Raw genomic sequence first — 41,753 nt, 5'->3', positions numbered from 1 at the left:
TGCCGCCAGCGTTCAATCTGAGCCATGATCAAACTCTTCAGTTTAATATTGCTTAGTGCCTATAGGGCACCAATCTTGGCTCATCAATCTTCTGACAAATATTTCTCAAATAAACTTCGAGTCATTTTTACCATCAATCAATGAAAATAATTTCGATTAATCAATCAGTAAAAATCCACACAAGTTGTTCTTCATAATCTCTTAATGATCTTCTTGCTCTTCGTCAGAGACAAGTTCAACACAATACATCTCAACAACTTAACCTGTTCAGCTAAGTTCGTTTGCTGTATCGCGTCGGGATGCTGCGTATTCTATACATTTTTATTTATCACGCAACCCCCATTTTATCTTAAAAACATCGAGTGTTTATTTTTCAAGCAAAATGGGAGGATTTATTGATTTTCTGACTAGTTATCACTCATGAGTAGCAAAAAAACTCTGCAAATCGCAGAGTTTTTTAATTTTTCAAATGATCTTTATTGATTGATATCAATAAAACCTTGAGTACTATAATGCTTTGTATCCAATTTTTTGATTTGTTTTTTACTTATATATGGATCAAGCGCTTCTACATATTGTAAAAAAGCTTCTGCATAATCCAATCCTACATCTGTACGGCGTTCACCACGGATGGATTTAAGCGTTGTATAGTAATCACCACCATTTGCTAAAAAATCAATCGTCACCACTTTGTATAATTTTTCAAGCTGGATGGGTTGGTATTCTCCAGATTGATTTCTGATTTGAATCGTATGAATCCGCTGTCCTTTATTTTGGGTAAAATCTACTTTCCATCTCATGCCACCAGTATATGGATAACTCCCTGTATTATTTTGTGCAATGACACCATCTATGGCATCTTCCAAAGTTGCTTTGACTTCATTCCCCGTCATATCTAATCGAACGAGTGTATTTTTAAAAGGCAATACATTGTAAATTTTACCTACAGTGACATCACCAATACCGACATCTTCACGAACACCACCACCATTCTGAAATGACAGGTCAGCATTAAAGTATTTTACACCCTGCTGTAAAAATGCTTCGGCAATCATTTGTTGGATATCTCCACCGTGCGTATCTACATGAGCATTTTTATTACATGCATCACCTAATGTTGAACGATTCACATCACGCTGTGTACCCGGCACTCGACGAGAACAAAGATTATCAACCGCGTGAGCCACGATTTTTTCAGCAAAACTTTTCTTTTCTAATTGATATGGTCTAAGAATATCTATCGTTTTCTGATCAGGCTGTACCACTTTAAATGGCACTTGATCTTTGATGAACTGATTTAGAATCATTTGTTTTTCAGTTTCAGTGACAGATTTTGCATCTTTAGCCGTTCTATTGAACTGATCTCCAATCAACACATGGGGTGTACCAGAACAACTTTCTATTTTGCCTTTGTTATTAAATTTAACATTGAGTTCACCAACGATATAACTATATTGCCAAGTTTGGGCAACGCAGACCAAATCGCCATCTTTATTTGTTAACTTTGTCGGATAAGTACCTTCAGGCGTCATGCCATATTTACTTAAGGTTGATGGTCCTAATAAAGTGTGCGAATCACCACCAATAATCACATCAACATCCGTCAGTGATTTTGCCAGTTGTTGATCTAAATCATAGCCAACGTGAGTTTGTAAAATAATTTTTTGAATACCTTGTGCTTTATAAGCATCAATTTCTTTTTGGGCTGATACGATCTCGTCTTGAAATAAAGTATCCGCATTCGGTTGCGATGAGTTCTTGGTTTTTTTTGCAACCGTCAACCCAATAACGGCGAATTTAGCTCCATCTTTTTCAAAGACATGTGATTTTTGAATACGATTGGTTTGATATAAAGGTGATGATTGCCCAAATTGTACATTTGCAGTGAGAATTTTAGTTTTCTCTTTACATAGTGTTTGATCCAAAAAACCAATAAATTTTTGCAAACCCACATCTGTTGCATCAAATTCATGGTTACCTGGCGTAAAAGTATCAAAACATACACTATTCATGGCATCAGCATCCGCTTTACCATCAGTCAGGTTGTAATATAAGTCTCCAGTAATTGCATCACCCGCATGCATTTTTAACACATTGTTTTTTTCAGCTGTCAGTTGATTCATCAATGACGTGACACGTGCAAACCCACCACGACTCACACTAAATTCTTCCTGACCAAAACCAACATCGGCTTTAAATTTAATTGTTTCTTGATCCAAATGTGAGTGATGATCATTGATATGAATTAGATTTAATTCTAATGCTTTTTGTTCAGATTGGGGCGTTGATCTCGAGGAGTCATCATCACCTCCACAACTTGCCAAACTTAAACTGCTTAAGGCAATGAAAGTGAAACAACCAATCCGCTTCTGAAGATTTGTTTTCATTATAATGCTGCTACTTAAAATTATTTTAAATAGAGTCTCTGTATTTTTAATGTCAATTAAATGAATAAATCATGAATGTTAGGTTAAAATTATGATTAGACACTATATTCATTATCACCATCTTAGCCTGATTCAAGATCACTAAATGACTGAATAAACTTATAATTCACAATATTCGAGCTCACACTTTCAGCACATTTTTCCGCCATAGCAGTAATCGTTAAACTCGGATTCACATTAACATTGATTGGGATAGCACTCCCATCTACAACATAGAGTTTTGCATATCCAAAACTTCATGCTTCGCATCGATCACACCTTTTTAGGTTCTACGCCATCTCAGCAACACCCAGTAAATGTGACGCTACTGATAAATCCCCAACACTTTCCAAAAATACATTTTATACTTCGCCATGGTTCACCTCAGCAAATACTTATGCCGATTGATGTGCAATCGGTATAAAAGAAGGCGCCCCTCCCCAACCCATAGCGCTTGCGCAAGCACTCTGCCACGAATGAAAATTTCTGTATTTGTGTCATCAAACTGAACTTCACACAAACTTTCTTTATCGCCTGACACTGCTGTTAGTAATTAAAGTTCAATCGTAGTGACAATATGTACCGACAATTTTATTCACAAAAAAACCAGTCAATAGACTGGTTTTTTAGGGTCACGAGTTAACACTCATGCCTTATTGAATCATTTTTTTAAGAAGCCTTGAACCAAATTCAATACATTTTGGATATCACTATTCGCTTCTTGCTGATCAGTCTGACCCGCTTGTGGTGTCAATGAATCAATAATCTCTGGTAATACCGATGAAATCGCACCATATACATCTTGAGTTGGTACTTGCGCTTGAGCTGCTACATTTTCGACATCTTGCTGATCAAACAGGTTTTGAACAGATTGAGTTGGAATATTGGCATTTGCCCCAGGACCTGTAGACACCCAGTCATCTACTTGACTGGTTAAGCCTTGTCCTTTCAATTGATCTAGTGCGCCTTGTAGACCACCATTTTTTTGGATCCAACCCAAAACCAAAGGAACAACCGCAATTAAAAGTGATTGTGCATTAAAACCACTTGATTGTTGAGCAGGTGCTTGCTGCTGACCACCCGTTAAGCCACCCAATACCGAGCCTAAAATCCCACCTAAACCACCTTGTTGTTGTGACTGATTTTGACCACCCATTTGCCCCAACACTGAACCAAGAATGCCGCCCAATCCACCTTGCTGTGATTGATTATTTCCACCCAGTGCTTGTTTCGCTAAAATTTCTACAATATTGCTTAAATTTGTCATGTTATATACCTAATTAGAGTTATCACCTCATCGAGCATACAATTATTATTGTTCTCTGATGAAACATAATTGTTGTAGTTTCTATGATACTAAATTTTACTACTCTTTTTCGCAACGATTACCAACGAAATTTATTCCAATGTTCAGGGTTCGCCCAAAATTTAGAATTAAACCAATCAGGAACATGCTTGTAGGTCAAAATATTAAATTGCCATAATGCAAAGTCTTGATCATGTGTGGTTTTATCAATGAACTGTGTAAATCCGAGACTTCGCAACATTTGCTCATCTTGTAATTGGCCGACCACCACAATTCTTTTCGCCATCAAATCTCGAAGCTTGACCAATACTTGGACTTTCTGCTGTTCGGTGATATCAATAAAATCAGCCGTATTGAGCAATACAAATCCTAAATCATATCTTTGCGTAAAGGGAAGCTTTAAGTACTCAGTTACGTTAAAATATGACCATTGAATTGAATGTTGATAGTCTTGGCTCAAATTTTGCCCAAGACATAATGCAGTTTGAATTGGCTGTTCATTAGATAAATCGTCTAGCATCGACGTGATGACATTTTTCTCAGCCATGACTGCACCTTATTTTAGAGAGAATGAATACATGGAACTCCAAGGCATTTGTCATAAAATGCATGCAGGTCTACGCAACCTAAGTGTAACTGAACAACAAACGCACAAGGCAAATGTTGAATATAAATTCACTTTGGATCGTTCAGAAATTGATCTTCCGTTCCAATTGGGTCAAGACATTGAGATTGAAGCGACTGGAAATATTTATTGTGTTTCATGTGGTTCAAAAACACCTAAATCATATTCGCAAGGTCATTGCTTTAAATGTATGAAAACGAATGCAGCGTGTGACATGTGCATTATGAAACCTGAAACTTGTCATTACCATTTGGGTACATGCCGCGAAGAAAGCTTTGCACAAGAAGTTTGCTTTCAACCCCACATCGTTTATCTCGCCAATTCAAGTGCTTTAAAAGTCGGAATTACGCGTTTAGGTCAAATGCCGACACGATGGCTAGATCAAGGTGCGACACAAGCTTTACCAATTATGAAAGTCGGTTCACGTCGTTTATCCGGTCAACTTGAAGTGATGTTTGGTACTCAAGTGGCTGATAAAACCGATTGGCGCAAGCTACTTAAAGGTGAAGCTGAACCTTTAAACTTAATTGAAGTTCGTGATGAACTATTAAATGAGTTTGAACCTCAAATCGAAATGATTCGAGATGAGTTCAGTATGAGCTTAGATTTCAATGAAAATGTTGAAATACTTGAAAATGAATTGCCTCGAGAGTTTATTTATCCAGTAGACATTTACCCTGATAAAATTAAATCCCATAATTTGGATAAGACCCCGATTATTCGTGGCAAGCTTCAAGGGATTAAAGGTCAATATCTGATTATGGATACTGGCGTGATTAATATCCGTAAATATACGGGTTATGAAATCAAACTGAGAGCTTAGATTGATTTTAAAGTTTAGCCTTAATCGCTTGAATATTAGAAAACCGCTTGAATGAGCGGTTTTTTATTTTTAGATCATTTGACTTGAAATTAACTCAAGAGTTTAACGATTGCCTCGACAGGATCTTCATTATTGTCTGCCAACAGATGTTTATGCATGGTGAATAATTGCATTGACTGGATTTTGGAAGTTTCAATATCCATTAACTTTTCAATTTCATGGGCCAATTTTTCAGGCGTTGCATCGTGCTGAATCAGTTCCTGAATGACTTTTTTACCCGCCACAATATTTGGCAATGAATAATATGGAATCTTAATCATGAACTTCACCACATGATAAGTCAGCCAATTCAATTTATAAAAAGTCACCATTGGACGGTGTAGTAACATCGCTTCTAAAGTTGCTGTACCTGATGCAAGCGCCACTATGTCACTAGCATCCATCACCATACGCCCAATTTTAGATTCAGTTCCAGTGTTTTCCAACAGCTGAATCTGAGATCGTAATTGCTCAGGATATTGTTTTAAAATTTCATTAATCTGCTGCTTTCGCGCATCATTAATCGCAGGGATTAAAAATACATAATCTGGGTATTTTTGATAAAGCAATTGCGCCGCATCTAAAACTAAAGGCGCTAAACGCTCAATTTCACCACGTCGGCTACCGGGCAATAGTGCAATATGCTTTTGGGTCATATCCAATCCTAAAGCTTGTTTCGCATCAGAAATTGGATTTACTAAAGGCAATTGACTTGCGAGTGGATGACCAACAAAGGCTGAATTGACATCAAACTGTTGGTAGAAGGCTTTTTCAAAGGGAAATAAACATAAAACCAGATCAATACTGGCTTTAATCCCATGCACACGCCCTTGACGCCAAGCCCAAACAGAAGGACTTACATATTGTACTGTCTTAATAGGTAAATTTTTCTGTTTAATGGTTTTTGAGAGGCGTAGATTAAAATCTGGTGCATCAATGCCGACAAAGATATCGACTGGATTCTTCATCCATGTGTCGACTAAGCCATCACGCACAGCAAAGAGTTTTTTAATATCTTTTAATACTTCGACAATCCCCATCACCGATAAAATATCCATCGGGTAATAGTTTTTAAAACCTTCAGCGATCATTTGTGGCCCACCAATGCCTTCAAATTCAGCATCAATGCCTTGCTCTCGAAAACGACGGATCAGCTTTGCACCAAGCGTATCTCCTGATACTTCACCCACCACGATACCAATTTTAAGTTTTCGATTTAACAAGATTATTTCCCTCAGAATGCGCCAGTTGATTTTAGCACAACTGTAGATATCTCAAATCGTTGAAATTAAGTTTGGCAATTTTAACAATCAAATGAGTCATCATCAAAACATGATCTTTGTTCAAAATCTTTAGCATTTTTTAGAATAAGCAAATCAACAATCAAGACAACTACTTATAAAAAAAAGCCATAAGATATCCACGTTTTTTTATAAGTCAGATTGTGGCATGTACGGTTCTATCGAATATATTTTAGCAGGTGTTTTAGTTGGGTTCTGCGTAGGCGTAACAGGTGTTGGTGGTGGTTCACTCATGACGCCAATCCTCATCACCCTCTTTAAAATCGAACCGCATATCGCCATTGGTACTGACCTGTTGTATGCAGCCATTTCAAAATTTTTTGGTTCTGTGGTTCATGCCAGAAAGCTCAATATCGTTTGGCCAATCGTGATTTGGTTAGCCGTAGGCAGTATTCCGGCATCTCTGGCGACCACATGGGTTTTGGACAACTATTTAAGTCAATCTACGCATTACAAAGCGATATTGACGATGGTTCTCGGCTTCATGCTGACCATTACCGGTATTTCGATTGTGTTTAGAACACAAGTGGAACGCTTCTTTAGCCGTTTTGGTAAACCAATATCTCATGAAGACATCGATCAACAACGTGAACGCCTAAAAAGCAAACGTTTACAGATCGCTTTGATGGGGATTGTACTGGGTATCTTTGTAACCTTATCCTCGGTCGGTGCTGGTGCATTCGGTATCATGGCACTCATCATCATGTTCCCCAATTTGCCAATGATCCGCATTATTGGTTCTGACGTTGTTCATGCTGTCCTACTCACCTTAGTGGCTGGTATGGGTCATATGAGTTCGGGTAATGTCGATTTTGAATTATTAATGTGGTTATTGATGGGTTCAATTCCAGCCATCATTGTCGGGACTTTAGTCAGCTCACGCTTACCTGAAAAAATTATTCGTAAGATTTTGGGTATTACACTCTTTGCACTGGGCATAAACTTTATGATTAATCCAGTCAAATCAAAACCTATCGCACCTGCAGAAGTTACCATCAGCGTTCCAGCTTCAGTTGGTCAAACAATCTAAAAAATAAAATAGAGCGATTGATATTCCCCTGTCATTTTTCAAATAAGAGTGACTGGGGTTGTTATTTAAAGCATGAATAGAATATTTAATTTGACAATGCTGATTAAATCTACGATTGTTTGCAATGATTAAGTTAACTCTAATTAATACCAAAAAGACCAAATCATTACTTTTTTTTATTAAATGCATTCGACTTTTTGATAACAAAATATCTACTGAATCGTGATATATTCAGTGAATTGAACATTTTTTTGTAAAAACGAACCAGTGACGGCAATGAATACACTACAGTCAAACTCCATTACACAATCCGATATCGATGATGTGAATGTACAAAGTTTTCAACCTCTTGTTCCTCCTGCTCAACTTAAAGCAGAACTCCCATTAAACGAAAAAGCATATCAAACGGTGCTCAATGGTCGTGAAACTGTCCGTCAAATTTTAGATGGTCAAGACAAACGTCTTTTCGTAGTGATTGGTCCTTGCTCTATTCATGATATTGAAGCGGCTCATGATTATGCAGACCGTCTTAAAGTATTAGCAGAAAAAGTAAAAGATACGCTGTACATTATCATGCGCGTTTATTTTGAAAAACCACGTACAACAGTCGGTTGGAAAGGTTTAATCAACGATCCTGACATGAATGACTCATTCAATATCGAAAAAGGCTTACGTTTAGGTCGTAAATTATTGCTTGAGTTGAATGAAAAAGGTCTTCCTTGTGCAACAGAAGCGCTTGATCCAAACTCACCACAATACTATCAAGACCTAATCTCATGGTCTGCAATTGGCGCACGTACCACAGAAAGCCAAACCCACCGTGAAATGTCATCAGGCCTTTCATCACCTGTTGGTTTTAAAAATGGTACAGATGGTGGTTTAACTGTTGCAACCAATGCCATGCAATCTGTTAAACATGGTCATAGCTTCCTCGGTCTAAATGATCAAGGTCAAGTCTCTGTAATTCGGACTAAAGGCAACCCATATGCACACGTTGTACTGCGTGGTGGTAATGGAAAACCGAACTATGATGCAGGCTCTGTAGCAGATGCAGAAAATGCTTTGGCTAAGGCTAAAGTCAGCACCAAAATCATGATTGATGCCAGCCATGCCAACTCAAACAAAGACCCGTACCTTCAACCGCTTGTTTTGAAAAATATTACAGAACAAATTTTGAATGGTAATAAATCGATTGTCGGTATTATGGTAGAAAGCCACTTAAAAGGTGGTCGTCAAGATATTCCTGAAAATCTTTGCGATTTAGAGTATGGTAAGTCTGTAACTGATGGTTGTATTGATTGGGAAACGACTGAAAAAGTACTGCTTGAAATGGATGCAGCTTTGAAAGACGTATTACCAAATCGTTAATAGTTTTTAAAACGCTATCAGATGATGGCGTTTTTTTTGACTGAAGAATTGATAGAGGTGATATCGAAATGGATGACTCTAAAGTGAGTGAGTTTGAAACAGATCATGACGTTGATCATCTGGATACAGAATCGCTTGAAGCCGAACTCAGCCAAGTACCGAACTTTCAATTTATTCATCAACATTTAATGAGTTCTGGCCAACCTTCGGCGGAACAAATTGCTAAAATCAAAGCTTACGGTGTGGATACACTCATTAATTTAGCCTTTACAGATTCAGAACCGCATTTAGCCAATGAAGATCGTTTATGTGCAGAATTAGGATTAAATTACATTCAAGTCCCAATTCACTGGGAAATGCCGACTGACGAACAATGCATTTTCGTTCTTGATTTAATTGATCATTTAGTCCAACAAAAAATGGTTTGGATTCATTGCACTGAAAACAATCAATGCAGTTGCCTCATGTATCTCTATCGCCAATATTACCTTGATATGGATATGCCCACTGCACAAGAACTCATGCATCAGATCTGGGAACCCAATGAGACTTGGACTGGTTTGATTCATGCCGTTGGATTACAACTTCAAGGGAGAAAATCGACTTTGGATTTGCAACATTCCCTGATGAGTGCTGATCAGTTTTCTTGATTTGTATTACTTATTTCAGATATCTTAATTCTTTTGTCAAAGCCATCACTCTCAAATCAAAAAGTGAATTAGACCACGATCCAATTCACTTTTAATTTTTCAACTTAGCTTATGTCAAAATTTATTATTTTTGATGCGTCACCAGCACTGTAGCCGTAGACAAGATTCCTTCTTGTCGACCTGTAAAACCTAGTTTTTCAGTGGTTGTCGCTTTAATACTAATTTGAGTGACATCAAGATCCATGACATCCGCAATACTTTGACGCATGGCTAAATGATGTGTTGCCAACTTTGGGCGTTCACATGCGACTGTAATATCTGCATTGGCAAGCACATAACCACGGTCTTTAATCAATTGATAAACATGTTTCAACAAATGACGACTATCTGCACCTTTAAACGCTGCATCTGTATCCGGAAAATGTTGACCAATATCACCAAGTGCCAAAGCACCTAATAGCGCATCACATAGCGCATGTAACACAACATCCCCGTCGGAATGTGCTTTTAACCCATGTGTATGCGGAATTTGTATACCCGCTAAAGTGACATACGCCCCTTCTTCGAACGCATGTACATCCATTCCTTGTCCTATACGAATTGGTAACATCACTTTAAGCTCCTATATACATAAATTCGTCTATAAATCTTGTATTCATACTTTCTATTTCGCTATAGTACGTATGCAAACACAGTGAAAGTATAAGCGATCATGTTGTTGAAATACGTATCGAATTCGATTAAATCCATAGTTTCTGCATTCTTTATTTGCACCGCTGCAACGTCTATCAGCCATGCAAAAGCGCTGAAATGTGATGAAACAGACGCACCTCAGTTTTTAAAAAATCTCTGTGTTGATTCTTTTAGTGATTTACGTACAGAATTTAATGAGCACTTTCATACTACATATTTAGTGACAGATGCTCCTATTCGATTGATTGATGCTACTCAAACCCTTTGGAGTCAACGCGTTCAACAATGTAAAAATTCAAACTGCTTAAAGCAACAAATGAATTTAAGAATTGAAGATCTTAACTTTTATACGTCAATGAATCAGTCTTTAACGCAGCATTATCTTAAGTTTGAACAAGGCAAGATTTCAAAACAGCCTGCACATATTAAGATTCATCAACTGACCAAAGACCGGATTAAGATTGAAGGAACGGCATACCGAGATCCCAATAATCGCGCTGAAAGTCAAAGCATTCCTTTATTGGCTTACACGACAAATGAAAATAAAAAAGAAATTTTAGACAACGAAAATGATTGTAAATATGCATTGAATTTTCAAAAATCCATTTTGATTATCGAATCAAAAACACAAAGTAAGAACTGTGATCGTTTTAATGGGATTTATCGTCTCTATGATTAAATCAAACCCTATTTCACGTAGGATAAAATAATAGTTCAATCCATTCAAAGTTTTGGTAGTACTAAAATCCAACGTGTAAGAATTAATTTATATATTTTTATATCAATAACTTAGTAATTTTATCACGTCATATTCATGCATTACCGTAAATTATTCTCCACCCATTAAAGCAATAATTTAAATAACTCAAATAGAATTTCATTTAATATAATTAAATTCATTCATCTCAGTAATTAATAGGCTTTACTAGAAATTCTATTAAACTGTTCTTGCATATCATTAAATGCATAAGTAAAACCTAACAATGAGAGTTGGTGCTCAACTATACGATGTTCATTATTTTGGTACTGTGTATAAGCGAAATATCCAGTTTTAAATTGTGCTATCAGGCTTTGTCCATTTCTAAAAAAACCACCTAATTGCTGTTGGCTAGAGTGCTGATCTATACGAATTTTTCCATGTGAATTCGGTGCATGATGCTCACCAACATTCACCACGTAATCATGATTAATTCGTGCCACTGACAATGGTCCTTTACGCATGACACAGGCTTTAACCTCATCATATTTACGGTATTCACATTTAATTTTCCAACTGGCACGACCGAGCATCTGATTTTCAATATTATTGAAATGACGATCAGATGCGGGAGAAACAGCAACTTTTTTAATTAACGTATTGAGATGATCTTCCTGTGCATTCACACTTTCGATCCCCCCCAAAAGCCCCAAGACTAATAGTTTTTGTTTAAATAATACATTCATTTTTAGGTTCTAATAATCCACAATAATTTATTGAAGCAAATTTGAGCAGAATATAGCACAAGTCAGAACCTTTTATAAATTTAAATATATGATTATTATGATTAAACATAATTTAATTAGGTAAATTTTCACAGTTCTAAATAGTCATTGATAAACTCATCACAGCAAGTATTGCCATAACAATTCCTAAAAACACCGTTAGATTAATTTTCTCTTTAAAAACAACTAAGCCCGCAATCACACCAAACACCACAACCAATATATTCATCCCTGCAAAAACCACTGCTGGAGAATCTTTTAAGAGCATGTGTGCTTTGACGTAAAGCGCAATATTGGCAAAATTTAATACACCCAAACTTAAACCTGCTAATAGGTTTTCTTTGCTCCATTTTGTATTTCTGAGTGCTAAATATCCCATAGACAATATGAATGCAAAAATAAACATCAGGTTCAAAGAGACAGAAAACTGTAACCCTAAGCTCGTCGTATATTTGAGCAAAATATCAATTAGTGCATAACCAAACCAAACGCCTAACAAGGACAGAGTTGCCTTGGATGAGTTTGAGGATGCTGCACCACCTGATTTCATAAACACAATTATGAATACAGCAACTAAACCAATGGCTATACCCATCATTTTAAGTGGACTGAACGATTCATTAAATAAAAAATAGGCTGCAATTAAGGACAATATAATAGACAGTCTTTGAGCCACTTCTGTCTTTAAAATACCTGCTGTTGCTAATGATTTGGCTAAAAGAAAAAAAATTGAAGGTAAACAAACACCCAGTACCACAATCAACCACCATGGCGTTTCAGAAATGGAAATAGTGGTTAAATTAGGTTTAAACCAAAAAAAACACAGAACACTGGCCGCCAAATAATTCCATGCGATCATTTGCAGTGGATCTAAGCCTTTGGACTTGGATACTTTTAGAAAAATTGAGACTAAAACACTACATAGCGCAGCAGAAAATATCAGTTCCATCTTGAGCCTTTTATTTTAATGATCTTAAATATTGGATTCTTGCTTTAAAGCATATTTTTGAATCTTAAATACATTAAAAAAGCCCACATTGCTGCGGGCTTTTCAGTATAAACAATTTAGAAATTATTTATAACGGCTCACCATTTTCTCTAAAGAGATCGGGCGAATTTTGTCAGCATGACCTGCTGTACCAAAAGCATTGTAGCGATCAACACAGATATCTTTCATTGCAACAACAGTTTCAGCAAAGAATTTACGTGGATCAAATTCGCTTGGTTTTTCAGCCATCATACGACGCATAGCACCTGTAGATGCTAAACGTAAATCTGTATCAATGTTGATTTTACGAACACCGTGTTTAATTGCTTCTACCAACTGCTCAACAGGAACACCATAAGTTTCTTTGATGTCGCCGCCATATTGGTTAATCACAGCCAACCATTCTTGTGGAACAGAGCTTGAACCGTGCATTACAAGGTGTGTATTCGGTAGTGCAGCGTGAATTTCTTTAATACGATCAATCGCAAGAATGTCACCTGTAGGTGGACGCGTAAACTTGTAAGCACCGTGTGAAGTACCTACTGCAATTGCAAGCGCATCTACATTGGTATCAGCAACAAACTGAGTTGCTTCTTCAACAGATGTTAAAAGTTGAGAGTGGTCTAGAACACCTTCTGCGCCTACGCCATCTTCTTCGCCAGCTAAACCAGTCTCTAGACTACCTAGACAACCGATTTCACCTTCAACAGAAACACCACACGCATGCGCTAATGCGACAGTACGACGTGTCACATCAACGTTATATTCATAAGACGTTGGTGTTTTACCATCAGCAGCCAAAGAACCATCCATCATTACAGATGAAAAGCCCAATTGGATAGAACGCTGACATACATCAGGGTCAGTACCGTGATCTTGGTGCATTACCACTGGAATATGTGGCCATTCTTCAATTGCCGCCAAAATTAGGTGACGTAGGAATGGAGCACCTGCGTATTTACGAGCACCAGCAGATGCTTGAACAATAACTGGTGAATTCGTTTCGTCTGCGGCTAACATGATTGCGCGCATTTGTTCTAAGTTGTTTACGTTAAAAGCTGGTACGCCGTAATTGTGTTCACCGGCGTGATCCAAGAGCTGGCGCAATGAGATAAGAGCCATAATTTCCTCCCAGGTAATGCCCTGTATTCTACCCTGTCATGTATTTCAATTCAGCAAGAAATCACAGTATTTCATAAAAAATCCCTGCTTATGCAGGGAGTTTTAGGTAAAACCTTGAGCAAATACAATTTATTGATATTATTGAGCAGCTGATGCTTCAGCCGTTTCATCTAAAGTTGCTTGATCAGCAGGTACATTTGCAACTGATTCAGGAATATCGGTATTGTTTTCGTCTTGTAATGGTTTATCAATGGCATCGATTGCAGCTTGTTGTTCTGGGCTTACATTTGCAGATTCTTCAACAACCACTTCTGAAGTTGCAGCTTGATCTGCAGCAGGTGCTTTTTCTTGTTTAGAACATGCAGTAAAAGTTAATGGGAATGCCAAGCAAGCAGCTAAAACTAATTTAGAGTTCATCACAATTCCAAAAGTCTATGATTTAATTCAAACAAATTTTATTGCAAAAATATTTCATTTTAATGACCAATTAAAGAACATCATTTTTATTCGCTGAATTTAATCAACTTTAAAATAAAAAAAGCTGACCAATGTGTCAGCTTTTTTTTATAATTTGTTTCAGTTATACGAATTAAGCACGTTCAATCAGAGCAGCAACTGCAGGCAGAGTTTTACCTTCAACAAACTCTAGGAAGGCACCACCACCTGTAGAGATATAACCGATTTTGTCAGCAACTTCATACTTATCAATTGCCGCTAAAGTATCCCCACCACCTGCGATAGAGAAACCTTCCGATTCAGCAATCGCTAAAGATAAAGTCTTAGTGCCTTCACCAAATTGATCGACTTCAAAGACACCGACTGGACCATTCCAAAGAATGGTTTTAGATGTTTTCAAGATTTCAGCAAACATTTTCGCTGTTTCAGGACCAACATCCAAAATCATGTCATTATCAGCAACGTCTTCAACTTTCTTCACAACGGCTTTTGCTGCTGCCAATGAACCAAGGAAGTCAGCAAAATCAATTTCAGATGCATCTGCAACAACGACATCTGTTGGAAGTGGTACAGAAACTTTTGCTGCAATGGCTTTTGCTGTTTCAATTAAATCATTTTCACACAGTGATTTACCTACATTGAAACCAGCAGCAGCTAAGAATGTATTGGCAATACCACCACCTACGATCAATTGATCACAGATGTCTGAAAGTGAAGTTAAAACATCAAGTTTTGTTGATACTTTTGAACCTGCAACAATCGCAACCATTGGTTTTGCAGGCGTTTGTAATGCACGACCTAATGCATCTAACTCAGCAGCCAATAATGGACCAGCAGCAGCAACTTTAGCTAAACGTGCAACACCTTCCGTTGATGCTTCTGCACGATGCGCTGTACCAAATGCATCCATCACAAATACGTCACAAAGCGCTGCGTATTTTTGCGCTAAATCTGGATTATTTTTCTTTTCGCCCGCATTAAAGCGGCAGTTTTCTAATAGAACAACTTGACCCGCTTCGACTTCAACACCATCTAAGTAATCTGTGATGAGTTGAACGTCTTGACCTAAAGCTTTGGTTAAATATTCAGCAACTGGTGCTAATGATTGTTCAGGTTTTGGTTCGCCTTCAACTGGACGACCTAAATGTGAATAAACCATGACCGCTGCACCTTTTTCAAGCGCCGCTTTAATCGTTGGTAATGCAGCTCGTAAACGGGCATCACTCGTAATCACACCGTTTTTAACAGGAACGTTTAAATCTTCGCGAATAAGGACACGCTTACCTGCCAAATCTAGATCAGTCATACGCTGAAAGTTCATGTATAGCTCACTTTTTATATATCAAAATCGCATAGATTCTAAATGATTATGCTAAAAAAAGTTAGAGACTTTTGCATAAATGGTGTGGAATTGTTTGGTTTTGATTATCATAGGATCAGTCCTATACAGAACTTTTGCTTATGTCATTTCATCCAGATCCAAAAATCAATCGTTTAAACGTGCTTGGTGAGCCACTTGCGAGTTGTTGCTTTGATCCAATCACTGGATATTTCCGCAATGGATTTTGTCATACCGCACCATCCGACTTAGGACAACACACTGTGTGCGCTGAGATGACTTCTGAATTTTTAAGCTTTTCCCAAAGTATTGGGAATGACTTAACGACTCCTCTTCCTGAAGTTGGTTTTCCTGGTGTAAAACCTGGTGATTTTTGGTGTATCTGCGTGACACGTTGGGTAGAAGCTTATCAAGCTGGCATGGCACCCAATGTTAAACTCCAAGCCTGTCATCAAGCTGTTTTGGCTTATGTGCCTTTAGACTTACTGATGGAATATGCTGTCTAACTTAAAACTGAAATGGTTTAACGATATTTGAAATTCATACTTCATAGTTTATTGCTTGCTTTTAAAACTTATTTGTTCAGGACATGTATATGAGCCATACCCCTATTATTTTGGCTTCAAGTAGCCAGACACGGAAAGATTTGATGGATCGCTTGGGTGTGGATTATCAATGTATATCACCAGAAATAGATGAGTCCCCTCAAGGTGAACGACATGCAGATGACCTGGCAAAGCGATTAGCATATGAGAAGGCTCATGTTATAGCGGAGCAACACCCACATGCCATTGTGATTGGTTCGGATCAAGTGGCTTGGCGCGAAGGCGCTCCTGATATTTTTATTGGTAAGCCTTTAACAGTAGACAATGCCGTTAAGCAACTGCAAGCCAACTCAGATCATTTTGTCTATTTTAGTAACGCTTTAAGCGTGCAGCAGCAATCTATAGACTTTGAACATACGATTATTGAGCATTATAAAGTCAAATTCCGCACATTGAGTTTGGCTGAAATTGAGCGTTATGTAGAGCGTGATCAGCCTCTACATTGTGCGGGAAGCTTTAAGTGTGAAAGTTTAGGCATCAGTTTATTTGAACAGATGATTGGCCAAGATCAGACAACGTTGATGGGTATGCCGATGATTCAATTATGTATGATATTAAGAAAATTAGGATTTAATGTACCGTAATGTACTACGTACGATAAATTAGTGAGGGATTTTATTTCTTCGCTTTCTTCCAAACTTTAAAAGATATAAATTTAAAAATACTATTAACTTTAATGATTTAAACTATGAAAATATCACTAGCACCTTTTTGCAAAGTATCACTCTTAATTTCAATTCTTTTATTCTGTAATCCATCCTTGTTTGCAGAAAAAACATATGCCGTAGAAAATAGTACAAATCAATACAGCAAAACTCTTGTCAATGAATGGGTGAAGTTTAAATTGATTAATTTAGCTTTAGAAGAGAAAGGTGCTAAAACACAAGAAGAGTTTATTCAACTATTGTCCGACAAAAATACAAATGCTAAAGATCGTATTCACGCCATGCTAAAAAGTATGATTGATGAATTCAATACTGAAATTAAATTGCTCAACCCACAAACAGTTGAAATCAAAAAATTAGTTGATTTATATACTAAGAATAATGAAATCTCACTTAAAGTTATGCCAAACCATTTTCAACTTGTGCAAACACCTGAAGACAATAGTCTTGAATCAAATCGACATCATCAAGAGTTTATGCGATTTGCCGATGCAACAGCTGCCGCTGTTAAATATGAAAGTGAAATTGAAATACAAGTCCTACAATATTTAAAAGATCATCCTTTGAAATAACCACTTTCAGTTAACTCACCTTAATTTGGACTTGCTTAGAATAGTAAGTCCAAGGGACAATACTCCAAATTTCATATGTAGTTCGATCCCATGTCTCAACCTTTAGACGTCCTTGGCGGAATTACCGCTGAACAATTTCTCTCAGAATATTGGCAAAAAAAACCACTTTTAGTTCGTAATGCTATTCCTGAAATTACAGGAATTTTAGAACCTAATGACGTGATGGAACTGGCACTTGAAGATGAAATGAGTGCCCGCCTAATTAAACAGAAAGACCGTGATCCAAATCAATGGACAGTGAAATCTTCACCATTAATTAAAGCTGACTTTCAAAAGATGCCAAAATTATGGACATTGTTGGTTCAAGCTGTTGACCACTATTCATTTGATTTATCTGAGATGTGGAAAAAGTTTCCGTTCATTCCTCAATGGCGTCGTGAAGATATCATGGTGTCGTATGCACCTAAAGGCGGTTCGGTAGGTAAGCATTTCGATTTCTACGATGTTTTCCTTGTACAAGGTTTCGGGCACCGTCGTTGGCAGTTGGGGCAACAATGCGATGCAACTACAGAATACGTTGCTGGACAACCACTTAAGCTTTTACCTGAAATTGACGTGAATTTCGATGAAGTCCTTGCTCCAGGTGACTTACTCTATGTCCCACCTGGTCTTGCACATTATGGCGTAGCGGAAGATGACTGTTTGACCTATTCATTCGGTTTCCGTATGCCAAATATTGCGGATATGGTTGATAGCTTAGGTGATGCAATTTCGATTGATGAATGCCTTCAAAATCCTTTAGCTGATATTCAACGTGATCAAACTTCAGCGATTGGTGAAATTACGTCACAAGAACTTCAATATCTACGTGAAAAACTTTTGGAAGAACTGCAAAATCCGAATGCACTCAATGAAGCCTTGATGACTTTAATTTCACGCCCCGGCTATCCAAATAATATTCCAGAAAATGATGAAATTGGTGTCGGTGATTTAGAAGAGGCACTAGATCAAGGTTATTTACTCAAACTTGAGCCTGCATCACGACTGCTTTATAGCGAGTTTGATGGTGTCTTACGTTTTTGGGCAAATGGTGAACGCATGGATATTGCTGAAGCATTCTCTGCAAAACTCAAAATGATCGCTGACGGTGAAATCATCGAATTCAATGAAGAGCTGTACGATCAAAATATTTTAGAAAATATCGCTGAGCTAATGAATGCATCGATCATTATGCTCCTACCGCCAGAAGAGTCTGCTGAATAATCAGAAAACAAACTCAAAATGATTGAAATTCGTTCTAAGTTATTGATAGCTTAGAACGAACAATTCGATACTTGCGAATTCTTAGATTTATTCGTAATTTGAAAATATAAATTTTTGGAACAATAAAAAATGGCAAGCCCAGCGCAAGCAATAAGACACAAATTACTCAACACCTTTTTTTCAAGACACTCCATCTGGTTTGCCTGCATTTTTATTGCACTCAGCATCACTTGGTTAAGATTGTTCTATCATCCTCATTATATTTACTATTTTATGTCGGATACGGTCATTAATATTTTATGGCTCATCACATCCGCATTGAGTTTTTTAGGACTGTATGACGTTTTACAAAATAAACACTCCATCCTCAAAAACTATCCAATCATGGGACATTTCCGCTTCCTCTTTGAAGACTTTAGACCTGAAATTCGCCAATACTTTATTGAGTCGGATCAAGATGCGCTGCCATTTTCAAGAATGCAACGTAGTCTGGTCTATCAACGTGCAAAGAATGAAAATGCAGATAAACCCTTTGGTTCAATTATTGATGTTTACCAACAAGATTATCGATTCATCAATCATTCGATGACACCTAAACACCCTGCTGATCCTACGACATTCCGTATTAATATTGGTAATGAACAATGCACTCAGCCCTATAGTGCATCGATCATGAATATTTCAGCGATGAGTTTCGGTAGTTTAAGTGCAAATGCCATCCGTTCTTTGAATTTGGGTGCAAAGCTTGGAGGTTTTTATCACGATACAGGCGAAGGAAGTTTAAGCCCATATCACCTTGAAAATGGCGGTGATATCGTTTGGCAAATTGCCAGCGGGTACTTTGGTTGTCGTACCCCAGAAGGCAAATTTGATCCCCAAAAATTCGCTCAGCAAGCCAGCCTTCCCAATATCAAAATGATCGAATTAAAACTTTCTCAAGGTGCAAAACCTGGTCATGGTGGGATCTTACCGAAACATAAAATTACTGAAGAAATCTCTCAAATTCGTGGCGTGCCACGTGACCGAGATTGTATTTCACCACCAACCCACTCTACTTTTAGTAATCCAATTGAAATGATGCATTTCATTCAACAATTACGTGAACTTTCAAATGGTAAGCCTGTTGGATTTAAATTGTGTATCGGTCAACCTTGGCAATTCATGAGTATAGTTAAAGGTATGTTGGCGACCAATATCATTCCCGACTTTATTGTAATTGATGGGTCTGAAGGCGGTACAGGCGCCGCACCGATTGAATTTAGTGACAACATTGGCACACCATTACGTGAAGCCCTCCTATTTGCACATAACACTTTAGTGGGCGCTGGACTTCGAGATCAAATTAAGCTTGGTGCAAGCGGTAAGATTATTAGTGCATTCGATATTGCAAGTACGTTTGCCATTGGTGCAGATTGGGTGAATTCTGCACGTGGGTTTATGTTTGCTGTGGGTTGCATTCAAGCGCAAAGCTGTCATACCAACCAATGCCCTGTGGGAGTCGCAACGCAAGACCCTGATCGTCAAAAAGCCATTCATGTTCCAACAAAAGCTGAACGTGTTTTTAGCTTCCATAAAAATACGCTGCATGCCTTGTCAGAAATGATTGCCGCTGCTGGTCTTGAACATCCAAGCGATATTAAGGCACATCATTTAGCGCAACGTGTAAATGACCGTGAGATCAAAAACTATGCTCAATTGCATTTTTGGTTAAAAGAAGGCGAACTGCTCACTTGCGAAAATAAAGATGATAAAAATTTTTATTATCGCATGTGGAATCTCGCGAAAGCTGAGCAGTTTTAACACGTGAGTCTACTTTGGCTTGAGATCGAATCCCGTTCGACTCAAGCCATTTTCAAAGTTACGCTGAATTCTATACGGTGCTAAGTCTTTAAATGTGATCTGATTAGGCAATACCAATAATTTTTTTAATTGAGCAGCAACATAGGCGTGAATGTTTTGCTGATGCTTGCTATAAGAATCTTTTAAATAAATGAAATCGTAAATCAGAAAAAGCGGAATTGACACAACCAATAAACTGAGAAGATGCAAAAAAACAAACATGAACTGATCAATAAATCCTCCTTCTCCTAAAAATAATATAGCCCAAAATAGAGCCATGATACCGATGACACATAGGGCTAAAACACTGAAATCACGGTACTTGAGTAAGCTGTCATTGATTTGATACACCAAGTCCAAAAGCACATCTTCATCTAAATAGACATATCGATGTTGGTCTGATAAAGCCCAAATATATCGCCCCTGTTTATCTGCTAAATTTGAATATAAGACAGTCACTGAGGTCTTATTTTTTAAATGAAATTCATCTATATACGTATATAAAGCTAATTTATCTAAGTTAAATTTAACTAAGTTGAAAGGATCGCTATGTTCAGCAGAATATGGAATTTTCTCAATCTGAATTGCGGTGAGTGTGCCTTGAGATTTGAACAATTTATACTTTTCAGCTTCTGTTTGAATCAAACCAAATTGATTTTTATGCTTTAAAACTTGTTGCAATGCTGCTTGAATGTCATGTTTAGACTGATGATGAAGACTCATCAGAATTTTGACATCAAAAAAAATTTTGTTGAGTTCAAAATATGAATTGGTGTGAGCGAAATGTCGTAATTGTACAGGAGTTATTTTAGGAAAATTTAGCTGTTCAAACACTTCTTCAAGCAATGCTGAGTGATCTTTCTTTTCAGTTAACGTAAATATTGCCAAGCCGATCCCGATGCTGGCGATGAAAATTAGCAAAAGCCAGTCTTGAATATTTCCCAAAAAAATATCCCAATAGCTGATTAACTGATGCGCAATAATCATACTCAAGATAAAAATAAAACAACTTAAAAATATATAAACAAAACGCGCAAAAGAATGGCGCAATCCTTGTGAGTTATCATTCATTAATTGAGGTTTGAGATAAAGTTGCTTGGTTTTATGATTTAAAATCGCGTAAACCTGTTTGGATTGATCGTCATGTACAACTTGAATTAAATCACCCACTTGATAAAATCTGTCTTGATCATCAATATCAATTTTAAATGCAGCGTGATTACTCAGTTTAAGAATAAGAGAGGACTGCTTTGTATTATTGGATCGTTGAATTATTTTTGCTTGAGTAGCATTAAGATTGAAACGCTTATACATATAAAGGTCGATTATTTATATCGTTGTTATTCATTATTGAAGGGCTAATAATAGCCCTTACCCGTTTGTGCATGTAAAAAAGCAGGAATCAAACCCGTCAGTGCCGCACGAATATCTGCTCTTTCATTGATTAACTGATGAGAGCCTTCCTCCAACATCAGTAAAGTCTGTAATCTAAATTTCTCACGTATAAACTCAATATTATAACGCCAATCGACCGTTTGATCCTGAGCACCCTGTGCCAACCAAACTGGAATTCGACATGCAGGACGTTGCTCCATTTCCTGCATCCATTTAGACATTGCCAAAATCCAATCCATCCCCATCATTCGAGGCTGTAAAGGATCTTTGAGGCGCACAAAACGTAAAAATTCAGGGTTATGATTATTCCGTTTAAAATGCCTTGGAACTTCGCGCTTAATACGACGAATAATCCCTAAACCTACAGAATTATGCCACCACGCTGATTTCGCAGGACGAACCAAGGGTGACAATAAAAGCACGCGCTCTACAATGGGATTTTTACGCTGCTGTGCGTATTCCAATAAATGATGCATCCAAATGGCAGCGCCTGTACTTTGTCCAATACCGAGCCAAGGCTTAGGAAGTTGATCTGCTCCCTTTAAATACTGATGTACCGCATGTAAAACCTGTTGGTAATGGTCAAAATTTTGGATACTTGCCGCATTTCCATTACTTAGACCATGACCTGGTAGGTCGTATGTAATGACACTAAAACCTTGATCTAATAATTCACGAATGATTGGCTGATAAATACCACTGTGTTCTAAGTAACCATGTAATAGAAAAACGGTGCCTTTAATTTGATCAATAATAGGTTGATACACTTGTACATGTAATTTAAATAATGGCATTTTGACGTAACCTTGCCAAAAATGACCTTCTAATTGATCTAGACCATAGAGTCGTCTGTACGCTTGAATTTCCTTAGAGGGTTCATAAGGACGATTCAAATTTAAAGGCTCAAGTGTTAAGGGGGTGTCGTTCCGATTTGGAATAGGTAAATCTAGTTGCGTCAACACACTTGGATTGAGAAAAGGAATATCAGCCATTATGGAACCTCTCTACAACCACTTGAACCAAATAATACATCACGAATTGATGCAAGCATCTCATAGTTGGCACGGCGACTATGATCGTAGTTTTGCAAGCTCGGTCGCCATTTTGTCATGGGTGTCGGCATTGGTGCTTCAACAGGAATAGTCTGAATGCCATTCAGTGCAAATAAACGACGCGTACGAGGCATATGGTAGCGGTCGGTAATCAAAATCACGGTTGGTGCTCCCCCTTTTTTTTGTAATAATAATGAGCTAAAGCGTGTGTTTTCACAGGTATTCATACTTCTATTTTCTAATAGATTAGCTTCCACGCCTGAATTTTTCAACCAAGCTTGCATATAAGGCGCTTCCACACCGCTCAGTACAATCGGCAATTTACTTTCTTTTTCGACTTCAAGCGTTTTCTCAAGCCGTAAGCGTGTGTATTCATTGACCACGATATCTATTTTATTTTTACCCAACGTTAGTCCACCACCCAAAGTCACAATGGCATGCGGTTCTGAACTCGCTTTTTTCTTATCCCCTTGACTCTGAATTAATGCAATATCTTTATAAGTCTGATCATCTACAGACTGTAAGGAAGTTACCTCTATAGGATGGGTTTCAAGAAATTGAGTGTAGGTTTCTCTTAAAGCCTTATCCTCAGCACTTTCCTTTAAATTTTGAATAGATTCTTCTTGCTCATCATTTTTCACGTCACTTGCAGGTGTTGAAATCTCTGCACTTTCTACAGCAGCGACAACAGGAATCTTAGGCGTGTCTTTAGGCTGTTGCTGATTATTATCTTTCAGCGTGTTCTTAATTTCATCCAACAATATTTGATAGCGGGTTTGAATCAAAACAAGATCTTCTATTTTCTTATTTTGGATCGCCTGCTCCATCAAATCCAAATAAGCTTGGCGCGCAATCCACAACCTTGATCCCGGCTCATAATCAGCATGATCGGTCAGTGCAGCCATCTGCTGACTTTGAGCAGCCACAACATCCACATTTACAGGGACAAAGGTATTTAGCGCTTTAACGACTAGATTCGAATAAAATGGCGTATACCAAAAAACCAAGAGAGAACCTAAAAGCACGAATAAAAGCGCCATCACGCGTACGATTGAAATCATCCAATGCTGTTTAGACATAACACCCTTATATCAATTGTTGGTATGTGGTCGAATTAAACCCATCGAGTCAAAAAGTACAGGCTCAGGTTCAAGTTGAATACTGAACTTTTTTAACACATCTTGCTGTACAGCGCGATAGGTTGTTTGTACATCTTGTAAATTTGCATCAGCATAATTGACCAATACAAGTGCTTGTTTATTAAACATTCCTACATTTCCAAGTTGTTTGCCTTTCCAACCTGCTTGATCAATCAGCCAACCTGCAGCGATTTTTTGCGTGTTATTCGCCTGTGGATAATGCGGCACATTGGGAAATTTCAATGCCAGCTTTTCATATTCAAAGTTTTGAATCACAGGGTTTTTAAAGAAACTACCTGCATTTGGAAATTCTTTTGGATCAGGTAATTTACTACGACGAATTTGAATGACTTGATTCTGTAAATTTTCAGGACTTAAATCGTCTGCCATGGCTGCTTTTAAATCACCATATTGGATTTTTAAATCCGGATTTTTTAATAACTTAAATACAACATGCGTAATGATATAGCGAGTCGGATCGGCTTTAAAAACACTGTGACGATAAGAAAAATCACAATCTTCAGCTAAAATCGATTCAAACTTTTGCTTGTCACGGTTATACACTTCAACAGCGTGAATAAACTCACCGACTTCAACACCATACGCACCAATATTTTGAACTGGGGATGCACCGACCAAACCTGGAATCAGAGCTAAGTTTTGTAAGCCATACATTTTCTGTTGAGTCGTCCACAGCACAAACTCATGCCAGTTTTGCCCCGCGCCAACGCGTAGGGTATACGTCGTATTATCCTCAGCAATACGTTCATTGCCTTGAATATTCATATGAATAACCAAAGCACTGATCTGATTTGGCAATAACATATTGCTACCACCTGACAAGATCATGATATTTAGCTGATTTTTATCGGCAAACTCAATTGCCTCCAGCAGATCTTGAGTATCATGAATTTGAACATAATGCGATGCAACAGCATCCAAACTCAAACTGTTCAGTGATTTTAATTGGACATTGGTTTGAACGTTTATCATGAATTATATGTACTCTACGCAACTGTTGATGCTGATTCAGAACAAGCACCATTATCTTTTAAATATGGTCAAATCTTTAATTAGGGCTTAATCTTTAAATAAAGGTTTAGTCTTTCAAATAAATATGGATTAGCTGAGTTTCGTTTTTAAATAAGTAACCCATGCTTGGCTACTCGACTCACACTGATCTAAGACCTGCTCAAAACCAAGATCTCCACCATAATAAGGATCGGGCACGGCATGTTTTGGGTAATCTAAGTCATGCTCACTCATCAAAGCGATTTGAGCTTTAATTAAATGACTTGGGAAGTTTTGTTCAGCCTGAGACTTTAATGCCTTTATATGGGCAAGATTTTCCATATCCATCGCTAAAATCAAATCGAAATCTAAAAAGTCTTGCTCAGTCAATTGTCTTGCACGTAATGCTGACAGATCATAACCATGTTTTAGAGCATGCTTCTGACTACGCAAGTCAGGCGCTTTGTTGGGATGATAATTACTGGTACCCGCAGAATCGATTTCTACATTAAGTTGCTCGGCTTGACAAAAATGTCTAAGCACAACTTCAGCAGTAGGTGAACGACAAATATTTCCTAAGCATACACATAAAATTTTGTATGGCCTTTTCGTCGTCATAACTCTCTCAAATGTACATATCTTTTATCGTTGTATATGTTAAGTTATTTAAAGGATGAATCCTATAGAACTGTAAAACAATAATGCTGAATTATGCATAAGGAATCGTGAATGGCATCATTTCAATTTCAAACAGTTGCAAATATTATTTCTGGCTTAGGCTCGATCCTAGAATTAGCCCCTATTCTCAAAGATAAAGCATATAAGAAATTGTTAGTGGTTACTGATGCAGGCATGATTCAACAACAGTTGCACTTGCCACTGCTTGAAATTTTCGATGCTACTTCTACACCATATCTTATTTTTTCAGATGTTCAAGCTGATCCGCCTGAACATGTTGTACTCGAAGCAGTGAATTTCGCAAAATCCAACGATGTCGATGCTGTATTAGGATTTGGCGGTGGCAGTTCGCTCGATGTCGCAAAAATTATCGCGATCCTCTCTGATCCCAAACAAAAGCAATCTCTTGAAAACCTTTATGGTGTTGGAAATGCTAAATCCCCTCGTCTGCCTTTGATACTCGTTCCGACGACTGCAGGGACTGGCTCTGAAGTCACCCCGATATCCATCGTGACCACAGGTGAAACCACCAAAACAGGAATCGTTTCACCAATTCTCTATGCCGACGTGGCTATTTTAGACGCGAACTTTACCAAGGATTTACCTGCACATATCACAGCTGCTACAGGTATTGATGCCATGGTGCATGCCATAGAAGCATACACCTCTAAAATGAAGAAAAACTTTTATGCAGATTTACTGGCGAAGCAAGCTTTAAGCCTACTCAATAAAAATTTAAAACTGGTGTTGGACGATGGTCATAACCTTGAAGCTCGTCAAAATATGCTTTTAGGTTCAATGCTTGCGGGTCAGGCATTTGCGAATGCACCGGTTGGAGCTGTGCATGCACTTGCCTATCCGCTGGGTGGACATTTTCATCTATCTCATGGTCACACCAATGCTCTAGTGCTATTGGAGGTTTTAAAGTTTAATGCCTCTGAAGCCAAACGAGACTACGCTGAACTCATCCAATGGATGGACCCTTATAGTAAAGGCAATACCGATGGTTTATGTGATTTATTTATCGATCATATGCAACGACACTTAGACCATAGCGGACTGACATTAAAACTCAGTGAATTAAATGTGAAAGAAAATCAATTAGAAACATTAGCCCATGACGCCATGCAACAAACTCGATTATTGCAAAACAATCCAAAACAAATGACCTTTAATGATGCATTAAACATTTATAAAGCGATTTATTAACACATTCATTTGAAAGATTTTATGAAACCGAACATTCGCACTCGACAACATTATTCTTTTATCTTTCCAATACAAACACGTTGGGCAGATAACGACATGTATGGTCATGTCAACAATGTGACTTATTATAACCCGAATCGCGGATAAGGATTTTTCTTTAAAATCATAAGCTAAATGTAATTTTATGATTAATTTTTAGTGCTATCAGATCAAGGTAAATACTTTTTTATGATCAAAATGATGCATAAATCTTAAGATGAATTGTCTCATTGCCTTAAGCAGGATTCGGGTTATTATAGTTATTTCGATACAGCAGCCAATGCTTTACTGATTCAAAAATCTGGATTTGATGTACGCCAATCACCATCTATAGGTCTAGTCGTTGAATCTCATTGTCAATTCATGCAAGAGCTGTCTTATCCCGAAATCATTGAAGTTGGTGTAGCCATTCGTAAAATCGGCAATTCCTCTCTAACCTATGACTTAGCTATTTTCAAACAAGGTCAAAATGAGGCCTCTGCACAGGGTTATTTCACCCATGTATTTGTAGATCGAAATACCAGAAAAAGCACCCCGATTTCTAAGGAAATGCGAGATGCTTTATCATCATTCTTCATCAATGAATCAACTTAAAATCCATTTTATTTAATCCAAGTGAAATACCAACTCATTTCAGCTGTACGTTATGAATTTCAGCGTCAAACATCGCCATTAGACTTTGTACAGCCTCTTCTTGAGCTAATAGCTCATTGGCTCTTGAATGGGCTCTCACTTTACGTTCAGCTTGTTTGGCATACGGTGTCTGCTCGATAACATCTTGGTACACCACACTAAATCGTGTATTCGACCATTGCGCTTTCAATTCATTTTCAAGCATATGCTGGAACTGATTGAGAATTGTTTCGTACTTCTGTGGAATATGGAAAATACTCGTGCCATTGATTTCGCCGGTCATCATCCCTTGTTGCGCCAACTCTTGCACGGCAGGAGATAATTGACTATTACGGAACCAATATTCCCACTTGTCTATATTCCATTCACCATCAAGATTTTGATGATTTAAAGTTAAAATATCCTGCGGCATTAAAGTTGAATCAGATCCAAGATCAGACACTGTATTTTGAGTAAATGACGGTTCTTGTTTACCTAATGCATTGGCAACAACGTTTTCAACTTCAGGATTTAAGAAAAAAACATCATCATTGGCATTTCCTAATGATGATTCCTTCGATTCTGGAGCAACAGGTGCATCACCAAAGAAGGTAAGTTCAGGTGCTTCATCATTCGGCTCCTCAGATTTCTCGATCTGAGCACTTTCAAGATTGGCGATTTCAATCGTAGGGCTTTGACGACTTAAAGCATCTTCAGTCGATACGCCGTGTTGATTATTGGCAACTGCAACTTCTAATCCTTGCGCAGAACTTATGTCGGCATCTGTTACTGATTGATCATTTTCATCATCAAGATAGTCATCACTACTTGGCTCATTCGGATCATGACGTTGGCTCAGTGCATGATCTAAGTCTGCATTTTCATTATATTCATCATCCTGATCAAAGCTTGCTTCATGTGAGCTATGAACGCTTGACGTTAAATGCTGTTGATCCTGAATCTCACCCTGAGCAACTGATTTATCTTGAGACACTATACTTTGATCTTTAGAAGCACGTTGGACAGTTGCAGATGATACTGATGGTTCCGTTACTGCTGATAAAACTGCTTTTGATTCTTGTCTTGATTCTTGTCTTGATGCTTGTACTGATTCCTCTTGAACTGAAGTTTGCGAGTTTGAAACCTGACTAGCTTGCTGTACGCTTACTTCATTAGGTTGCATGGGTCTAAACGCCAATAAGCGCAACACACACATTTCAAAGCCCTGTTCTTGAGTCACCGCCAACTGTAGATCTGCGCGTCCTTTACAAGCAACTTGATAATACAACTGAAGATCTTGAGCAGAAATCAAGCCCGAAAGTTGCATGATTTTGGCATTAATTTCGGCACTATATTTTAAGCTAAGATCAGGCAAGTACTGTAATAGCGCCAATTCATGCAAAGTCGATATAAACTGGTCTAAAACCAAAGAAACATCGAGTGCCTGCTGTCTAAACTGCATCAACAAGGCACTCACGCGTTGTTGTTGATTTTGATGAATCGCTAAAATCAAATCAAAAATGATGGTTCGATCGATCAATCCCAACATTTCTTTGACGTCTTGATGTTGAATCGCACCTTGACCATAGGCAATCGCCTGATCTGTAAGCGACAAGGCATCACGCAAGGAACCTTGAGCAGATTCTGCGATTTGCCAAATCGCATCTTGCTCTGCTTGAATGTCTTCTTTATTTAAAATATTGGTCAAGTGCGCTGTAATTTCATCGACAGCCAAAGGACGTAAAGTAAATTGTAAGCAACGTGAAATTACTGTGATGGGTAGTTTTTGTGGATCTGTCGTCGCAAACAGAAACTTCACATGTTCGGGTGGTTCTTCTAATGTCTTAAGTAATGCATTAAAGGAATGCGTTGACAGCATGTGTACTTCATCGATCAAATATACTTTGTATCGACCCTGCGTTGGTGCATAAGGGACGTTGTCGAGTAATTCACGCGTATCTTCGACCTTGGTACGTGATGCAGCATCGATTTCGATTAAATCAATAAAGCGACCTTCATTCACCGCTGTGCAGGTTGGACACACTTCACACGGCGTCGAAGTTACACCGGTCTCACAGTTTAAACATTTTGCAAGAATACGCGCGATCGTGGTTTTACCTACGCCACGTGTTCCTGTAAACAGATAGGCATGATGCAATCTGCCACGTTCTAAAGCACTGGTTAATGCACGTGATACATGGTTTTGACCAACGAGTTCGATAAAATTACGTGGACGATATTTACGTGCAAGTACTTGATACATGGATGCTCCCTTTATACAGGTCTAAGCATACTGTTTTTTTATTCAAGAGTGAATGCGGATTGCGAATTCTCTTGTTAAGTGATGCGTATGAAAACGAATAAACAGTTCATAAAAGCGAAAATCAAACAAAAAAGGGTTAAAATCTCCCCCTTTAAATGACGATTAAATTACTTTCTCAAGCGAAAAATCATCAAATGCCACATAAGCATTCGAAGTTTTGTCTTCTAAAATCTCGAGTACATTATTCTTTAAATCTACAAAAATTAAATTCCGTGTAGATACATTTTCAAGCTCTAATGTTGTTTGATCGGCATCTGAAAATTTGACGTTACCTTTCAAAGTCTCGATTTCATTGTGACCACTTAAACTTAAGCGAGAGAGTACAAATGTTTGATCTGCTTTCAATGTCAATTCAACAGACATCCCAGGACATTCATCACATCGAGAAATACACGCCATACACGGCGTCGTGCCCTGATACTTTCCAACCCAGTCAGGAATCACAACTTTCTTCTCAAAGCCTTGATGTTTTACAGTGCTTGTAGTTTCCGATGTAACAGTTTGTTCGCCACAGCCGACCATTGCAGTAAGCGCAATCAATGGAATGAAAATTGACTTTTGCATGTGAGACTACAAAAAAGTAAATAAAGCGAAAAATAACATAATTTATTGCCGATGCAAGTATCGAAATACCAGCTTTTCGTCAAGATGAACTGATTAGTGTGATTCTAGTCCATCATTGATTAATACATCCTCAGGCTTTGCCAAACCAATTCCATCTTTAATTTCAGCGATATAACTCCCCTTATCTGTAAAAACTTTTAAAATCGCGTAGCGATCATCTTTACTCTGAGTAATCGTAAAATAATTTAAGTCTTCAGGATAACCCTCAAAGCTCCCTCGCCATTTCATAATATCTTGATCTAATTGATCGACAGATTGAATTATCGCAGTACGATGAAGATCAAATTGCAACATTTTCAGTTCAATTCGATCGCCCACTTGTTTATCCGCCATATTATCTATATTAAAGCTGAATAAAAAACCTGCTTCAGGATTTTTAAAATGCGCTGGAATCAGATGAGTTCTCAGTGCATTCGGCTCTATGGCGGATATAAGATTTTTATCAATTTTATGTTGCTCAATCTTTTCATCATTTAAAGATGGATTCTCCTCACCATGACGATTGCTCAAATCCACGTCAATTTTAGAATCAGAAGATTGCTCTTTGACCTCAAACTCATCCACTGAATGCGTCTCAGGTTTAAAATAAATTAATGTTGTGGCAGCCAATGTAGCCACCACAAGGATTAAGTAAATTGTTTTATTCATTGCTTATGGATAACTCAACGATTAACGAAATTGAGAAACAGCGGAAGCATTCTTATTAATCATGCTCAAAGCATCCGTTTTATTGGTTAAACCTAAACGATAACCATATTTTGGATGATACAAAGTAGGACTTGAGAAAAATGGAAGTGAGTTCCCCCCCATAATCGTGCTACCTAAAGGATGTGCAAAACCACGAGCAGAATCATGACTATCATTATGATCTACACCCATATTATGTCCAAACTCATGGCGCATGACTGACAAACCACAATTGGTACTACCGGTGCCCAACATATAATACGCTGATGGTGTTCTATTAAGCCAAGCTAAGCCACAGCCTTCTTCATTGCCTTGATAGTAAACGGCATCCGCTTTTACACGATTACGTTCATTTTGAATCATCTTGTCATCACGACCCGCGCCCGTAATATCCCCTAATTGGGTACTGCCAGGGATTCTATACTCAAGATAACCTACGTCTCGAATATAAAATTGAGCATGAGAGTTTTCTGCTGCCACATTGGTGAGATCTTGCGCTTCTAACATCCGAATCTTGGCAGCATTCGCACCCAAGGACTTAGACACTTCTGGACTATTCACCAACAACATATCAATGGTATAGCTGTCTTTAATCCATCCTGTTGCACTAAATACATAGCGCTGATTCTCACCTTTGGAAATCGTCTGCTTTAAACCATTTGATGCAGTGATCGTGGTACTCCAATCCGCCAATGAGCTAAAGATTACTTTATCTCCAATGCTGGCTTTAGAAGGTAGAGCTAAAGTCGCTTGCCAATTGGCATTACCGATTTTTACTCGTGTGATCGGTTGTTTCATATCAGGAAGTTTTTGATCCGTCAAAGATTTGGCGTCTACATGTAATTGTGGTGAAGACATCAGTACCCATTTCGCAATATCAGCCACATACATAAACTCATAGCGATCACCGTGGTTTAGTTTCAACGTTGCTTGGGTATTGATATTGGTATTAGAAATGGTCGCTTCCCAAGTTGCAGAAGATTTCACTACGATACGGTCACGATCTTTAGCATTTTGAGGGAGTTCTAAGCTTGGAATCCAATTGCCATCTGCAAAAATAACTTCTGTGAGTGGTGCTTTGATCGTTGTGATTTTAGACCCGACATCTTGTGCCTTGAGCTGATAAGGACTCACATTTTCAGGAACCCATTTACTTAGCTCTTTAGAATATTTAAACCAAAAACTGTCTCCATTTTTTAGAATGTAGCTACTCGGAAACAGTAAATTTGATGTATTTATAGAGGAATCATAACTCGCTTCAGACACCACGTTAATTAGCGTGCCTTCAGCAACATTATTTGGCAATGTAATTTGACGTGCCCATTGTCCATTCCGTACATGTACTTTTTGAATCATTTCATTGTTGCTAATGACAACAAAGTCATTAACACCATTACTCGGATAGCTCACGACAGGATTGACACGCCATTGATTTATAGCTTTATTGAAAATAAAACGATAGGTCTGACCTTGGCGAATGGTTAACGATTCTAACGGTAAATCTGTGTTGGATGCATCAAGATAAGATACATACCCAGCTTGAGAACTAATCGTAATCACATCTTTATCATTGGCTGATGATGGCAAGCTCAGGTTTTGAACCCAATTACCATTCGATAGATTAAATTGTAAATCACTATACCCCGAAGGGATAAGACCACTGTTTTTATTGGTATTTGGCGTCAGAACGGTACTTGCAACAACACCACTCAAAAGACACGTTGCGACGAATAGCGATATTTTATTTTTCATGAACAGCTCTTATTATTAAGTTTAAATTTATAGTGTGCAAATTGTATAAATAAAGTTTGTTTAATTCTAGTTATCCAAATAACTGATGAGTCAAGCTTAGAACCAACCTTTTTTACCATGGATGATCAAATCTGCACAGCGTAGAGTTTCTTGGCTCAAGCCCCACAAACGATAATCACCAGTAATCGAACCTGTTGGAAAATTATGCGTATAAGCAAAGCTCAGTTCCCGCTCAGGATCACACCAAGCGCCTGACCCATTGTAGCCAATATGACCAAAACCTTGATTGGCACGTTTTCCCAAGGTCAGTACTCTGTGGTAACCCAAACGCCATTTCATTGGAATCGGCATGACTCGGTCTCGCCCATGATTTTGAATGGTACTCAGTGCTTCAAAGGTCGCTGGGTCAATCAGTTCAATATTATTCCATCGTCCGCCTTGAGCCAGCATCGCGTAGATTTTTGCAAGGCTTCTTGCAGTGAATACACCATTCGCAGCAGGAATCATGCTTTGCAAAGTGTCATCGTCAAAAAAGCTAAAACGTGCCATTCCCTTAGGCACCATCGCATCTAGAAAATCTTCAGGGTTTTGCCCCGATAGTTCGATGGCTTTTGCTATTAAATCAGGCTTGTGCTTTTCTCGTGTTTTAAGCTTAGGTTGGTTTTTCTTTTGTTCTGCCTTGAGTGCACGCATGTCTGGATCTTGATAATTGAGCGGTTTTGCAATACGACCAATCTCATTTTTCGGAACACCGAAATAAGCGCCATCGAGTTCAAGCGGTGCAGTAAGATAAAGTTTCATCAAATCCTGTAAAGGTCTTTGTGTTGCTTTTTCCATCGCACCACCGACTAACCATCCAAAAGTCAGTGCTTGATAGGCATTTTGTGAACCGATTTCAAATCGTGGTTGACTCCGTTCCATCACTTGCAACATATGTTGCCAATCAGACATTTCGGATGCTTGACCAATCCTGTTACGTATATCGTACAACCCTGATTCATGGCTCAAGACATGTCTCAGCGATAGCTTTTCTTTACCATACTGAGCAAATTCAGGCCAATAATCCGCAATGGGCTGATCATAATCTAAAAAACGATGACTCACCAAGATATGAACCAGCGTGGCTAGTATTCCCTTACCCGTCGAATAACACACGGATAATGTATCGTTCTTCCATAATTCATTTTTTGACTTTTTGCCTGTATAAATATCAACAACTTTTTCGCCTTTAAAATAGACAGCAAGCGCAGCACCGCCTTGCTCACTACGCGAATCTTGTAAGCGACTAAAATTTGTCGCCAAATCTTTAAATCTTGGATCTACATGGCCTTGATAATTATTATGATCAGCATGCAGGTAATCACGAATCAGTTTCATTACATATCCTTATTGTTATGTTTTTTTATATCGAGTTTCATGTATTTAATCACAACTTAAATAGAACAGCTTAAATAGAATCGCTCTCACAACTATTGATAAAGCCAACTAAAAATTCATCATGAAAATTATGAATATCAAATTTAATCTCGTTGTACAACGCTGCTTATACAAAACATCGCCTTTCATCTAATGTTAGAATCATTTACATCAAATCGAAAAAAGCCCAAACCTTGTGTTCAGGCTTCTTGTTCTGATTATAGTGTTTTCAAAACACCCGCCACATGTGGCTTCTGTGATTTCTCATTGCGAATTAAAATATGGGTATTGCCATTTTGTTCAGCTGTTAAAAACTCAACTTTGGATGGTAAAAACATCGGCAGTTTAAAATGAACATCTGCTTCATAGGCATCTGGCAACTCTAAACTTGCCAATGCACGCGCTTTACTCCACATACCATGTGCAATCGCCTGCTTAAAGCCAAATGCTTTTGCAGTGACAGCATGAATATGAATCAGATTAAAGTCGCCAGATGACATTGCATAACGGCGACCTGTATTTTCTGCAACATCCCAGACCGCTTTTAACTGATAATCGGGCACGCTTTCTTCTTTGAATTTAGGCTGTACAATGCCTTCTGTTTTTTGACGCGCCAGATAAGTGGTTAGACCTTCCATCACCACTTCACCATTAATTTTAGCTGTGGTTAAAAAGTCAAACTGAAGTCCTTTATCATGTGCTTTGAGCTCACCAAATTTGCAAGATAGCGTCATCGTTTCATTCACGCCAATTTTCCGCGTTTGTTTGACCACATTCCGAATGTGAACCAAACCCAACAATGCAAATGGGAAAGCTTCTGTGGTCATCATATGCATTTGTAGGCTTTGCGACACAACTGCCAAATAGGTCGCAGGAACATAGCCATTTTGCTGATAACCACAAATTTCATTGTAGGCTTTTAAATGTTTTGAGTCGGTTTTAAATGAATCCACCACATACTCAACCTGCGGTAGTACTTTTTCACCTTTAGGCTTTTTAAAAATTAAGCCTTGAATTACTTTTGGATAAGCCAAGTACGGTTTTGGCAGTTGACTAAAATGACGAGTATTCATACCAGACCTTTCAATTTTTATATTTTAATAGACTCAAATTATTATCTTCCATCCAAACAATGAAATTTAACAATTTGCTTAGGATCAACATTTTAACTACGTATCAAAACAAAAATTTTGAAAAAATAACTCAAAACTCAGGTTTGAAATACGCTTAGGATTAAAGTTTTCTGTCTTATATGTAACACAAGCCCTTCTATTGAGAAAGGCTTGTGACATCCGATCATATGTATGCATGATCAAATTGAAGAATGGGGAGCTAATATTAAGTACCTAGTATTAAGTAACTAGTATTAAGCACCTAACAGGCTTTGACCGCACACGCGTACCACATTGCCGTTCAAACCTGTAGAAGCTGTAGATGCAAATAATGCAATCGTTTCAGCCACATCAACAGGCTGACCACCTTGGCTCATAGAGTTCATACGACGTCCTGCTTCACGAATAGCAAATGGAATCGCTGCCGTCATTTGTGTTTCAATAAAACCAGGTGCTACAGCATTGATGGTGACACCATTTTTCAAGATGGGTGCGGTGAATTTAACCAAGCCAATCACACCTGCTTTTGAAGCAGCATAGTTGGTTTGACCTAAGTTACCGGCAATGCCTGAAATTGAAGACACACATACAATGCGTCCATTTTCATTTAAGCCTGAATTTTCAAGTAAATAATCATTCACGCGTTCAATCGCAGCCAAGTTGATATTGATCACCAAATCCCAAAGCTCAGGCTTCATATTTGCCAAAGTTTTGTCGCGCGTAATTCCTGCATTGTGAACAATAATATCTAGTCCACCTTGCTGATCTGCTGCAGTCTTAATCTTCTCACCTGCATCAGCCGCAGTAATATCAATGGCTAGCGTTGAACCACCAATTTCACTTGCCACACGATCCAAATCTGCTTGTTGTTGAGGAACATCGAGACAAATCACATGCGCGCCATCACGAGACAAGACATGTGCAATCGCCTCACCAATACCTCGACTTGCGCCTGTAACAACAGCGGTCTTACCTGCAAGTGGTTTAGTCCAATCCACATCAAGCACAGTTGCCTTAGACACACGAATCACTTGACCAGATACATAGGCAGAACGTGGTGACAATAAGAAACGTAAAGTCGACTCCACATTTGAAGCTGCATCTTGATCCACATACACCAATTGCGCTGCAATACCTTTTTTAAATTCCTTACCCACAGACTTTACAAAACCTTCAAGCGCACGTTGAGCAATCGCCTGTTTAACTGTCGGAGCTTGCTCTGGCGTTAAACCGACTACAATGACACGACCTGAAGCTTGAATCTGACGCGCGATTGGATTAAAGAATTTATGTAATTCATTTAATTGTTCTGAATTTTGAATCCCTGAAGCATCAAACACGACAGCTTTAAATTTTGATTCTTTATCGCCCTCATTGAACGCACCGACATTTAAACCCACCTTAGCTGCCGCTTGTTGTAATTCTGAATTATTTCCTGCATATGTATTGGCATGAATATTCGCAAGAACTTGAGCAATATCACCAGAAAGTTGGCTAGATGGTGCAGCACCTAAAAGCACAGCACCTTGAATCACAGGTGTAGGAGAAGTAAAACGATCTAATTCAAGTGGGGTTGGTAAACCTAAATTTTTAATGACAAATTTACCAATTGGAGATTTTGAAAATGCTTGATATTGGTCAGTCATGAATGTGATCTCTCGACAAAGTAATTTATAGTGGATCTAAGTGCGTTTCGAACTTCTATGTAATCTCAAACACTTATAATATAAATGATCCATCTGTTTCAGATAAATAATACTTGAGTTAATCTATGTATGTCTTGACCTGAACGTTTTGTTAAATGTCATTATAGTCAATTCGACTACATTTCAGATATGCTAATCTACAGTCCTAGAATATCGTAAATATGCTTGGAAAAGCCTTATGAGCAAAACAACTCAAGAAAATCCAACAGTCGAAAATTCTGCCAAAGAAACAGTGTCAAATACATCAAAAACTCGCTCTAAAGCAAGTTCAAGTACACAGACAGCTTCGACTAACACAAATACTTCAAAAGCTTCAGCTATGCGTTCTACAACTAAGCCACGCAAAAGTAGCCCTGCTAATACAAAAACATCAACGTCTAAAGCAACAATCAAAATTAAATCTTCTGCTCAACAGGATAAAACTATGAGTCAAAATACTGTACGCCGTGTTGCAATTATTGGGGGAAATCGTATTCCCTTCGCTCGCTCAAACGGTGCTTACTTCACAGCAACCAACATGGATATGTTTACTGCAGCATTAAATGGGTTAGTTGAGCGTTTCAACTTAAAAGGTCAGCGTTTAGGCGAAGTGGTTGCAGGTGCTGTACTTAAACATAGCCGTGATTTCAACATGACGCGTGAATGTGTTTTAAATACAGAACTGGCACCTGAAACTCCAGCTTATGACATTCAGCAAGCATGTGGTACAGGTTTACAAGCTGCATTTTTAGTGGCGAACAAAATTGCCCTTGGTCAAATTGAAGTCGGTGTTGCTGGTGGTGTAGATACCACATCTGATGCGCCCATTGCTTTTGGTGATGGTCTTCGTAAAGCTCTACTAGAACTGAATATTGCCAAAACAGCTAAAGATCGCTTAAAAGCCCTGACTAAAATCAATGTTAAGGATTTACTCGATGCGCCTAAAAATGGTGAGCCACGTACAGGTTTATCGATGGGTGATCATCAAGCAATCACGACGCTTGAATGGGGTATTTCGCGTGAAGCTCAGGATGAACTTGCCGCTTCTTCACATCAAAAAATGGGCAAAGCATACGAAGAAGGTTTCTTCGATGATTTAATTACACCATTCTTAGGTCTTGAGCGTGATAATAATTTACGACCTGATTCATCTGTAGAAAAACTTGCAAAACTTAAACCTGCTTTTGGTAAAGGTGATGCTCGCACCATGACTGCGGGTAATTCAACGCCACTGACTGATGGTGCTTCATGTGTACTTTTAGCTTCTGAAGAATGGGCAAAAGCCAATGGTCATGAAATTTTAGCGTATCTTTCTTTCTCTGAAACTGCTGCGGTTGATTTTGTAGAGAAAAAAGAAGGTTTGTTAATGGCGCCTGCTTATGCTGTTCCACGTATGTTGGATCGTGCTGGTCTCAAATTACAAGATTTTGATTATTATGAAATTCACGAAGCATTTGCATCTCAAGTGCTTTCAACGCTTAAAGCGTGGGAAGATCCAAAATTCTGTAAAGAGCGTTTAGGCTTAGATGCACCATTAGGTTCTATCGATCGCTCTAAATTAAATGTAAAAGGCTCATCACTAGCTGCTGGTCATCCATTTGCTGCAACTGGTGGTCGTATCATCGCAACAGCTGCAAAATTGATTCACCAAAAGGGTTCAGGTCGTGTGCTCGTTTCGATCTGTGCTGCTGGTGGGCAAGGTGTAACTGCAATTATTGAAAAATAATCGCGTAGTAGTTCAGTCAAAAAGCACCTCGATTGAGGTGCTTTTTTGTTTTCTTTTTAGGGTATTTAATGGTGATTGATAGCTCATATTTAGAGGGATTAATCATGACTTCTCACTGAAAGTTCAACGATGACGTTTTATTTCATTATTGAATAACAACATAACCCATTTTGGCTTCGATCAAGTCATAACACCATTGAAAGATAAAGGTATACACCAATATACACAGGGTCAAACTGAAATCTAGAACAATAGCTTCCCATAAATTCATTTTCATTGCATAAGCTAACATTGGAATTGTCGCAAGCATTAAACCACCTTCAAAACCAATCGCATGCAGGACACGTATTTTTACAGTTCTTTTGAGTTGATGTTTTGCTTCGAATTTCTCAAAATAATGGTTAAACACCATATTCCAAATCACGGACGTCACCGCCATAACAATACCGAGAACCCCAGTAACCTCTAATGGCATTTCAAAAATATAACTCAAGGCAAGCGCAATAATCACTAACAGGATGATTTCATAGCTCAAGGCATGAACAATCCTTCTTTTGGAAAAAAACATTTTAAATCTCTCTTTATAAGAATAAATATATTGCTGGAGATATTATTTTATAAATTTAGATGATTCGAGTTAGAATCTTTCAATATTATTGATAGATGGCTTTGTTTGCAGGAAGCACAATGAATATTAATCAAGAACAACTCACCATTTTTAAAACCGTGATGGAATTAGGATCATTCTCTGCAGCTGCTCGAGATTTGGGAAAAGTACCTTCTGCTGTAAGCATGGCTATCGCTAATTTAGAGATTGATTTAAATATTCAACTTTTTGAAAGAGTTGGTCGAGAGCCCAAACCTACAGCACAGGCTTTGGTTCTATATGAGAAAACACAACAACTACTCATCGAGATGAGCCAATGGAAACAACATGCGCATGCATTAAGTGAGGGATTAGAGTCGTCCTTAAACATTGTCGTCGTTTCGGAGCTTTTACATACTCAATGGACTGAATATATTGCCTTACTTGAAAATCAATTTCCAAGCTTGCAAGTCAATATTATTACTGCACCGCAAGAAGACGCTTTAAAAATGCTGTTTAACCAAAGTGCTCAACTGGCTTTAATTTTTGAAAGAGAGCATTTAGAGCACGGCGAACAATTTGTAGAGGTGAAAAGAGAAAAACTTGTTCCTGTTGTATCCACCAATCATCCTCTAGCTCAATTTGAACACATTCGATTTGAAGAACTGCTTAAAAATCGGCAAATCGTGGTCGCAAGCCGTGATAAAAACATTAAACCTGAGCTGCTTTACTCAAATCAATATTGGCGGACGGATAATCACCATTCAGCTGCGATGCTGATTTCCGACAATTTAGGTTGGGGGGTTTTGCCCTATCAAATGCTGATTGAAAATCCTTTATTGAGATCAAAACTTAAAATTATGCAGTTGTCAGATTTCACGCCTGAATTTGAATATTACGTGGATTTAGTATGGAATCGTCAAAGTACGCAAGGGGCTGCTGCTCGTTTTTTGATTAATCACCTCAGAAATGTGCGTATTTCAGCTAAATAATCGTATTTTTAAGTTAATTTGAAGCTGACAACAAATCAGCATGTGATATAAAAGCAGTAACAAGTATTTTAACTAAGAATTAAATTGCAATGAAACATACAGCGTTAGACCAATTAAAAGCAATCACCACCATCGTTGCAGATACAGGTGATTTAACGGCAATTGAAAAATTCCGTCCTTTAGACGCAACGACTAATCCATCTTTAATTACGGCTGCAGCGACTCTTCCTGAAAATAAGATTCTCATTGAAGATGCATATGCACAAGCCAAAGCAGAAGGTTTTACTGCTGACTTACTTATCGAACGTACAATTGATATTTTAACGGTTAAATTAGGCGTTGAAATTTTAAAATTAATTGATGGTCGTGTATCCACTGAAGTCGATGCAGCATTGTCTTATGACACAGAAGCAACCATCGAGAAAGCCAAAGAGCTTCTGGCACTCTATAAAGATTACGGTATTGATCAAAATAGAATTTTAATTAAGATTGCTTCGACATGGGAAGGCATTCAAGCCGCGAAATCACTGGAAGCTGAAGGGATACATTGTAACCTCACCCTGTTATTTGGCTTACATCAAGCTAAAGCATGTGCTGATGCCAAAGTCACTTTAATTTCTCCATTTGTGGGACGTATTTTAGATTGGTATAAAAAAGCTGAAGGAGTAGACCAATACCCTATCGAAAAAGATCCAGGGGTTTTATCTGTTAAGCAAATTTATACCTTCTTTAAACAACATCAGATTAAAACAGAGATTATGGGTGCAAGTTTCCGTAGCGTCGATCAAGTACTTGGATTGGCTGGATGTGATTTACTGACCGTTTCCCCAAATCTATTATCTGATTTATCACAAGATGATCGTGAGGTGAAAGCGCAACTTTCTACTGCCGAAGCACTTGAACAACCAATCATTGAAGATACAGTTTTAGATAAAGATCATTTCAAAACAGAAATTGAAAAAGATTTGATGGCGAGCCAATTATTGCAAAGTGGTATTGATGGCTTTATCAAGGCACGCCAACAACTCAATGTTTTATTGCGTCAATCGTTTGGTTTTGATGCTGAAATCGAGGCATAAACGACGCTATAGCTTATCCTCACAAAATCTATCGAATCGAGTCA

At 38.1% G+C, this 41,753-nt stretch carries 38 protein-coding genes and 2 pseudogenes; 16 read left to right on the top strand and 24 right to left on the bottom strand.

Annotated elements, in window-relative coordinates; translation table 11 throughout:
* Positions 1-476: 476 nt before the first annotated feature.
* The 4 genes and pseudogenes from AC5YCE_RS07720 to AC5YCE_RS07705 all read right to left on the bottom strand — a co-directional run bounded on the left by AC5YCE_RS07720 (position 477) and on the right by AC5YCE_RS07705 (position 4,279).
* On the bottom strand, positions 477-2,387 hold the full coding sequence (locus AC5YCE_RS07720; protein WP_496171609.1) for a bifunctional metallophosphatase/5'-nucleotidase: 1,911 nt from the start codon (positions 2,385-2,387) through the stop codon (positions 477-479).
* Positions 2,388-2,584: 197 nt separating this feature from the next.
* Positions 2,585-2,680 (bottom strand): annotated as a pseudogene (locus AC5YCE_RS07715) (GMC oxidoreductase); the annotation flags it as partial.
* Positions 2,681-3,087: 407 nt separating this feature from the next.
* Positions 3,088-3,693, bottom strand: a complete 606-nt coding sequence (locus tag AC5YCE_RS07710) for a YidB family protein (protein WP_496127028.1) — start codon at positions 3,691-3,693, stop codon at positions 3,088-3,090.
* A gap of 118 nt (positions 3,694-3,811) precedes the next feature.
* Positions 3,812-4,279, bottom strand: coding sequence for a DUF6231 family protein (locus AC5YCE_RS07705; protein ID WP_496171608.1), 468 nt, complete (start codon positions 4,277-4,279; stop codon positions 3,812-3,814).
* 31 nt (positions 4,280-4,310) lie between these two features.
* Here AC5YCE_RS07705 and AC5YCE_RS07700 point away from each other — a divergent pair, with 31 nt between their 5' ends.
* A complete protein-coding gene (locus tag AC5YCE_RS07700) occupies positions 4,311-5,180 on the top strand; it encodes a DUF2797 domain-containing protein (RefSeq protein ID WP_496171614.1) in 870 nt (289 codons plus the stop codon).
* 89 nt (positions 5,181-5,269) lie between these two features.
* On the opposite strand, the gene lpxB is transcribed toward AC5YCE_RS07700, so the two are convergent.
* Positions 5,270-6,442 carry a lipid-A-disaccharide synthase gene (gene lpxB / locus AC5YCE_RS07695; protein WP_496171607.1) on the bottom strand — a complete coding sequence of 391 codons (1,173 nt, stop codon included), beginning with the start codon at positions 6,440-6,442 and terminating at the stop codon, positions 5,270-5,272.
* A 226-nt stretch (positions 6,443-6,668) separates the two neighbouring features.
* Between lpxB and AC5YCE_RS07690 the strand changes: the two genes are divergently transcribed.
* The 3 genes from AC5YCE_RS07690 to AC5YCE_RS07680 all read left to right on the top strand — a co-directional run bounded on the left by AC5YCE_RS07690 (position 6,669) and on the right by AC5YCE_RS07680 (position 9,568).
* On the top strand, positions 6,669-7,550 hold the full coding sequence (locus AC5YCE_RS07690) for a sulfite exporter TauE/SafE family protein (protein ID WP_496127031.1): 882 nt from the start codon (positions 6,669-6,671) through the stop codon (positions 7,548-7,550).
* A 276-nt stretch (positions 7,551-7,826) separates the two neighbouring features.
* Positions 7,827-8,918: a 3-deoxy-7-phosphoheptulonate synthase gene (locus AC5YCE_RS07685; RefSeq protein ID WP_496127032.1), complete on the top strand. Its 1,092-nt coding sequence runs from the start codon at positions 7,827-7,829 to the stop codon at positions 8,916-8,918.
* Positions 8,919-8,986: 68 nt separating this feature from the next.
* A complete protein-coding gene (locus AC5YCE_RS07680; RefSeq protein WP_496171606.1) occupies positions 8,987-9,568 on the top strand; it encodes a protein tyrosine phosphatase family protein in 582 nt (193 codons plus the stop codon).
* A gap of 124 nt (positions 9,569-9,692) precedes the next feature.
* Here the strand turns inward: AC5YCE_RS07680 and ispF are convergent, their stop codons facing one another.
* Positions 9,693-10,181 (bottom strand): 2-C-methyl-D-erythritol 2,4-cyclodiphosphate synthase, encoded by a 489-nt coding sequence (ispF, locus tag AC5YCE_RS07675; RefSeq protein WP_496171605.1) that lies wholly within the window; start codon positions 10,179-10,181, stop codon positions 9,693-9,695.
* A gap of 99 nt (positions 10,182-10,280) precedes the next feature.
* Here ispF and AC5YCE_RS07670 point away from each other — a divergent pair, with 99 nt between their 5' ends.
* The gene (locus AC5YCE_RS07670; protein WP_496171604.1) at positions 10,281-10,940 is read left to right on the top strand and encodes an A1S_1983 family putative colistin resistance protein; all 660 of its coding nucleotides are present in this window, start codon (positions 10,281-10,283) and stop codon (positions 10,938-10,940) included.
* A gap of 233 nt (positions 10,941-11,173) precedes the next feature.
* Here the strand turns inward: AC5YCE_RS07670 and AC5YCE_RS07665 are convergent, their stop codons facing one another.
* The 5 genes from AC5YCE_RS07665 to AC5YCE_RS07645 form a co-directional block, all read right to left on the bottom strand.
* A complete protein-coding gene (locus AC5YCE_RS07665) occupies positions 11,174-11,704 on the bottom strand; it encodes a hypothetical protein (RefSeq protein ID WP_496171603.1) in 531 nt (176 codons plus the stop codon).
* 136 nt (positions 11,705-11,840) lie between these two features.
* Positions 11,841-12,692: an EamA family transporter gene (locus tag AC5YCE_RS07660; RefSeq protein WP_496171602.1), complete on the bottom strand. Its 852-nt coding sequence runs from the start codon at positions 12,690-12,692 to the stop codon at positions 11,841-11,843.
* A gap of 123 nt (positions 12,693-12,815) precedes the next feature.
* The gene (gene fba, locus AC5YCE_RS07655; protein ID WP_496127038.1) at positions 12,816-13,853 is read right to left on the bottom strand and encodes a class II fructose-bisphosphate aldolase; all 1,038 of its coding nucleotides are present in this window, start codon (positions 13,851-13,853) and stop codon (positions 12,816-12,818) included.
* 138 nt (positions 13,854-13,991) lie between these two features.
* Positions 13,992-14,270 (bottom strand): hypothetical protein, encoded by a 279-nt coding sequence (locus AC5YCE_RS07650; protein ID WP_496127039.1) that lies wholly within the window; start codon positions 14,268-14,270, stop codon positions 13,992-13,994.
* Between the two features lie 172 nt (positions 14,271-14,442).
* Positions 14,443-15,630, bottom strand: coding sequence for a phosphoglycerate kinase (locus tag AC5YCE_RS07645; RefSeq protein WP_496171601.1), 1,188 nt, complete (start codon positions 15,628-15,630; stop codon positions 14,443-14,445).
* 140 nt (positions 15,631-15,770) lie between these two features.
* On the opposite strand from AC5YCE_RS07645, the gene AC5YCE_RS07640 reads away from it, so the two are divergent.
* The 5 genes from AC5YCE_RS07640 to AC5YCE_RS07620 all read left to right on the top strand — a co-directional run bounded on the left by AC5YCE_RS07640 (position 15,771) and on the right by AC5YCE_RS07620 (position 20,553).
* Positions 15,771-16,154 (top strand): DUF2237 family protein, encoded by a 384-nt coding sequence (locus tag AC5YCE_RS07640; protein WP_496171600.1) that lies wholly within the window; start codon positions 15,771-15,773, stop codon positions 16,152-16,154.
* Positions 16,155-16,243: 89 nt separating this feature from the next.
* Positions 16,244-16,837, top strand: coding sequence for a Maf family protein (locus AC5YCE_RS07635; RefSeq protein WP_496171599.1), 594 nt, complete (start codon positions 16,244-16,246; stop codon positions 16,835-16,837).
* 104 nt (positions 16,838-16,941) lie between these two features.
* Positions 16,942-17,490, top strand: coding sequence for a hypothetical protein (locus AC5YCE_RS07630; RefSeq protein WP_496171598.1), 549 nt, complete (start codon positions 16,942-16,944; stop codon positions 17,488-17,490).
* A 90-nt stretch (positions 17,491-17,580) separates the two neighbouring features.
* Positions 17,581-18,753: a ribosomal protein uL16 3-hydroxylase gene (locus AC5YCE_RS07625; protein WP_496171597.1), complete on the top strand. Its 1,173-nt coding sequence runs from the start codon at positions 17,581-17,583 to the stop codon at positions 18,751-18,753.
* A gap of 129 nt (positions 18,754-18,882) precedes the next feature.
* The gene (locus tag AC5YCE_RS07620) at positions 18,883-20,553 is read left to right on the top strand and encodes an FMN-binding glutamate synthase family protein (RefSeq protein WP_496171596.1); all 1,671 of its coding nucleotides are present in this window, start codon (positions 18,883-18,885) and stop codon (positions 20,551-20,553) included.
* Between the two features lie 9 nt (positions 20,554-20,562).
* On the opposite strand, the gene AC5YCE_RS07615 is transcribed toward AC5YCE_RS07620, so the two are convergent.
* The 5 genes from AC5YCE_RS07615 to AC5YCE_RS07595 all read right to left on the bottom strand — a co-directional run bounded on the left by AC5YCE_RS07615 (position 20,563) and on the right by AC5YCE_RS07595 (position 25,807).
* Positions 20,563-21,906, bottom strand: coding sequence for a hypothetical protein (locus AC5YCE_RS07615; RefSeq protein ID WP_496171595.1), 1,344 nt, complete (start codon positions 21,904-21,906; stop codon positions 20,563-20,565).
* A gap of 44 nt (positions 21,907-21,950) precedes the next feature.
* Complete coding sequence (locus tag AC5YCE_RS07610) at positions 21,951-22,979, bottom strand: alpha/beta hydrolase (RefSeq protein WP_496171594.1); 1,029 nt, start codon at positions 22,977-22,979, stop codon at positions 21,951-21,953.
* Positions 22,979-24,118: a YdcF family protein gene (locus AC5YCE_RS07605; protein WP_496171593.1), complete on the bottom strand. Its 1,140-nt coding sequence runs from the start codon at positions 24,116-24,118 to the stop codon at positions 22,979-22,981. The genes AC5YCE_RS07610 and AC5YCE_RS07605 overlap by 1 nt, the downstream gene beginning before the upstream one ends.
* Positions 24,119-24,130: 12 nt before the next feature.
* Positions 24,131-25,168, bottom strand: a complete 1,038-nt coding sequence (gene murB, locus AC5YCE_RS07600) for a UDP-N-acetylmuramate dehydrogenase (protein ID WP_496171613.1) — start codon at positions 25,166-25,168, stop codon at positions 24,131-24,133.
* 132 nt (positions 25,169-25,300) lie between these two features.
* A complete protein-coding gene (locus AC5YCE_RS07595) occupies positions 25,301-25,807 on the bottom strand; it encodes a low molecular weight protein-tyrosine-phosphatase (protein ID WP_496171592.1) in 507 nt (168 codons plus the stop codon).
* A 111-nt stretch (positions 25,808-25,918) separates the two neighbouring features.
* On the opposite strand from AC5YCE_RS07595, the gene AC5YCE_RS07590 reads away from it, so the two are divergent.
* The 3 genes and pseudogenes from AC5YCE_RS07590 to AC5YCE_RS07580 form a co-directional block, all read left to right on the top strand.
* Positions 25,919-27,076, top strand: coding sequence for an iron-containing alcohol dehydrogenase (locus AC5YCE_RS07590; protein WP_496171591.1), 1,158 nt, complete (start codon positions 25,919-25,921; stop codon positions 27,074-27,076).
* Positions 27,077-27,097: 21 nt separating this feature from the next.
* Positions 27,098-27,223 (top strand): hypothetical protein, encoded by a 126-nt coding sequence (locus AC5YCE_RS07585; RefSeq protein WP_496171590.1) that lies wholly within the window; start codon positions 27,098-27,100, stop codon positions 27,221-27,223.
* 144 nt (positions 27,224-27,367) lie between these two features.
* Positions 27,368-27,709, top strand: a pseudogene (locus tag AC5YCE_RS07580) (acyl-CoA thioesterase); the annotation flags it as partial.
* A 34-nt stretch (positions 27,710-27,743) separates the two neighbouring features.
* Here the strand turns inward: AC5YCE_RS07580 and dnaX are convergent.
* The 7 genes from dnaX to AC5YCE_RS07545 all read right to left on the bottom strand — a co-directional run bounded on the left by dnaX (position 27,744) and on the right by AC5YCE_RS07545 (position 37,287).
* Positions 27,744-29,990 (bottom strand): DNA polymerase III subunit gamma/tau, encoded by a 2,247-nt coding sequence (gene dnaX, locus AC5YCE_RS07575; RefSeq protein ID WP_496171589.1) that lies wholly within the window; start codon positions 29,988-29,990, stop codon positions 27,744-27,746.
* A 162-nt stretch (positions 29,991-30,152) separates the two neighbouring features.
* Positions 30,153-30,614, bottom strand: a complete 462-nt coding sequence (locus tag AC5YCE_RS07570; protein ID WP_496171588.1) for a copper resistance protein NlpE N-terminal domain-containing protein — start codon at positions 30,612-30,614, stop codon at positions 30,153-30,155.
* A gap of 93 nt (positions 30,615-30,707) precedes the next feature.
* On the bottom strand, positions 30,708-31,322 hold the full coding sequence (gene cpaB / locus AC5YCE_RS07565) for a metalloprotease secretion chaperone CpaB (RefSeq protein WP_496171587.1): 615 nt from the start codon (positions 31,320-31,322) through the stop codon (positions 30,708-30,710).
* 21 nt (positions 31,323-31,343) lie between these two features.
* Positions 31,344-33,119: a metalloendopeptidase CpaA gene (cpaA, locus tag AC5YCE_RS07560; RefSeq protein ID WP_496171612.1), complete on the bottom strand. Its 1,776-nt coding sequence runs from the start codon at positions 33,117-33,119 to the stop codon at positions 31,344-31,346.
* Between the two features lie 90 nt (positions 33,120-33,209).
* A complete protein-coding gene (locus tag AC5YCE_RS07555) occupies positions 33,210-34,484 on the bottom strand; it encodes a serine hydrolase domain-containing protein (RefSeq protein ID WP_496171611.1) in 1,275 nt (424 codons plus the stop codon).
* A 263-nt stretch (positions 34,485-34,747) separates the two neighbouring features.
* The gene (locus AC5YCE_RS07550; protein ID WP_496171586.1) at positions 34,748-35,602 is read right to left on the bottom strand and encodes a MaoC family dehydratase; all 855 of its coding nucleotides are present in this window, start codon (positions 35,600-35,602) and stop codon (positions 34,748-34,750) included.
* A 293-nt stretch (positions 35,603-35,895) separates the two neighbouring features.
* Positions 35,896-37,287 (bottom strand): 3-oxoacyl-ACP reductase, encoded by a 1,392-nt coding sequence (locus AC5YCE_RS07545; RefSeq protein WP_496126854.1) that lies wholly within the window; start codon positions 37,285-37,287, stop codon positions 35,896-35,898.
* Between the two features lie 238 nt (positions 37,288-37,525).
* On the opposite strand from AC5YCE_RS07545, the gene AC5YCE_RS07540 reads away from it, so the two are divergent.
* Positions 37,526-39,052: an acetyl-CoA C-acetyltransferase gene (locus AC5YCE_RS07540; RefSeq protein ID WP_496171585.1), complete on the top strand. Its 1,527-nt coding sequence runs from the start codon at positions 37,526-37,528 to the stop codon at positions 39,050-39,052.
* A 145-nt stretch (positions 39,053-39,197) separates the two neighbouring features.
* On the opposite strand, the gene aceI is transcribed toward AC5YCE_RS07540, so the two are convergent.
* Positions 39,198-39,620 carry a chlorhexidine efflux PACE transporter AceI gene (gene aceI / locus AC5YCE_RS07535; protein ID WP_496171584.1) on the bottom strand — a complete coding sequence of 141 codons (423 nt, stop codon included), beginning with the start codon at positions 39,618-39,620 and terminating at the stop codon, positions 39,198-39,200.
* Between the two features lie 119 nt (positions 39,621-39,739).
* Here aceI and aceR point away from each other — a divergent pair, with 119 nt between their 5' ends.
* The gene (aceR, locus tag AC5YCE_RS07530; RefSeq protein WP_496171583.1) at positions 39,740-40,630 is read left to right on the top strand and encodes an HTH-type transcriptional regulator AceR; all 891 of its coding nucleotides are present in this window, start codon (positions 39,740-39,742) and stop codon (positions 40,628-40,630) included.
* An 89-nt stretch (positions 40,631-40,719) separates the two neighbouring features.
* Positions 40,720-41,709, top strand: a complete 990-nt coding sequence (tal, locus tag AC5YCE_RS07525) for a transaldolase (protein ID WP_496171582.1) — start codon at positions 40,720-40,722, stop codon at positions 41,707-41,709.
* The last annotated feature ends 44 nt before the right edge of the window (positions 41,710-41,753 follow it).

It is taken from the genome of Acinetobacter sp. CY79 (genome assembly GCF_059515845.1).
This window is presented reverse-complemented; position numbering and strand designations above follow the sequence as displayed.

Excerpts from the sequence above, each read along its gene's own strand:
- AC5YCE_RS07665 (WP_496171603.1), bottom strand. The coding sequence starts at position 11,704 with ATGAATGTATTATTTAAACAAAAACTATTAGTCTTGGGGCTTTTGGGG.
- AC5YCE_RS07550 (WP_496171586.1), bottom strand. The coding sequence starts at position 35,602 with ATGAATACTCGTCATTTTAGTCAACTGCCAAAACCGTACTTGGCTTAT.
- AC5YCE_RS07615 (WP_496171595.1), bottom strand. The coding sequence starts at position 21,906 with ATGTATAAGCGTTTCAATCTTAATGCTACTCAAGCAAAAATAATTCAA.
- AC5YCE_RS07595 (WP_496171592.1), bottom strand. The coding sequence starts at position 25,807 with ATGACGACGAAAAGGCCATACAAAATTTTATGTGTATGCTTAGGAAAT.
- AC5YCE_RS07545 (WP_496126854.1), bottom strand. The coding sequence starts at position 37,287 with ATGACTGACCAATATCAAGCATTTTCAAAATCTCCAATTGGTAAATTT.
- aceR (WP_496171583.1), top strand. The coding sequence starts at position 39,740 with ATGAATATTAATCAAGAACAACTCACCATTTTTAAAACCGTGATGGAA.
- aceI (WP_496171584.1), bottom strand. The coding sequence starts at position 39,620 with ATGTTTTTTTCCAAAAGAAGGATTGTTCATGCCTTGAGCTATGAAATC.
- AC5YCE_RS07630 (WP_496171598.1), top strand. The coding sequence starts at position 16,942 with ATGAAAATATCACTAGCACCTTTTTGCAAAGTATCACTCTTAATTTCA.
- AC5YCE_RS07700 (WP_496171614.1), top strand. The coding sequence starts at position 4,311 with ATGGAACTCCAAGGCATTTGTCATAAAATGCATGCAGGTCTACGCAAC.
- AC5YCE_RS07710 (WP_496127028.1), bottom strand. The coding sequence starts at position 3,693 with ATGACAAATTTAAGCAATATTGTAGAAATTTTAGCGAAACAAGCACTG.
- AC5YCE_RS07690 (WP_496127031.1), top strand. The coding sequence starts at position 6,669 with ATGTACGGTTCTATCGAATATATTTTAGCAGGTGTTTTAGTTGGGTTC.
- tal (WP_496171582.1), top strand. The coding sequence starts at position 40,720 with ATGAAACATACAGCGTTAGACCAATTAAAAGCAATCACCACCATCGTT.
- AC5YCE_RS07605 (WP_496171593.1), bottom strand. The coding sequence starts at position 24,118 with ATGTCTAAACAGCATTGGATGATTTCAATCGTACGCGTGATGGCGCTT.
- AC5YCE_RS07640 (WP_496171600.1), top strand. The coding sequence starts at position 15,771 with ATGTCATTTCATCCAGATCCAAAAATCAATCGTTTAAACGTGCTTGGT.
- dnaX (WP_496171589.1), bottom strand. The coding sequence starts at position 29,990 with ATGTATCAAGTACTTGCACGTAAATATCGTCCACGTAATTTTATCGAA.
- AC5YCE_RS07585 (WP_496171590.1), top strand. The coding sequence starts at position 27,098 with ATGAAACCGAACATTCGCACTCGACAACATTATTCTTTTATCTTTCCA.
- AC5YCE_RS07705 (WP_496171608.1), bottom strand. The coding sequence starts at position 4,279 with ATGGCTGAGAAAAATGTCATCACGTCGATGCTAGACGATTTATCTAAT.
- AC5YCE_RS07625 (WP_496171597.1), top strand. The coding sequence starts at position 17,581 with ATGTCTCAACCTTTAGACGTCCTTGGCGGAATTACCGCTGAACAATTT.
- AC5YCE_RS07590 (WP_496171591.1), top strand. The coding sequence starts at position 25,919 with ATGGCATCATTTCAATTTCAAACAGTTGCAAATATTATTTCTGGCTTA.
- AC5YCE_RS07635 (WP_496171599.1), top strand. The coding sequence starts at position 16,244 with ATGAGCCATACCCCTATTATTTTGGCTTCAAGTAGCCAGACACGGAAA.
- cpaB (WP_496171587.1), bottom strand. The coding sequence starts at position 31,322 with ATGAATAAAACAATTTACTTAATCCTTGTGGTGGCTACATTGGCTGCC.
- AC5YCE_RS07645 (WP_496171601.1), bottom strand. The coding sequence starts at position 15,630 with ATGAACTTTCAGCGTATGACTGATCTAGATTTGGCAGGTAAGCGTGTC.
- AC5YCE_RS07670 (WP_496171604.1), top strand. The coding sequence starts at position 10,281 with ATGTTGTTGAAATACGTATCGAATTCGATTAAATCCATAGTTTCTGCA.
- AC5YCE_RS07720 (WP_496171609.1), bottom strand. The coding sequence starts at position 2,387 with ATGAAAACAAATCTTCAGAAGCGGATTGGTTGTTTCACTTTCATTGCC.
- AC5YCE_RS07685 (WP_496127032.1), top strand. The coding sequence starts at position 7,827 with ATGAATACACTACAGTCAAACTCCATTACACAATCCGATATCGATGAT.
- AC5YCE_RS07540 (WP_496171585.1), top strand. The coding sequence starts at position 37,526 with ATGAGCAAAACAACTCAAGAAAATCCAACAGTCGAAAATTCTGCCAAA.
- AC5YCE_RS07620 (WP_496171596.1), top strand. The coding sequence starts at position 18,883 with ATGGCAAGCCCAGCGCAAGCAATAAGACACAAATTACTCAACACCTTT.
- AC5YCE_RS07650 (WP_496127039.1), bottom strand. The coding sequence starts at position 14,270 with ATGAACTCTAAATTAGTTTTAGCTGCTTGCTTGGCATTCCCATTAACT.
- AC5YCE_RS07570 (WP_496171588.1), bottom strand. The coding sequence starts at position 30,614 with ATGCAAAAGTCAATTTTCATTCCATTGATTGCGCTTACTGCAATGGTC.
- AC5YCE_RS07680 (WP_496171606.1), top strand. The coding sequence starts at position 8,987 with ATGGATGACTCTAAAGTGAGTGAGTTTGAAACAGATCATGACGTTGAT.
- AC5YCE_RS07660 (WP_496171602.1), bottom strand. The coding sequence starts at position 12,692 with ATGGAACTGATATTTTCTGCTGCGCTATGTAGTGTTTTAGTCTCAATT.
- AC5YCE_RS07610 (WP_496171594.1), bottom strand. The coding sequence starts at position 22,979 with ATGGCTGATATTCCTTTTCTCAATCCAAGTGTGTTGACGCAACTAGAT.
- fba (WP_496127038.1), bottom strand. The coding sequence starts at position 13,853 with ATGGCTCTTATCTCATTGCGCCAGCTCTTGGATCACGCCGGTGAACAC.